Source organism: Streptomyces sp. NPDC001443 (assembly GCF_053597355.1).
The window spans coordinates 250708-308378 of the sequence record NZ_JBSFIA010000002.1; the positions used below are offsets into that span (position 1 = coordinate 250708).

47 protein-coding genes (1 of these 47 running past the window's edge) are annotated in these 57671 nt (G+C 73.1%); 34 read left to right on the forward strand and 13 right to left on the reverse strand.

Going from position 1 to position 57671, the window contains the following annotated elements; all coding sequences use genetic code 11:
* The 8 genes from ACWC24_RS03950 to ACWC24_RS03985 all read left to right on the forward strand — a co-directional run.
* Positions 1-791: the 3' portion of a hypothetical protein gene (locus ACWC24_RS03950; protein WP_450661239.1), read on the forward strand. The gene continues 82 nt to the left of window position 1, outside the view; only the last 791 of its 873 coding nucleotides appear in the window; its start codon lies beyond the left edge, outside the window; its stop codon occupies positions 789-791.
* 879 nt (positions 792-1670) lie between these two features.
* On the forward strand, positions 1671-2216 hold the full coding sequence (locus ACWC24_RS03955) for a DUF2617 family protein (RefSeq protein ID WP_450661240.1): 546 nt from the start codon (positions 1671-1673) through the stop codon (positions 2214-2216).
* Between the two features lie 89 nt (positions 2217-2305).
* Positions 2306-3949: a polyamine aminopropyltransferase gene (locus tag ACWC24_RS03960; protein ID WP_450661241.1), complete on the forward strand. Its 1644-nt coding sequence runs from the start codon at positions 2306-2308 to the stop codon at positions 3947-3949.
* Between the two features lie 75 nt (positions 3950-4024).
* Entirely contained in the window at positions 4025-4912 is an 888-nt protein-coding gene (locus tag ACWC24_RS03965; protein ID WP_450661242.1) for an SRPBCC domain-containing protein, read from the forward strand.
* A gap of 72 nt (positions 4913-4984) precedes the next feature.
* Positions 4985-5773, forward strand: a complete 789-nt coding sequence (locus tag ACWC24_RS03970) for an aldose epimerase family protein (RefSeq protein ID WP_450661243.1) — start codon at positions 4985-4987, stop codon at positions 5771-5773.
* 10 nt (positions 5774-5783) lie between these two features.
* Complete coding sequence (gene pyrE / locus ACWC24_RS03975) at positions 5784-6332, forward strand: orotate phosphoribosyltransferase (protein WP_450661244.1); 549 nt, start codon at positions 5784-5786, stop codon at positions 6330-6332.
* A 211-nt stretch (positions 6333-6543) separates the two neighbouring features.
* Complete coding sequence (gene fbaA, locus ACWC24_RS03980) at positions 6544-7566, forward strand: class II fructose-bisphosphate aldolase (RefSeq protein ID WP_450661245.1); 1023 nt, start codon at positions 6544-6546, stop codon at positions 7564-7566.
* An 81-nt stretch (positions 7567-7647) separates the two neighbouring features.
* The gene (locus tag ACWC24_RS03985; RefSeq protein WP_450661246.1) at positions 7648-9168 is read left to right on the forward strand and encodes an MFS transporter; all 1521 of its coding nucleotides are present in this window, start codon (positions 7648-7650) and stop codon (positions 9166-9168) included.
* Here the strand turns inward: ACWC24_RS03985 and ACWC24_RS03990 are convergent.
* Positions 9165-9722: a hypothetical protein gene (locus ACWC24_RS03990; protein ID WP_450661247.1), complete on the reverse strand. Its 558-nt coding sequence runs from the start codon at positions 9720-9722 to the stop codon at positions 9165-9167. The genes ACWC24_RS03985 and ACWC24_RS03990 overlap by 4 nt on opposite strands.
* 127 nt (positions 9723-9849) lie before the next feature.
* On the opposite strand from ACWC24_RS03990, the gene ACWC24_RS03995 reads away from it, so the two are divergent.
* The 10 genes from ACWC24_RS03995 to ACWC24_RS04040 all read left to right on the forward strand — a co-directional run bounded on the left by ACWC24_RS03995 (position 9850) and on the right by ACWC24_RS04040 (position 20359).
* Positions 9850-10263, forward strand: a complete 414-nt coding sequence (locus ACWC24_RS03995) for a DUF3151 domain-containing protein (protein WP_450661248.1) — start codon at positions 9850-9852, stop codon at positions 10261-10263.
* A gap of 155 nt (positions 10264-10418) precedes the next feature.
* Entirely contained in the window at positions 10419-11258 is an 840-nt protein-coding gene (locus tag ACWC24_RS04000) for a tryptophan 2,3-dioxygenase family protein (RefSeq protein WP_450661249.1), read from the forward strand.
* Positions 11251-12471, forward strand: coding sequence for a kynureninase (kynU, locus tag ACWC24_RS04005; protein ID WP_450661250.1), 1221 nt, complete (start codon positions 11251-11253; stop codon positions 12469-12471). The genes ACWC24_RS04000 and kynU overlap by 8 nt, the downstream gene beginning before the upstream one ends.
* Before the next feature lie 239 nt (positions 12472-12710).
* Positions 12711-13613, forward strand: a complete 903-nt coding sequence (locus ACWC24_RS04010; RefSeq protein WP_450661251.1) for an alpha/beta hydrolase — start codon at positions 12711-12713, stop codon at positions 13611-13613.
* Between the two features lie 375 nt (positions 13614-13988).
* The gene (locus ACWC24_RS04015; protein ID WP_450661252.1) at positions 13989-15026 is read left to right on the forward strand and encodes an alpha/beta hydrolase; all 1038 of its coding nucleotides are present in this window, start codon (positions 13989-13991) and stop codon (positions 15024-15026) included.
* Positions 15027-15081: 55 nt separating this feature from the next.
* Entirely contained in the window at positions 15082-16278 is a 1197-nt protein-coding gene (locus ACWC24_RS04020) for an acyltransferase family protein (protein ID WP_450661421.1), read from the forward strand.
* Positions 16279-16345: 67 nt separating this feature from the next.
* Positions 16346-17722, forward strand: coding sequence for a sensor histidine kinase (locus ACWC24_RS04025; RefSeq protein ID WP_450661253.1), 1377 nt, complete (start codon positions 16346-16348; stop codon positions 17720-17722).
* The gene (locus ACWC24_RS04030) at positions 17719-18384 is read left to right on the forward strand and encodes a response regulator (RefSeq protein ID WP_450661254.1); all 666 of its coding nucleotides are present in this window, start codon (positions 17719-17721) and stop codon (positions 18382-18384) included. Before ACWC24_RS04025 ends, ACWC24_RS04030 begins: the two co-directional genes overlap by 4 nt.
* 70 nt (positions 18385-18454) lie before the next feature.
* Positions 18455-19675 carry a cytochrome P450 gene (locus ACWC24_RS04035; RefSeq protein WP_450661255.1) on the forward strand — a complete coding sequence of 407 codons (1221 nt, stop codon included), beginning with the start codon at positions 18455-18457 and terminating at the stop codon, positions 19673-19675.
* An 87-nt stretch (positions 19676-19762) separates the two neighbouring features.
* Positions 19763-20359, forward strand: a complete 597-nt coding sequence (locus ACWC24_RS04040) for a Uma2 family endonuclease (protein WP_450661256.1) — start codon at positions 19763-19765, stop codon at positions 20357-20359.
* An 11-nt stretch (positions 20360-20370) separates the two neighbouring features.
* Here the strand turns inward: ACWC24_RS04040 and ACWC24_RS04045 are convergent, their stop codons facing one another.
* Entirely contained in the window at positions 20371-22020 is a 1650-nt protein-coding gene (locus tag ACWC24_RS04045) for an ABC transporter permease (protein WP_450661257.1), read from the reverse strand.
* The gene (locus ACWC24_RS04050; RefSeq protein WP_450661258.1) at positions 22017-23009 is read right to left on the reverse strand and encodes an ABC transporter ATP-binding protein; all 993 of its coding nucleotides are present in this window, start codon (positions 23007-23009) and stop codon (positions 22017-22019) included. Before ACWC24_RS04050 ends, ACWC24_RS04045 begins: the two co-directional genes overlap by 4 nt.
* A gap of 74 nt (positions 23010-23083) precedes the next feature.
* Here ACWC24_RS04050 and ACWC24_RS04055 point away from each other — a divergent pair, with 74 nt between their 5' ends.
* Entirely contained in the window at positions 23084-23587 is a 504-nt protein-coding gene (locus tag ACWC24_RS04055) for a GbsR/MarR family transcriptional regulator (RefSeq protein ID WP_450661259.1), read from the forward strand.
* A 63-nt stretch (positions 23588-23650) separates the two neighbouring features.
* On the opposite strand, the gene ACWC24_RS04060 is transcribed toward ACWC24_RS04055, so the two are convergent.
* On the reverse strand, positions 23651-24502 hold the full coding sequence (locus tag ACWC24_RS04060; protein ID WP_450661260.1) for a diacylglycerol kinase family protein: 852 nt from the start codon (positions 24500-24502) through the stop codon (positions 23651-23653).
* Positions 24503-24722: 220 nt separating this feature from the next.
* On the opposite strand from ACWC24_RS04060, the gene ACWC24_RS04065 reads away from it, so the two are divergent.
* Positions 24723-26006: an adenylosuccinate synthase gene (locus ACWC24_RS04065; RefSeq protein ID WP_450661261.1), complete on the forward strand. Its 1284-nt coding sequence runs from the start codon at positions 24723-24725 to the stop codon at positions 26004-26006.
* Between the two features lie 94 nt (positions 26007-26100).
* On the opposite strand, the gene ACWC24_RS04070 is transcribed toward ACWC24_RS04065, so the two are convergent.
* The 4 genes from ACWC24_RS04070 to ACWC24_RS04085 form a co-directional block, all read right to left on the reverse strand.
* Positions 26101-26751 carry a hypothetical protein gene (locus tag ACWC24_RS04070; protein ID WP_450661262.1) on the reverse strand — a complete coding sequence of 217 codons (651 nt, stop codon included), beginning with the start codon at positions 26749-26751 and terminating at the stop codon, positions 26101-26103.
* Positions 26752-26819: 68 nt separating this feature from the next.
* On the reverse strand, positions 26820-29249 hold the full coding sequence (locus ACWC24_RS04075; protein ID WP_450661263.1) for a glycosyltransferase: 2430 nt from the start codon (positions 29247-29249) through the stop codon (positions 26820-26822).
* Positions 29246-29947, reverse strand: a complete 702-nt coding sequence (locus ACWC24_RS04080; protein WP_450661264.1) for a GntR family transcriptional regulator — start codon at positions 29945-29947, stop codon at positions 29246-29248. Before ACWC24_RS04080 ends, ACWC24_RS04075 begins: the two co-directional genes overlap by 4 nt.
* A gap of 115 nt (positions 29948-30062) precedes the next feature.
* Positions 30063-31418 carry an aminotransferase class III-fold pyridoxal phosphate-dependent enzyme gene (locus ACWC24_RS04085; RefSeq protein ID WP_450661265.1) on the reverse strand — a complete coding sequence of 452 codons (1356 nt, stop codon included), beginning with the start codon at positions 31416-31418 and terminating at the stop codon, positions 30063-30065.
* A gap of 219 nt (positions 31419-31637) precedes the next feature.
* On the opposite strand from ACWC24_RS04085, the gene ACWC24_RS04090 reads away from it, so the two are divergent.
* Entirely contained in the window at positions 31638-33689 is a 2052-nt protein-coding gene (locus tag ACWC24_RS04090; protein ID WP_450661266.1) for a protein kinase domain-containing protein, read from the forward strand.
* 127 nt (positions 33690-33816) lie between these two features.
* Positions 33817-35343 (forward strand): substrate-binding domain-containing protein, encoded by a 1527-nt coding sequence (locus ACWC24_RS04095; protein ID WP_450661267.1) that lies wholly within the window; start codon positions 33817-33819, stop codon positions 35341-35343.
* A 34-nt stretch (positions 35344-35377) separates the two neighbouring features.
* Here the strand turns inward: ACWC24_RS04095 and ACWC24_RS04100 are convergent, their stop codons facing one another.
* Positions 35378-36124, reverse strand: coding sequence for an SLATT domain-containing protein (locus ACWC24_RS04100; protein ID WP_450661268.1), 747 nt, complete (start codon positions 36122-36124; stop codon positions 35378-35380).
* A 290-nt stretch (positions 36125-36414) separates the two neighbouring features.
* On the opposite strand from ACWC24_RS04100, the gene ACWC24_RS04105 reads away from it, so the two are divergent.
* The 7 genes from ACWC24_RS04105 to ACWC24_RS04135 all read left to right on the forward strand — a co-directional run bounded on the left by ACWC24_RS04105 (position 36415) and on the right by ACWC24_RS04135 (position 42955).
* Complete coding sequence (locus tag ACWC24_RS04105) at positions 36415-36759, forward strand: YbaB/EbfC family nucleoid-associated protein (protein ID WP_162468483.1); 345 nt, start codon at positions 36415-36417, stop codon at positions 36757-36759.
* A gap of 99 nt (positions 36760-36858) precedes the next feature.
* A complete protein-coding gene (gene recR / locus ACWC24_RS04110) occupies positions 36859-37458 on the forward strand; it encodes a recombination mediator RecR (protein ID WP_450661269.1) in 600 nt (199 codons plus the stop codon).
* The gene (locus tag ACWC24_RS04115) at positions 37451-38110 is read left to right on the forward strand and encodes a DUF5063 domain-containing protein (RefSeq protein WP_450661270.1); all 660 of its coding nucleotides are present in this window, start codon (positions 37451-37453) and stop codon (positions 38108-38110) included. Before recR ends, ACWC24_RS04115 begins: the two co-directional genes overlap by 8 nt.
* Positions 38111-38372: 262 nt before the next feature.
* Positions 38373-39647 (forward strand): aspartate kinase, encoded by a 1275-nt coding sequence (locus tag ACWC24_RS04120; RefSeq protein WP_162468479.1) that lies wholly within the window; start codon positions 38373-38375, stop codon positions 39645-39647.
* The gene (locus ACWC24_RS04125) at positions 39647-40714 is read left to right on the forward strand and encodes an aspartate-semialdehyde dehydrogenase (RefSeq protein WP_450661271.1); all 1068 of its coding nucleotides are present in this window, start codon (positions 39647-39649) and stop codon (positions 40712-40714) included. Before ACWC24_RS04120 ends, ACWC24_RS04125 begins: the two co-directional genes overlap by 1 nt.
* A 517-nt stretch (positions 40715-41231) precedes the next feature.
* Entirely contained in the window at positions 41232-41807 is a 576-nt protein-coding gene (locus ACWC24_RS04130; protein WP_450661422.1) for a SigE family RNA polymerase sigma factor, read from the forward strand.
* A 116-nt stretch (positions 41808-41923) separates the two neighbouring features.
* Positions 41924-42955 carry a hypothetical protein gene (locus ACWC24_RS04135; RefSeq protein ID WP_450661272.1) on the forward strand — a complete coding sequence of 344 codons (1032 nt, stop codon included), beginning with the start codon at positions 41924-41926 and terminating at the stop codon, positions 42953-42955.
* A gap of 119 nt (positions 42956-43074) precedes the next feature.
* Here the strand turns inward: ACWC24_RS04135 and ACWC24_RS04140 are convergent, their stop codons facing one another.
* Complete coding sequence (locus ACWC24_RS04140) at positions 43075-43857, reverse strand: SURF1 family protein (RefSeq protein WP_450661273.1); 783 nt, start codon at positions 43855-43857, stop codon at positions 43075-43077.
* A 172-nt stretch (positions 43858-44029) separates the two neighbouring features.
* Here ACWC24_RS04140 and ACWC24_RS04145 point away from each other — a divergent pair, with 172 nt between their 5' ends.
* Positions 44030-45856, forward strand: a complete 1827-nt coding sequence (locus ACWC24_RS04145) for a prolyl oligopeptidase family serine peptidase (protein ID WP_450661274.1) — start codon at positions 44030-44032, stop codon at positions 45854-45856.
* A 30-nt stretch (positions 45857-45886) separates the two neighbouring features.
* Here ACWC24_RS04145 and ACWC24_RS04150 read toward each other — a convergent pair whose 3' ends face one another.
* Entirely contained in the window at positions 45887-47854 is a 1968-nt protein-coding gene (locus ACWC24_RS04150; RefSeq protein WP_450661423.1) for a potassium channel family protein, read from the reverse strand.
* Between the two features lie 185 nt (positions 47855-48039).
* On the opposite strand from ACWC24_RS04150, the gene ACWC24_RS04155 reads away from it, so the two are divergent.
* The 4 genes from ACWC24_RS04155 (at position 48040) to ACWC24_RS04170 (ending at position 52343) form a co-directional block, all read left to right on the forward strand.
* Positions 48040-49083, forward strand: coding sequence for a permease (locus ACWC24_RS04155; RefSeq protein WP_450661275.1), 1044 nt, complete (start codon positions 48040-48042; stop codon positions 49081-49083).
* Complete coding sequence (locus tag ACWC24_RS04160; protein WP_450661276.1) at positions 49080-49961, forward strand: TIGR03943 family putative permease subunit; 882 nt, start codon at positions 49080-49082, stop codon at positions 49959-49961. Before ACWC24_RS04155 ends, ACWC24_RS04160 begins: the two co-directional genes overlap by 4 nt.
* 120 nt (positions 49962-50081) lie before the next feature.
* The gene (locus tag ACWC24_RS04165) at positions 50082-51305 is read left to right on the forward strand and encodes an amidohydrolase family protein (RefSeq protein ID WP_450661277.1); all 1224 of its coding nucleotides are present in this window, start codon (positions 50082-50084) and stop codon (positions 51303-51305) included.
* A 114-nt stretch (positions 51306-51419) separates the two neighbouring features.
* A complete protein-coding gene (locus ACWC24_RS04170; protein WP_450661424.1) occupies positions 51420-52343 on the forward strand; it encodes an FkbM family methyltransferase in 924 nt (307 codons plus the stop codon).
* Positions 52344-52417: 74 nt separating this feature from the next.
* Here ACWC24_RS04170 and ACWC24_RS04175 read toward each other — a convergent pair whose 3' ends face one another.
* The gene (locus tag ACWC24_RS04175; protein ID WP_450661278.1) at positions 52418-53188 is read right to left on the reverse strand and encodes a glycosyltransferase family 2 protein; all 771 of its coding nucleotides are present in this window, start codon (positions 53186-53188) and stop codon (positions 52418-52420) included.
* A gap of 200 nt (positions 53189-53388) precedes the next feature.
* Positions 53389-57471 carry an nSTAND1 domain-containing NTPase gene (locus tag ACWC24_RS04180; RefSeq protein WP_450661279.1) on the reverse strand — a complete coding sequence of 1361 codons (4083 nt, stop codon included), beginning with the start codon at positions 57469-57471 and terminating at the stop codon, positions 53389-53391.
* Positions 57472-57671: the final 200 nt, after the last annotated feature.

The window sequence follows — 57671 nt, forward strand, 5'->3', positions numbered from 1 at the left end:
CAGCCAGTGCCGCAGCCAGTGCCACCGCCAGTGCCGCGCCGTCGGCGGGCAGCGCCTGCGTCGTGACCAAGACCATCCCCTCCGTCTTCGGCGGCATGAAGGTCAAGCTGGTCAACAGCGCGCACAGCGGCGCGTCCGCCAAGCTCCTGGACGGCCGGGGCGGCGTCGTCTCGACCGTGAACCAGAGCAGGCCCACCGACCTGGCCTACGGCTTGAAGATCACCGGAGTGCTCAGCGCCAAGCCCGTCTTCGGGCAGCGCAGCGAGGGCGGGCCGACCCCCTGGCGCAGCACCGCCTTCCCGGCCCTGTCCGCCGACTGCACGCTGAGCGGCAAGCTCGTGCGCACCCTGCGCCTCGACTCCCGCACGACCGCGCAGATCTTCAAGGTCTCCGCCGGCCACTACCAGGCCCGCGTCTTCCGGGACGGCAGGCTGGTGCGCTTCATCGACGCCCACGACCGTTCCGGAGCCGCCCTGTACGGCACCCGCACGCTGGTGCTGAACCCGGACGGCACGACCGCCACCTGGACCGGGTCCGAGACCGCGCCCGCACCCCGGCTCGGCCGCTACAAGCTGGTCAACGGCGCGAAGGTGAAGATCGTCAAGCGCGACGGTGTCTACGGGGCGCAGCTGACCACCGGCCACGGCACGTTCTCCGTCTCGTGGGCCAAGGGCCGCCCGGTCGTCCTCCAGGACGACGTCACCCTGGTCGTCCTGGGTGCCGACGGCACCCTCAGCAGCCACATCTACGGCCGGTCCGTTCAGAAGGCCCCGGTCTACCTGGGCGCCTGACGGCCCCTGAGGTACGAGCGGCCCCTGATCCGCACTTCGGTGCAGGTCAGGGGCCTTTTCCGTGGCCGGACCCTCAGAAGTTCCTCAACTCTGCTTTGGCCGCGCGAGCGACCGGGCATCCCCAGTCCACGCAAGGAACGAGGCGCCCGCGGGGGGCCGCTTCGGGGGAATCGGAAGGAGGGTGACGCCATGGTCCTCGGCATCATCCTGGTGGTCGCCGCGGTCCTGTTCGCGGGCGCCGTCGCGTCCTCGGCACGCAGGAACGGCAAGGCGCGGGCGTACGGCGCCGGCCGTCGGCGCGGCGGCAGCGACAGCAGCTGGTGGGCCGGCGGGGGAGACAGCACCGGCTCGTCCTCGGGTGGTCATTCGGGCGGGCATTCGGGTGGTCACTCGTGCGGCGGTGGTCATTCGGGTGGTCACTCGTGCGGCGGTGGTCATTCGTGCGGGGGTGGATCGTCCTGCGGAGGAGGGTCGTCCTGCGGCGGCGGGGGCGGATGCGGCGGAGGCAGCTGACACGGGGCAGCCGAGCTCCGGCAGGGGGAGCCGCATCCGACGGACAGGGTCCGGACATTCGTTCGGGCCCTGTCACGCGCGGGTGTGCGCCGTGGGGCTCCGGCGCACGCCGTGGTTGAACAGTTGAGCTGGCGGGCCCTCTGAGGGATGGAAACCCCACGAAGTTGGGTAAAAACGCTGTGGCGGCAGCACAGTTCATGATTCCCTCTAAACCACCATCGCAGCCCCTCGGACGTCTTGCGCGGACACCCCTCCCGACTGGGCTGACCGGGCCGAATTCCCGCCGTCGACCGGAGTCGACCGGAGTCGACCGGGGTGCGCCGGACCAACACCCCCTTTTTCTTTGCGTGCTTGCGGAGCCGATCCATGCTCACGACCCTGAACACCTCCTACACCGACACGCGCGCGGCAGACCTCGCCTGGGCCCTGGGGCGCGATCCACTTCCCGCCCTGGCCACACTCGACCTCGAACTGGACGGCGCAAAGCTCCAGTTGAGACTGCTCGGCGCGTCCCACCAGGTGCTGGTGGAGCAGGAGCAGGGCCGTTGTTCGGAGACGGTGGCCTGCATCCCCGGCAGCAGCACACCCCTTCCGCTCGGCGTCGCCAAGCGGGTGGACGACTGGGAGTACGAGTTCGCCGCGCGCGTCGAGGTCCTCTCGCCGGGCTCGTTCGCGGGCCGCGCCCAGGAACTGCTGGCCCTCGTCTGCGACCACCCGAACGGCCTCGCGGGCGTCTTCCCCGGCAGTCCGCACGCGTTCACGGCCATGCTGGCCCAGCGCCACGACGGCCATGTGCACTGGCGCACCTGGCACGCCTACCCGCAGGACGGCCAGTTGGTGGCGACCCGGACGCGGGTCGGGACGCGGGTCCCCGCGGGACGGTGCGGCCGGCTCAGCCGGTCCGGGGTCTGACGCCCGTAAACACAAGGCACCCGAACAGCGAGGATTTCCACACGTGTGGGTGACGAAGCGTACCGGTCTCGTCACGTAACGTCGCAGTCGTGATCGAGTCGCCCGCTCCCGCCCCGCCCGGCACCTCGCCGTCCTGGGGCGGCCCCGCGCGGCCGCCGGTCCGGCCGGGCACCGGACGGTTCCTGGTCCTCGCGGGCGTCTTCGTCTGCGCCGCCTGCGGGCTGGTGTACGAGCTCGAACTCGTCGCCCTGGCGTCGTACTTGATCGGTGACTCGGTCACCCAGGCCTCCGTCGTGCTGTCGGTCATGGTCTTCGCGATGGGCATCGGCTCCCTCGCGGCGAAACGGTTGCGCGGGCACGCGGCCGCCGGCTTCTGCGCGGTCGAGGCGGCGCTCGCCCTCGTCGGCGGCAGCAGTGCCATGGCCCTGTACGCGGTGTTCGCCTGGACCGGCGACTGGGGCGGCCTGTGGGTCGACGGCCCGCGCTGCCTGCTGGTCGTCTTCTCCCTCGCCATCGGCCTGCTGATCGGCGCCGAGGTGCCGCTGCTGATGGAGCTGATCCAGCGCATCCACCGGCAGGACGCGGGCGGCGCGGTGGCCGACCTGTTCGCGGCCGACTACGTCGGAGCCCTGGTCGGCGGCCTCGCCTTCCCCTTCCTGCTGCTGCCCGTCCTGGGCCAGCTCACCGGCGTCCTGTGCACCGGCACGGTGAACGTGCTGGCCGGCGGCGCCCTCGTCCTCGGGCTGTTCCGCCGGGACCTGAGCCGTCGCGCCCGCTGGGTGCTGCTGGTCGCCAACCTCGTCGTGCTCGGCGTCCTCGCGACGGCCGCCGTGCTCGTCGGCGACTTCGAACAGGCGGCACGGCGCGCGGTGTACGGCGACGACGTACGGGTGGCGGTGCGCACCGAGGTGCAGGAGGTGGTGCTCACCGGCGGTGACCACGGCCGTCCCGTCAGCCTCTTCCTCGACGGCCGGCTGCGGGTCGGCGGCCGTGGCGAGCGGCGCTACCACGAAGCCCTGGTCCACCCCGCGATGAACGGCCCGCACACCCGCGTCCTCGTCCTCGGCGGCGGCGACGGACTCGCCGCCCGCGAGGTGCTGCGCCACCCCGGGGTGCGCCGGGTCGACATCGTCGAACTCGACGCGGGCGTGGTGCGGTTGGCGCGCTCCGACCCGGCTCTGTCCGCGCTGAACGGTCATGTGTACGGAGACCCGCGCGTGCACGTGACGACGGCCGACCCCTTCCGCTGGCTGCGCCGGGCCCCGCGCGCGGCCTACGACGTCGTCGTCTCGGACCTGCCGGACCCGGCCGTCACCGCCGGCGCGAAGCTGTACTCGCTGGAGTTCTACGGGCTGACCCGGCGCGTCCTGGCGAGCGGCGGCCGGCTGGTGGTGCACGCCGGACAGGTCACCTGCCGTCGGCGCGCCTTCTGGACGGTGGACGCCACCGTGCGGGCCGCGGGCCTGCGCACCGCCCCCTACCGGGTGGCCGATCGCGACGACGGCTCCGCGGCGGACCCCGGCCGGTCCGTCTCCGCCACCCGCGCGCCACGCGACTGGGGCTTCGTCCTGGCGCGGGCCGACGCCCGTCCGGTCCTGGGCCTGGGCCTGGACCGGGGCGAGCGTCCGCCCCGCACCCTGACCGCGGCGGGGCTCGCGGCGGACGCGCGGGCCGCGGACCGGACCCGGGTCCGGGGGCTGCCGGCCTCGACGCTGGTCCACCCGCGCTACTGAATCGCCCCGGTGCGCGCGGGCCACTCCGGCCGAGCGGGAGGTATTCGGGGCGGCCCCTGGGTAGGCTCCGACGACATGGAGCATGAGGTTTTCGTTCCGGTTCCCGCCGAGCGGCTCAGGGCGACGCTGGCCGACCCCGCGCGGGTCGCCCGCGCGGTCCCGGGGCTCCAGCAGGACGTCGGTGGCGAGCCCGGCAGCGGCCGGCTGAAGGTCCGGGTCGCAAGCAACAGCATCACCTACCGGGGTTCCGTCCGGGTCTCGGAGCGCGCGGACGGTTCGTACGCCGTCGAGGGCGAGGCGACCGAGGCGCGTGGCTCGGGGGCGGTGACGTTCGCCCTGGTCCTGCGGGTGGCCGACACGGACGGCGGCGCCACCCTGGCCTTCGGCGGCACGGCCACGGCGGACGGCCGGGTCGCCGAACTGCCCAGGACGGCGGTCGACGCGGCCGTGATCCGGCTGCTGAACCGTTTCGCGGAGGGTCTGGGGGCGGAGGAGGCGGACGCGTCGGACGAGGTCGCCGAGACGGTCGACACGGAGCCCGGCGCCGTGGCGCCGCAGGGGCCGACCGCCGAGCCGGTGGAGCCTGTCCGGTCGACGCACCCCGCGGAGCCTGCGCAACCCGTGGGGTCACCGGAACCCGAGGAGCCCGAAGAGGCCGTGACGCCCGCGGAGTCCGAGGAGGCCGTGGCGCCTCCGGCACCCGAGGAGGTCGTGGCACCCATGGAACCCGTGTCGCCCATGGACTCCATGGAGCCTCCCGCAGAGGCCGCGCACGCCCGGCGGACGATGATCGGGCGGAGTGCGGAGGAGGTGGACCACGCGCCGCCGCGCGGGCGGTACGCGCCCGTGCCCGCGCCGCAGACCATCGCCCCGAACTCCACCCTTCGCTGGGCCGCGCCCGCGGCGGCCCTGGTGGTGGCCTCCGCCATCGTGGTCGGCCGGGCCCTGCGCAAGCGACGCTGAGTACCGAAGGGGAGGGCGGGCGACGACCCCGCACCCCGGCGGCCCTCTTGATCCGCCCAGTAGGGTCGTGTCGTGAGTAACGAAGACATCACGCTGACCGCGGGAGACGCGGAAGTCGTAGTACAGCCGGGCAACGGCGGCCGGATCGGCGGGCTCCGGATCGGCGGCGTCGAGCTGCTCCGGCAGGGCGAGCGGTTCGGCTGCTTCCCGATGGTCCCCTGGTGCGGGCGGATCCGCGGCGGAGCGTTCCGGGACGGAGGCACCGTCCACCAGATGCCGCTCAACTCCCCACCGCACGCCATCCACGGCACCGCCCGGGACGGCGCCTGGCGGGTGGCGCGCAAGGCGGCGGACGAGGCCGTCATCACGTACGACCTGGTCGAGCCCTGGCCCTTCACCGGCCGGGTCACCCAGGCGGTCGCCCTCACCCCGGACGCCCTGACGCTCACCATGTCGGTGGAGACGTACGCGTCCTCCTTCCCGGCGCAGATCGGCTGGCACCCGTGGTTCCACCGCAACCTCGGCGGTCAGGACGTCCGGGTCGCCTTCGAACCGGCCTGGCAGGAGGAGCGCGGGGAGGACCATCTCCCGACCGGGAACCGCGTCGAGCCGCGGCCGGGCCCCTGGGACGACTGCTTCGGCATGCCCGGCGGGGTCGACGTCACGCTCACCTGGCCGGAGCAGCTCGAGCTGAAGGTGACCAGCCCCGAGGAGTGGGTCGTCGTCTACGACGAGCAGGAGGCAGCGGTGTGCGTCGAGCCGCAGACCGGTCCGCCGAACGGGCTCAACACCCTCCCGCGTCTGGTCACCCCGCTGGAGCCGCTGGAGGCCACCACCACCTGGAGTTGGCGGCGCCTCTAAGCTGGCTGGCATGACGGAAGTACGTGGCGAGCTGCTGCAGCAGATCAAGGACAAGGCCGTGGTGCACGGCAAGGTGACCCTCTCCTCGGGTCTGGAGGCCGACTACTACGTCGACCTTCGCCGCATCACCCTGGACGGAGCGGCCGCCCCGCTGGTCGGCCAGGTGCTGCTGGACCTGACGGCGGACCTCGAATTCGACGCGGTCGGCGGTCTGACCATGGGCGCCGACCCGGTGGCCGCGGCCATGCTGCACGCGGCCGCCGCGCGCGGACGCAAGCTGGACGCCTTCGTCGTCCGCAAGGCCGCGAAGGCGCACGGTCTGCAGCGGCAGGTCGAGGGTCCGGAGATCGCCGGGCGGCGCGTGCTGGTCGTCGAGGACACCTCCACCACCGGCGGCTCCCCGCTCACCGCGGTCGAGGCCGTGCGCGCCGCCGGTGCCGAAGTGGTCGCCGTGGCGACCATCGTCGACCGGGCGACCGGCGCCGCCGAGAAGATCGAGGCGGGCGCGGGCGTGCCCTACCGCTTCGCGTTCTCCAAGGACGAGCTGGGCCTGGACTGAGATCCGGCTGATCCGGCTTTCTGTTCGACCGTCGTACGGGGCAGCCCACGGGGTGTTCGACGGTCGGACGGAAGTTGTCCACAGGGCGGGACGGGCTGCACCCAGCATCGGCCCAGGTCTGGAAAGATGTCGCCGACGACGACGTCACATTCAAGGTCTAGGTCAGGGCCGTAAACGCAGAACCCCACCCGCACATACAAGGAGCGGACAGATGCCCATCGCAACCCCCGAGGTCTACAACGAGATGCTCGACCGGGCGAAGGCAGGCAAGTTCGCCTACCCGGCCATCAACGTCACCTCGAGCCAGACCCTGAACGCGGCTCTGCGCGGCTTCGCCGAGGCGGAGAGCGACGGCATCATCCAGATCTCGACCGGCGGTGCCGAGTTCCTCGGCGGCCAGTACAAGAAGGACATGGTCACCGGCGCGGTGGCCCTGGCCGAGTACGCGCACATCATCGCCGAGAAGTACCCGGTCACGGTCGCGCTGCACACCGACCACTGCCCGAAGGACAAGCTCGACGGGTACGTGCGTCCGCTGATCGCCATCTCCGAGGAGCGCGTCAAGGCCGGCCGCAACCCGCTGTTCCAGTCCCACATGTGGGACGGCTCGGCGGAGACCCTCTCCGACAACCTGGCCATCGCGCAGGAGCTGCTGGAGAAGGCCCGCGCCGCGAACATCATCCTCGAGGTCGAGATCACCCCGACCGGCGGCGAGGAGGACGGCGTCTCCCACGAGATCAACGACTCCCTCTACACCACCGTCGACGACGCGATCCGTACGGTCGAGGCGCTGGGCCTGGGCGAGAAGGGCCGCTACCTGCTGGCCGCGTCGTTCGGCAACGTCCACGGTGTGTACAAGCCGGGCAACGTCGTCCTGCGCCCGGAGCTCCTCAAGGAGCTGAACGAGGGCGTGGCCGCCAAGTACGGCAAGGCGTCCCCGTTCGACTTCGTCTTCCACGGCGGTTCCGGTTCCTCCGAGGAGGAGATCGCCACCGCGCTGGAGAACGGCGTCGTGAAGATGAACATCGACACGGACACGCAGTACGCGTTCACCCGCCCCGTGGTCGACCACATGTTCCGCAACTACGACGGTGTGCTGAAGGTCGACGGCGAGGTCGGCTCCAAGTCCACCTACGACCCGCGCACCTGGGGCAAGCTGGCCGAGGCGTCGATGGCCAAGCGCGTCGTCGAGGCCACGCAGAACCTGCGTTCCGCGGGCACCCGGATCAAGTAACCGGCGTCCTGAGGCGTCTCCGGCGACCCGTGGGTCGCCGGAGGGCTGGCCCGGGGACGGCCGCGGAGGGATGATCCCTCCATGGCTGTCCCCGCACAGCACGTTCCCGCCGTAAGGATCTCCAGCTCCACCGGCCGGTGGATCCTGCTCACCACGGTCCTCGGCTCCAGCATGGCCATGCTGGACTCGACCGTCGTCAACGTCGCGCTGCCCACCATCGGCCGCGATCTGGGCGCCGACCTCGCCGCCCTCCAGTGGACCGTCAACGCGTACATGGTGACGCTGGCCGGGCTGATCCTGCTCGGCGGCTCCCTCGGCGACCACTACGGCCGGCGCAAGGTCTTCGTCCTCGGCGTGGTCTGGTTCGCCGCCGCGTCGCTCCTGTGCGGCCTCGCCCCGAACAGCGGTGTCCTCATCGCCGCCCGCGCCCTCCAGGGGATCGGCGGCGCCCTGCTGACCCCGGGCTCGCTCGCCCTGATCCAGGCTTCCTTCCACCCCGACGACCGGGGCCGGGCGGTCGGTCTGTGGTCCGGCTTCGGCGGGATCGGCGCGGCAGTCGGCCCGTTCCTGGGCGGCTGGCTGGTGGACGGGCCGGGCTGGCGCTGGGTGTTCCTCCTCAACGTCCCCCTGGCGCTGATCTGCGCCCCCGTCGCCGTACGCCATGTCCCCGAGTCCTCCGACGGGCGCGCGCACGGCCGTTTCGACGTGCCCGGCGCGGTGCTCGGCGCCCTCGCGCTCGCCCTCGTGACGTACGCCCTGGTCGAGGCCGGCAGCGGCTCCCTCGCCGTGGCGCTGAGCGCGGTCCTGGGTGTGCTCGCGGCGGTCGCCTTCGTGTACGTCGAGAAGCGCAGCCCCGACCCGATGCTGCCGCCGGACATCTTCGCGTCCCGCCAGTTCACCGCCGTCAACCTGGTCACGCTGTGCGTGTACGCGGCCTTCGGCGGCTTCTTCTTCCTCACCGCGCTCCAGCTCCAGGTCGTGGTCGGCTACTCGGCCCTCGGCGCCGGTACGGCACTGCTGCCGACCACCGCCCTGATGCTGCTGCTGTCGGCCCGCTCGGGCGAGCTGGGCGAGCGGATCGGCCCGCGCGTCCCGCTCACCGTCGGCCCGCTGCTGTGCGCGGCGGGGATGCTGCTGATGCTGCGCGTCGGACCGGGCGCCTCGTACGTCACGGACGTGCTGCCCGCGCTGCTCGTACTCGGTCTCGGCATGGTCGCGCTCGTCGCCCCGCTGACCGCCACCGTGCTCGCCTCCGTGGAGACCGCGCGGGCGGGCCTGGCCAGCGGGGTCAACAACGCGGCGGCCCGTGCGGCCGGGCTCGTCGCGGTGGCCGCGCTGCCGCTGCTGGCCGGGATGGGGCCGGAGGCCTACCGCTCGGCGGACGCCTTCGACGCCGCGTTCCGGCGGGCGATGCCGTTGTGCGCGGGGGTGCTGGTGGTCGGGGCGGCGATCGCGTTCACGACCGTGCGCCGCCCGGCCCCGGACTGCCGCCGCCCCGAATGCCGTACGCACGGCTGCGTGACCTCGCCGCCGGTGGAGCCCGGCCGCCCCCGGACGGGAACGGCCGGACCGGGCGGACCCGGCAGGGCGGGCACGACCTAGAGCTTCCCGCGCTGCTCCAGTTGGACGACGGTGCCGTCGGCGTCCTGCCGGTAGCCGAAGACGAGCAGGCTGCCCGGCTGCGCGGCCGCGCCGTCCAGCCGGTCGAGGAAGGTCTGGACGTCGACGGTCCGGTTCGCGGCGGAGTCCTGGAACGGCTCCTCGACGCTGATTTGCGCGGTCTCGGCGAGCCGGATGCCGTGCTTCGGCCCGATCGTCTGCCAGACCGGGGTACCGGGCGCCCGGCAGGTCCAGCGTCCCTCCTGCACGGTCAGCCGGATGACGTCCTGGGCGATCGTGTGCCCGAACACCCGGACGTCGACATGACCCCGGTCGCCGGCGCAGGCGGGGTCGGTCGAGCCGGTCGAGCCGCTGGAGCCCGGCCCGCCGGAGGTGTCGGCGGCGGGGGTGCGCGTGGCGGTGGCGGAGGGCGCGGAGGCCGGTCCGGCGGCGCCGGTGCCGTCCGGGCGGCAGGCGGCGGCCGTCAGCGTCGTGGCCGCGGCGAGCAGGCCGAGCAGGGCGCGTCGGCGAGCGCGGGCGGCGTTCGGCGTGGACATCCGGATCCCCCGTTGATGTGCGCATGATCCACTGGCGGTCAGGCAGGAGTGTGCACCCGGAGGCACCCGTTCGGCAGAGCCGTACGCGATCGTTACCGATCAAGGACAATGCAGCAGACTGGAGTCCATGACGATGCACGAGAACCTCCTCGGTGGTCCGCCCCCGACCCACCTCCCCGACGAGCCCGAGCCGCGCGAGCTGCTCGCCGCCGGCACCGCACCCGCCGATGTCGCCGCCAAGTACCCGACGTCCTCGCTGGCCTGGGCCCGGCTGGCGGACGACGCGTACGAGCGCGAGAGCGTCGTGGAGTCGTACGCCTACGCCCGTACGGGCTACCACCGCGGTCTGGACGCCCTGCGCCGCAACGGCTGGAAGGGACACGGACCGGTCCCCTGGGAGCACGAGCCGAACCGCGGCTTCCTGCGCGCCCTGCACGCCCTCGCCCGCGCCGCACAGGCGATCGGTGAGCAGGCGGAGTACGAGCGCTGCTCGCAGTTCCTGAAGGACTCCTCGCCGACGGCGGCCCAGACGCTGGGTTAGGGCTTGCAGCCCACTCGGGGCAAGGCCCGCCTGTGACCAGGCGGGCCTTGCCCTTTCGAGGGACGATCGCGGAGGATGCCCGTTGGGGACCGGGGCCCCCGTGTCGACAATGGCAGGGGCGGACCGCTACCCGGAGTACACAACAGGAGACAGCGATGTCCCACGAGGCTCGCCAGGCTCAAGAGCCCGAGACCCCGCATCTCGACTTCGCAGGCACGACGCCGTACGAGGACTACGTCAAGGCGGACGTGCTCACCCACCTCCAGCACACCCTCTCGGACGATCCCGGAGAGATGGTCTTCCTGGTCACGACCCAGGTCATGGAGCTGTGGTTCACCGTCGTCGTCCACGAGTGGGAGACCGCCGCACGGGCCCTGCGCGAGGACCGGGTGCCGGTGGCGATCGACGCGCTGAAGCGGTCCGTACGCGAGCTGGAGGCGCTGAACGCCTCCTGGAGGCCGCTCGGACAGCTCACCCCGGCCCAGTTCAACTCCTACCGCGCGGCCCTCGGCGAGGGCTCCGGCTTCCAGTCGGCGATGTACCGGCGGATGGAGTTCCTGCTCGGCGAGAAGTCCGCGTCGATGCTGGTCCCGCACCGCGGCGCGCCGCGCGTCCACGCCGAGCTGGAGAAGGCGCTGCACGAGCCGAGCCTGTACGACGAGGTGCTGCGCCTCCTCGTCCGGCGCGGGCACGCCGTCCCTGCCGCCGTCCTGGAGCGGGACGTCACCCTGCGCTACGAGCCGTCCCCGGAGGTCGAGGCGGTCTGGACGGCCGTCTACTCCGGTGACGCCGGCGACGAGGTCGCCCGACTGGGCGAGGCGCTCACGGACGTCGCCGAACTGGTGTGGCGCTGGCGCAACGACCACCTCGTCGCCACCCGGCGCGCGATGGGCGCCAAGACCGGCACCGGCGGCTCGGCCGGCGTGGCCTGGCTGGAGAAGCGCGCCCGCAAGAACGTTTTCCCCGAGCTGTGGACGGCGAGGTCCCATGTCTGAGACGACCGGTCCCACCGAGTACGAGGCACGCGCGCGGAAGCTGGACGCCGTCGACGAACTGGCCGCAAAGCGCGCCGAGTTCGTCCTCGACGAGACCGTCTACCTGGACGGCAACTCGCTGGGCGCGCTGTCCGTGGCCGTCCCCGGCCGGATGGCGGACGTCGTCGGCCGCCAGTGGGGCGAGCTGCGCATCCGCTCCTGGACCGAGGGCGGCTGGTGGACCGCGCCCGAGCGGATCGGCGACCTGATCGCTCCGCTCGTGGGCGCGGCGCCCGGGCAGATCGTGGTCGGCGACTCCACCAGCGTCAACGTCTTCAAGGCCCTGGTGGCGGCGGTACGGATGGCCGGGGAGGGACGGGACGAGATCCTCGTCGACGCCACCACCTTTCCCTCGGACGGCTACATCGCCGAGTCGGCGGCCCGGATGACCGGCTGCACCCTGCGCCCGGTGGACCCGGCGGAGGTGCCGGGCGCGCTGTCCGGCCGTACCGCCGCGGTGCTCCTCAACCACGTCGACTACCGCACGGGCCGGCTGCACGACCTGCCCGGCCTCACCGCCGCGGCGCACGCGGCGGGCGCGCTCGCCGTTTGGGACCTGTGCCACAGCGCGGGCGCGCTGCCGGTGGGCCTGGACGAGCACGGGGTGGACCTCGCGGTCGGCTGCACCTACAAGTACCTCAACGGCGGCCCGGGTTCACCGGCGTACCTCTATGTGCGCCACGGCCTCCAGGACCGTTTCGACTCCCCGCTGCCCGGCTGGAACTCGCACGCCGAGCCCTTCGGCATGCGCGGCGCCTACGAGCCCGCCGCGGGCGCGGTGCGGGGCCGGGTGGGCACCCCGGACATCCTGTCGATGCTCGCGCTGGAGGCGGCCCTGGAGGTCTGGGACGGTGTCACCGTCGAGGCGGTGCGCGCCAAGTCCCTGGCCCTGACGGACTTCTTCCTGGAGTGCGTCGACGCGTACGTGCCCGAGGGGCGCGTGCTGTCGGTGACCCCGGAGGCGCACGGGGAGCGGGGCAGCCAGGTGGCGCTGCGCTGCGACGGTGCCGGTGAGGTCATGAAGCGGCTGATCGAACGCGGTGTCGTCGGCGACTTCCGGCACCCCGACGTCCTGCGGTTCGGCTTCACGCCCCTGTACGTCGGCTTCGCGGACGCGGAGCGGGCGGCACGCGTGCTGGCCGAGGTGCTGGCCGAGGTGCTCGCGCAGAGCTAGTGCCGCGACGGGCGACGGGCGACGGGCCGTTGTGCGGCGCCTCGCCGGGGGTATCTCCCGGGCGGGGCGCCGGACCGGTCCCCGGGGTCGGACGAAGTGCGGGCCCGAGCTCTCACCGAGGGTGACATCTGTGTGTCCGCCCATGTCACTGGCCTGATACCGTCCCCGCAAACGGCCGAATACCCTCGGTGTGCCCGGTCCCGGCCGGCAAGTCCGTTTCGTCGCTGAGAGGTTGGAGCATGCCGGACGACGCAGCAGTCCCCGACGCCGCGGCAGCGGCCCGTGCCGCGGCGGAAGAGGAGTCGGCCTTCTCGCACCCCGCCGTCGACCCCGACCGCACGGCCGCGTACGGCGACCACCCCGACCAGGTGATCGACTTCTACCTTCCGCGCACGGACACCACTTCCGACGCCTCCGCCCCCCTGGTCGTCCTGCTGCACGGCGGCGCCTGGCGCGCTCCGTACGACCGGCGGCACATCACCCCGTTCGCGGACTTCCTCGCCCGCCGCGGCTTCGCCGTGGCCAACGTCGAGTACCGGCGCGGTTCCGAGGTCCCCGCGCAGGACGGCGCCGCCCCGGTCGCCGGGCGCTGGCCGGACACCTTCGACGACGTGGCCGCCGCGCTGGACGCGCTCCCCGCGCTCGTCCGGGAGGCCCTCCCGCAGGCGGACCCGCGCCGCATGGTCGTCGTCGGTCACTCGGCGGGCGGTCAGCTCGCCCTGTGGGCGGCGGCCCGGCACGTCCTGCCGGCCGACGCCCCCTGGCGGCTCGACGGTCCCGCCCCGCTGCGCGGGGTGGTCGCCCTCGCCCCGATCGCCGACTTCGCGGTCTCCGGGAAGCTGGCGGTGTGCGGCGGCGCGGCGGGACAACTCCTCGGTGGCGAAGAGCACTTCGGCATACGGCAGCCGTACGCCGATCCGGCGCTGCTGCTCCCCACCGGCATCGCGACCACCCTCGTCCAGGGCCGTGCCGACCTCGACGTCCCGCAGGCGGTCGCCGAGGCGTTCGCGGACGCGGCGGCGAAGGCCGGCGAGATGGTGGGACTGACGCTGCTGGCGGAAGTCGGCCACTTCCCGCTGATCGACCCGGCGGCGGACGCGTGCGCGGTGGTGGCGGAGGAGATCGCCCAACTGGCCTGGTGAGCAATGGTCGTGACGGGACGTCGGGAAAGGCCGTGACGGGACGTCGGGACGGGCCGTGACGGGACGTCGAGACAGAACGTGACGGGTCGTCGGGGCAGGGCGTGGCGAGCCGTCGGGGCGGTGGCGTGACGTGACCGGCCGACGGCGTGCCGGTGCGCGCCCGGCCGCGCCCCCGAGCGGGCCCTGGTACCCGTAGCACCGCGCGCCCCCGAGCGGTGCCTCCTAGTACCCGTAGTACCCGTAGTACCTGAGAGCTATGCCGCGGAAGCGTTCCCTGGCGGGACGCGGACGACGCGCGCGGATCCGTAACTTCCTCCTCGCACCAGCCCGAAGGCCGGACGGCCGGACCACCGGGCGGACCGGGAGGGGGCGGCCATGGGCCGTGACACGGAGGCGGCGGACACCGGAGGAGGGCCCGCCGCGGGTCCGACGGCCGTGCGGGCGACCGCCCGGCGGCACCGGGGCCGACGGCGGCGCGGACTGCTCGCCGCCCTGGTCGCCGCGGCCGTGGTGGTGCCGCTCTCCGCCGCCGCCCGGCCGGAGATCCCCGCCCCGGCCCCCGCCGCCCTCGGCCTGGTGACGGCGGCCTCGCTGGACGAGGCGTACGCCGCCAACCGGGCCGACGCCGCCGAGGCGGCCCGCATGGCCGCCGCCCACGGCGACCGCCGTCGCGCCGCCGCCGACCGTGCCCTGGCCGGACCCGGCCGGCACCTCCTCGCCTTCGACGGACGCGGCACCGGCCTGGTGACCGAGGTCGTCGGCGACCTGGCACGCGCGGACCGGGTGGCGGTCCTGGTCCCGGGCTCCGACACCTCCCTCGACACCTACGGACGCTTCCGCGCGACCGCCGTGGCCCTGCGCGCGGAGCTCGCCCGGCAGGCCCCGCGGGGCACCCGGACCGCGGTCGTGGCCTGGCTCGGCTACCGCACACCGGGCACGGTCAGCGCCGCGGTCACCACCACGGGCCGCGCCGAGCAGGCGGCTCCGCGGCTGCGGTCGTTCGTACGGCGGTTGCCCGCACTCGCCCGCCCCGGGGCGCACCTCTCCCTGCTCTGCCACTCCTACGGCTCGGTCGTCTGCGGCCGGGCCGCCGCCGGCCTGGACGTCGACGACATCGTCCTCGTCGGCAGCCCAGGCACCGGCGCCGGATCCGTGAGCGGGCTGCGCACCCGGGCCCGGGTGTGGGCGGCCCGCGGCGCCGACGACTGGGTGGCCGAGGTCCCGCACATCAGCGCCGACCTGTTCGGCACGACCGTCGGCTTCGGCACCGATCCGGTGTCCCCGGCCTTCGGCGCCCGCGTCTTCGCGGCGGGCCCCGGCGGTCACAGCACCTACTTCACCCCGGGCTCGGTCTCCCTCGCCAACCTGACCCGGATCGTCCTGGGCGAGACCTCGGAGGTCACCCGTGCATGACTCCGCCCGCACGCTCTTACGACGACTGCCCGGCCCGCGTGACGCGTCGGCCGGCATACGGCGGGGCGCCGACCGGATCGACCGCGCGACCCCCGCGTCGCGCGACCGGGCCGTCGACGCCCTGCGCGCCTTCGCCATCCTCGGAGTCGTCCTCGGCCACTGGCTGGTGACGGCGCTCGTCGCGGACGGCGGCGCGCTGCACACGGCGAGCCCGCTCCAGCACATGCCCTGGCTGGCCCCCGTCTCCTGGGCCTTCCAGACGCTCGCGGTCTTCTTCCTGGTCGGCGGGCACGTGGCGACCAGGAGCCACGCCCGCGCCCGCGCCGACGGCGTGACCTACGGGCGGTGGCTGCGCGCCCGGCTGTCCCGGCTGCTGGGCCCGGTGGCCGCCGTACTGGGCCTGTGGACGGTGGTCACGCTCGCCCTCCTCCTGACCGGTGCGGACACCGGCACGGTCCGCACCCTGGTCAAGCTGGCGCTCTCCCCGCTGTGGTTCCTCGTGGTCTTCGCCTGCCTGACCGCGCTCACCCCGCTGGTCGCCCGGCTCAACCCGCTGTGGCCGCTGGCCGTCGTCCTGCACGTGGACCTGGTCCGCTTCGGCCTCGGCGGGCCGTCCTGGCTCGGCTGGGTGAACGTGGCCGCGGGCTGGCTGGTGCCCTTCACCTTGGGCGCCGCCTGGACCCGCGGCGAGCTGGAGCGGCCGCGCGCGGGCCGGGTGCTGCTCATCGGCGGCGCGGTGGCGACGGCGCTGCTCGTGGCCTTCGCGGGCTACCCGGCGTCGATGGTCGGCGTGCCGGGCGCCGAGGTCTCCAACCTCGACCCGCCGACCCTGGCCGCGGTCGCCTTCGGCCTGGCCCAGTGCGGGCTGGCGCTGCTGCTGCGCGACCGGCTGCGCCACGCGATGCGGCGGCCGACGGCCTGGGCGGCGGTGGCGCTGGTCAACCTCTCCGCGATGACGATCTTCCTCTGGCACCAGACGGCCCTGATGGCGACCACGGCCACCGCGCTGACCGTGGGACGGCTGCCCGGCCTGCACACCCCGCCCGACGGCCCGGTCTGGGTGGCGGCCCGGCTGGCCTGGCTGCCGGTCCTCGCCCTCGCCCTGGCGCTGTGCTGGGCCGCGTTCCGGCGCCACGAACAGGGCACCCGCCGCCCGCCCGCGCGAGTCGGATCCGACGCGTCCCGCGGGCGACCGGCCTCCCCCCTACCCGTGGCGCCTGATCCCCGTGGTGCCGATACCCGTAGTACCTGAGACGGACCCGCAAGGACCCTTCTCACTGGTGACGACCGCGCCGGCCCCTGCGCCTACCGTTCTGGACGTGACCGACACGACCCAGACGCAGCCGACGCCCCCGGAGGGCGCGGACGAGACCTTCAGCGCGATCAAGCCGCGCAGCCCGGAGTTCCGGCTGGCCGCCGACGCCGTGCGCGGGATGCGGCAGGACCTCTTCCACGACGCCTTCGCCTACCGCTCGCTGCCCCGGCTGGGCACCGACCGCAAGCTGATCCGGCGGCTGTCCGGCCGGGCGCGCGAGTACGCGGCCTGGGCCCCGCACGCGACGGTGGCGCTCGGCGGCCTGCTCGCGCTGACGGCCGCCACGGCCTCGTTCGGCGGGAGCACCGTGACCGGCCTGCTGTGCGGCCTGCTCGCCGTGGCCCCGGTCGCGCTGACGCTGGTCCGGCCGGTCGGCGCCTTCTGGCTGTCGCTGGCGTCGACCCTGGTGGTGAGCGTGCTGAGCTGGCCGTGGGGCGACCGGCCGTGGGCGCAGTGCAGCGTCATCTCCCATCTGGTGGTCCTCACGGTCGTGGCCGTCCGGACCCGGCCGCGCACGGCGGCCTGGATGTGGCTGTTCACGGCCGGCTACGGCGCCTTCGCGGAGGCGCTCTTCGGCGTCGGGCCCTTCGGCAGCAGCGACACCGCTCCCATGCTGGTCCTCTCCGCGCTGATCCTGCTCGTGGTCACGGTCTGGCACATCCGCCGGGACGCCGAGGAGGTGGTGAGCGCCCAGCAGACGGTGACCGCGCACGAGCGGTCCCGGCGCACCCTGCTGGAGGAGCGCACCACGATCGCCCGCGAGCTGCACGACGTGGTCGCCCACCACATGTCGGTGGTCGCCATCCAGGCGGAGGCCGCGCCCTACCGGGTGGAGAACCCGCCGCCGGAGCTGGAGCGCGCCTTCGCCGTCATCCGGGAGAACGCGGTGGCCGCGCTGACCGAGCTGCGCCGGGTGCTGGGCGTCGTGCGCGCCGAGGACTACGAGGCGCCGGAGGCCCCGCAGCCCACGCTCGCCGACCTGGACACGCTGCTGGCCAACGTACGGGAGGCGGGGCCGGACGTGACGAAGGTGGTGACCGGCGCGGTCCGTGAACTGCCGCAGGGCGTGGAGCTGTCGGCGTACCGCATCGTCCAGGAGGCGCTGAGCAACACCCTGCGGCACGCGCCGGGGGCCGACGCCCGGGTCGAGATCGGCTACGTCCTCGGCGGGCTGGGGCTGCGCATAGTCAACGGGCCGGTGCCCGACCCCTCGTCGGTGAAGCCCTCGCCCGGCGCCGGGCACGGCGTCACCGGGATGCGCGAGCGCGTCGCCATGCTGAACGGCGAGATGACGGCCGGCCCGACGGACGAGGGCGGCTACGAGGTGACGGTGTTCCTGCCGGTGACCACGGCCGGCGCGGGGACGGAGAGCGACGCATGACCATCCGGGTACTGGTCGCGGACGACCAGATGATGGTGCGCGAGGGTTTCTCCGTCCTGCTGAACGCGATGCCGGACCTCGAGGTCGTCGGCGAGGCCGTCAACGGGCGGGAGGCGGTCGAGCGGGTGCGGGAACTGGCCCCGGACGTGGTGCTGATGGACATCCGGATGCCGGAGATGAACGGCATCGAGGCGACCCGGGAGATCGTCGCGTCGGACGTCGCGGCGAAGGTGCTGGTGCTGACGACGTTCGACCTCGACGAGTACGTGTACCAGGCGCTGCGGGCGGGCGCCTCCGGCTTTCTGCTGAAGGACGCGTCGGCGCGGCAGCTCGCGGACGGCGTCCGGGTGGTGGCGTCCGGTGAGGCGCTGCTGGCGCCCTCGGTGACCAGACGGCTGATCACCGAGTTCTCGAAGCTGTCCGGCGGCCCGCGGCCGACCCCCGCGGCGCAGGCGGCCTACGGGGACCTCACCGACCGGGAGACGGAGGTGCTGGTGCTGATCGCCCAGGGGCTGTCGAACGCGGAGATCGCCGGCCGGCTGGTGGTCGCCGAGTCCACGGTCAAGACGCATGTGAGCCGCATCCTGGTGAAACTGGGCCTGCGGGACCGCACCCAGGCGGCGGTGTTCGCCTACGAGGCCCGGCTGGTCACCCCGGGCTGATCCGGGCCGGTCGTCCCGGACGGGAGAAGACCCCTGGTCGGACAGGGGGCCATGGGGCTAGCGTCCGTGCATGGCAGCTGCTTCCGACCTCGCTTTCGATCCCTGGGACGCCGCGTTCGTCGCCGACCCGTACCCGGCCTACGCCGAGCTGCGCGCCCTCGGCCGCGTGATCCACTACGAGCCCACCGACCAGTGGCTGGTCCCGCACCACGCGGACGTCTCGGCGCTGCTGCGCGACCGCCGGCTGGGCCGGACCTACCAGCACCGGTTCACCCACGAGGAGTTCGGCCGGAGCGCGCCGGCGCCGGAGCACGAGCCGTTCCACACCCTCAACGACCACGGCATGCTCGACCTGGAGCCGCCGGACCACACCCGGATCCGGCGCCTGGTGTCGAAGGCGTTCACCCCGCGCACGGTGGAGCGGCTGAAGCCGTACGTGGAACGGCTGGCGGGCGAGCTGGTGTCCGACCTGGTGGAAGCGGGCGGCGGCGATCTGCTGACGGACGTCGCCGAGCCGCTGCCGGTCGCGGTGATCGCGGAGATGCTGGGCATCCCCGAGTCGGACCGGGCCCAGCTGCGGCCCTGGTCGGCGGACATCTGCGGGATGTACGAGCTGGGCCCGTCGCAGGACACGGCGGCGCGGGCGGTGCGGGCGTCGGTCGAGTTCTCCGGCTTTCTGCGGGAGCTGATCGCGGCCCGGCGCAAGAACCCCGGCGACGACCTGATCTCCGGCCTGATCGCGGCGCACGACGAGGGCGACCGGCTGACCGAGCAGGAGATGATCTCGACGGCGGTCCTGCTGCTGAACGCGGGCCACGAGGCCACGGTGAACGCCACGGTCAACGGCTGGTGGGCGCTGTTCCGCAACCCCGGCGCGCTCGCCGCGCTGCGGGCCGACCACACCCTGATCCCGTCCGCCGTCGAGGAGCTGATGCGGTACGACACCCCGCTCCAGCTCTTCGAGCGCTGGGTGCTGGACGAGATCGAGATCGACGGGCAGGTGATCCCCCGGGGCGCGGAGATCGCCATGCTGTTCGGCTCCGCCAACCACGACCCGGCGGTCTTCGCCGACCCGGGCCGGCTGGACCTGACCCGCGCGGACAACCCGCACATCTCCTTCAGCGCGGGCATCCACTACTGCATCGGCGCCCCACTGGCCCGTATCGAGCTGGCGGCCTCCATGGCGGCCCTGCTGGAGCGGGCCCCGACGCTGAGCCCGGCGACGGAACCGAGGCGCAAACCGAACTTCGTGATCCGGGGTCTGGAGGAACTGACCGTCGAGGTGCGGTGATCACCCGTCCGGCTGATCACCGGGCGGTTCCGGCCGCCGGTTCCCCGTGGCTCGTCAAGCTGGTGCCTGCCTGCGAAGGGAGGCACCATGACGGTTATGGCGCAGCACACGTCTCAGATGTCCGTCGAGGAGTTCGAGGAGCTCGCTGCACACGTGACCAAGAGGTTCGACGCCGTCAGGTTGGAGTTCATCAACGGACGGGTCGGGATCAAGGGCATGACGGACGGCAATCACAGCGAGGTCATCAGGCGGCTGCAGGAGTGCTTCCTGATGGCGGGCACCGGGCTGTGGCTCTACGGGGGCGGTGAGTTGGGCCTGCGGATCGAGAAGTACCGCAAGGGCCGGGCACTTCCGGACGCCGTCCTGGCACCCAGGGGAACTTTCACGGGCAAAGGGGACTGGGCCGACACCGAAGGCGTGGTGATGACGGTCGAGGTCACCTCGTACGACGCGGACACCCACAGGCGCGATCGGGAGGAGAAGCCCTTCGGATACGCGGATGCCGGCATTCCGTACTACCTGCTGATCGATCGTGACGACTGCTCGGTCACGCTGTACAGCGATCCGGATCCGGGCGAGGGGTACCGCAGTGCCGTGAAGAAGGTCTTCGGTGCGAAGCTCTCGCTTCCTGCGCCCCTCGGTATCGAACTCGACACCGAGGAGCTCAGGCAGTACGCCGGCTGACGGCGGCGTCGTCAGCTCGTCAGGTCGCGTCTGCGCAGTCCCGCCAGCCCGCCGGCCACCAGTGCCGCCGCCAGGCCGGTCAGCACCAGCACCGGCCCCCAGGTCATCTCCCCGCCCGGCAGCTTCGGCAGGTGGCCGAAGGGGGAGAGGTCGAGCACGAGTTGCGGAGCGTCGAGGGCCGGGCCCACCCAGCCGATCAGCAGCACCGCGCCGGCCACGCCCCAGGCGGCCGCCGCCGCGCGCGGCGTGACCCCGTACAGCAGGACCGCGAGGCCGCCGACGACCCACACGGCGGGGAGCTGCACCAGGCAGGCGCCCAGGATCGGGCCCGCCTTCGCGCCGTAGCCGACGATGAAGCCCAGGCCCGCGAGGAGCATGATCAGGACGGATCCGCCGAAGGCGATCGACAGATGGCCGCCGGCCCAGCGCAGTCGGCCCACGGCGTTCGCCAGCACCGGTTCCGCCCGGCCCGTGGTCTCCTCGCCGTGCAGCCGCAGCACGGAGGCGACCACGTACAGCGCCGCGACCAGGCCGAGCATGCCGATCATCGAGGCGAGGAAGGTGTCGGCGAGGGCGCTGTGGCCGCCCATCCGCTCGAAGATCTCGCGGGCCTTCTCGTTCCCCTTGACCAGGTCGGCCGCGCCGTCCGTCAGGCCGCCGTAGACGACACCGGCGAGGAAGAAGCCGATGCTCCAGCCGAGCACGCTGCCGCGTTGCAGCCGCCAGGCCAGCGCGCCCGCGCCGGCCAGCCGGCCGGCCGCCGGTCCCGGCCGGGTCGGCAGGAAGCTCATGCCGACGTCCCGGCGTCCGGCCAGCAGGTAGGCCGCCGCGCCCTGGAGCAGGACCGCCGCCACGAGCAGGGCCAGCACCCACCACCGCTCACCGGCGAAGGCGCGCAGGTTCTCCAGCCAGCCCAGCGGGGACAGCCAGGTCAGCACCGACGAGCCGCCCCCGGCGCCCGCGTCCGTCGCGGAGTCGCCGGCCGCGCGCAGCACGAAGGCGGCCCCGAGCACCCCCGCGGTCAGCCCGCGGGCCAGCCGTGCGCTCTCCGTCAGTTGGGCGACGATCGCCGCCATGGTGGCGAAGACCATCCCGAGGGCCCCCAGGCCGAGCCCGAAGGCCAGCGCCCCCGCCGCCCCCTGCCCGGCCAGCCCGGCCGTGACCAGCAGGGCGAGTACGGCGTTGGCGACCGCCGCGGCGAGCAGCGCCGCCGTCAGCGGGGCCCGCCGGCCCACCATGCCCGAGGCGACCATCTCCTGACGGCCGCTCTCCTCCTCGTCCCGGGTGTGCCGTACGACGACGAGCAGGCTGGTCACGGCGGCCAGGGCGCCCGCGTAGACGCCCACGCGCCAGGCGGTCAGGGCGCCGACGGAGTCGTCGAAGACCGGTCCGACCAGGGCGCGCAGCGAGGAGTTGGCGGCCATCTGGTGCATGAGGTCGGCGCGCTGGGCCGCGGTGCCGTACAGGCTCTTGAGCGTGTTCGGCATGGAGAGGACCATCAGCGAGTTGACCGCCACCCAGACCGGGATCAGTACCCGGTCGCGGCGCAGCGCGAAGCGCAGCAGGGTCCCGGTGCCCGCCAGTTGACGATGACCGCCGGGGCGTGCCGGACCGGCCGCGGGCCGGGGCGCGGCCGTGGGCGTGTCCGTGACCCCGGTCATCGGGCTGCCCCGCTCTGCTCGCTCGCCCCGCTGTGCTCGCCCGGCCCGGCGGGTCCGCCCGGCTCGCCCGGTTCATCCGGCTCGTCCGGCTCGTTCGGCTCGTCTTGGTAGTGGCGCAGGAACAGCTCCTCCAGGGTCGGCGGGGTCGAGGTCAGGGAACGCACCCCCGCCTCGCTCAACGACCGCAGCACCGCGTTCAGTTTGTCCGTGTCGACCTGGAGCCGGACGCGGTGGCCCTGGACGTCGAGGTCGTGGACACCGGGCAGTCCGGCCAGGCCGTCGGGCGGCCCCGCGAGTTCGGCGCTGACGCTGGTACGGGTCAGATGGCGCAGGTCGGCGAGCGAGCCGCTCTCGACGGTGCGGCCGCCCCGGATGATGCTCACCCGGTCGCAGAGCTGCTCGACCTCGCTCAGCAGGTGCGAGGAGAGCAGCACCGTACGGCCGCGGTCGCGCTCCTCCTCCACGCAGCGCCGGAAGACCTCCTCCATCAGGGGGTCGAGGCCCGAGGTCGGCTCGTCCAGGATCAGCAGGTCGACGTCCGAGGCGAAGGCGGCGATCAGGGCGACCTTCTGCCGGTTGCCCTTCGAGTACGTGCGCCCCTTCTTGGTGGGGTCGAACTCGAACCGCTCGACCAGTTCCGTCCGGCGCCGCGGGTCGAGACCGCCGCGCAGTCTGCCGTAGAGGTCGATGACCTCGCCGCCGGAGAGGTTGCGCCACAGGGTCACGTCGCCGGGGACGTACGCGATCCGGCGGTGTGCCTCGACGGCGTCCGCCCAGGGGTCGCGGCCGAGGATCCGCGCGACGCCCGAGTCGGCGCGCAGCAGGCCGAGCAGGACGCGGATGGTCGTGGACTTGCCGGATCCGTTGGGCCCGAGGAACCCGTGGACCTCGCCCGTCTCGACGTGGAGGTCGAGCCCGTCGAGCGCGTGCGTCTTCCCGAACGACTTGTGGAGGCCGGAGACCTCGATCGCGGGGTTTGCCGTCGTCATACTCCGGAACGTACGCTTCTTTCAGAAATTTGTGAAGTTAAGGAAGTGTATAAATCGTCGAATAGGATGTGGGCATGACGGAACCAACCGGGGCCCAACGGGACATGGAAGCCGTGTCGAAGTTCGTCGAATCCTTCGCGGCGCAGCTCGTCGAGGCGGGGATGCAGCGCATGCCCGCCCGCGTCTTCGCCGCGCTCCTGTCCTCCGACGAGGGCGCCCTGACCGCCACCGGGCTGGGGGAACAGCTGCGGATCAGCCCCGCGGCGGTCTCCGGGGCGGTGCGCTACCTGGCGCAGCAGCACATGGTGTCCCGGGAGCGCGAGCCCGGCTCGCGGCGGGAGCGCTACCGGGTGCACAGCAACCAGTGGTACGAGGCGCTCACCAACCGCGAGACCGTCATCAGGCGGTGGGAGGGGGCGCTGCGGGAGGGGGTCGCGAGCCTCGGGGAGGAGACCCCGGCCGGACGCCGGATGGCCGAGACCCTCGCCTTCTTCGAGTTCGTCGACGGCGAGATCGCGGCCATGATGGAACGGTGGCGGGCGCACCGCGAGCAGACCTTCGGGACCCCGGGGGCATAGGGGCACGCAACCCCGGGGCGCGGGGGAGACGGCGGCGCGGGGGTGCGGCGCCGTGCGGCCGCACTACCCCACCGGCAGCGTCAGCCCCAGCCCCTCCTCCCAGACCGTCCAGGTGCGCCTGCGGACCGGTCCCGCGACGCCCGCGTCCGCCCGGTAGCGGAAGTCCGCCCCGGACACGGTGACCAGTCGGCCCCGGGCCAGCAGCGGCGCCGCCTCCGCGCCCACCGACGACGGGCGCACCTCCACCGCGGCCACTCCGGCACCGTCCGGTGCCACCGACACCGCCTCCACCGGCTGGTCCAGGTCGACCAGGGTCACCCCGTCGACCTCCACCCGCAGCCGGGACGGCCCCTGCCGGGGCGCGGCGGGTACGGAGGGGGCCCGGTGCGGCCGGGCCGGCACCAGGGTCCGTACGAAGGACTGGCAGGTCCGCAGCCAGGGGTGCGCCGGGTCGGTCGGGGCCTCCTCGGGTACCGGGAACACCGCCGGGACCGGCGGGATCCGCAGCGCCCCCAGCACCACGCCGTCGCTGTCGTCGACCAGCAGGTCCAGCCGGCGCGGGGCGCCGTCCAGCACCGCGCGGGCCGCCGCCACGGTCCCGGTGGGCACCCCCAGCGAACGGGCCACCGAGAGCGCGCTGCCCACCGGCACCATCGACAGCACGCATCCGGCCAGCTCCCGCTGCCGGTGCAAAAGGGACACCGCCCGGACGAGGGCGCCGTCGTCGCCGACGACGACCGGCCGGCGGGACCCGCGACGGGCCAGCGCGCGGGCGAACTCCTCGGGTCCGTCCGGCAGACAGACCTTCGTCGCCGCACCCGCGCTGAGCACGTCTTTCGCGATCCGTACGGCCTCGCCGTCCGTCTGCCGGGCGACCGGGTCGATGACCACCAGCAACGGGTCGGAAGTCGCCACCTCGGTCCTGCCTCGCTTCCTCGGGTAGCATCTTTGTGCAAGAGCCCCTTGCGCTATTGCGCCAGGGGCTTCGTCTATATCCGGGGCATCCGGGTCGACGGGTTGGCGGCCGACGACGGCCGCAGGCGGCCGACGAAGGTCGCCGGTTGTACAAGGCACACAGGCGTGCCGCGTACGCCCCTGACCTTGGACATGCCCCGCCCGGAAGGGGTGTACGCGCGTGCCCGCACTTGTGCTGCTCGGTGCTCAGTGGGGTGACGAAGGCAAGGGAAAGGCGACGGACCTGCTGGGCGGATCCGTTGATTATGTGGTGCGCTACCAGGGCGGCAACAACGCCGGCCACACGGTGGTCGTGGGCGACCAGAAGTATGCCCTTCACCTTCTCCCTTCCGGAATCCTGTCCCCGGGGTGCATCCCCGTCATCGGTAACGGTGTCGTGGTCGACCCGTCGGTCCTGCTCTCCGAGCTGAGCGGTCTGAACGAGCGCGGCGTCGACACGTCCAAGCTTCTGATCAGCGGAAACGCTCACATCATCACGCCTTACAACGTCACCGTCGACAAGGTGACGGAACGCTTCCTGGGGAAGCGGAAGATCGGCACGACCGGTCGCGGTATCGGTCCGACCTACGCGGACAAGATCAACCGCGTGGGCATCCGGGTGCAGGACCTGTACGACGAGTCGATCCTGACCCAGAAGGTCGAGGCGGCCCTGGACGTCAAGAACCAGGTCCTCACCAAGCTCTACAACCGCCGCGCGATCGCCGTCGACCAGGTGGTCGAGGAGCTGCTGGGCTACGCGGACAAGCTCCAGCCGTACGTCGCCGACACCGTCCTCGTCCTCAACCAGGCGCTCGAGGACGACAAGGTGGTCCTCTTCGAGGGCGGCCAGGGCACGCTGCTGGACATCGACCACGGCACCTACCCCTTCGTCACCTCGTCCAACCCGACCGCGGGCGGCGCCTGCACGGGCGCGGGCGTGGGTCCGACGAAGATCAGCCGGGTCATCGGCATCCTCAAGGCCTACACGACCCGGGTCGGCGCGGGCCCGTTCCCGACCGAGCTGTTCGACGCGGACGGCGAGGCGCTGCGCCGGATCGGCGGCGAGCGCGGCGTCACCACCGGCCGCGACCGTCGCTGCGGCTGGTTCGACGCGGTCATCGCCCGCTACGCGACCCGCGTGAACGGCCTGACCGACTTCTTCCTCACCAAGCTCGACGTCCTCACCGGCTGGGAGGAGATCCCGGTCTGCGTCGCGTACGAGATCGACGGCAAGCGCGTCGAGGAACTGCCCTACTCGCAGACCGACTTCCACCACGCCAAGCCGGTCTACGAGACGCTCCCCGGCTGGTCCGAGGACATCACCAAGGCGAAGTCGTTCTCCGACCTGCCGAAGAACGCCCAGGCGTACGTGAAGGCGCTGGAGGAGATGTCCGGCGCCCCGATCTCCGCGATCGGCGTGGGACCGGGCCGGACCGAGACGATCGAGATCAACTCGTTCCTCTAGGACCGGCCGGTCCACAGGGCCCGGTCCGTCCCTGGAACCCGCTGAGGGGCGCCCTTCGGGGCGCCCCTCAGTCCGTGTGCGGGCCGGTGCCGCGTCAGCTGAAGACGATCATCGACCCCTGCGCGAGGCTCCGGGTCGCGGCCGCGTGCAGGCCGAGCCAGACGTGCCGTTCCCGGGCGAAGGGGCTGGGGTCGTACGGCGCCGGGGCGGCGGGCTGCTCCAGCTCCGTCGGGGTGGGCGGGGGTTCGGGGGTGAGGGGCGGATTGGCCGCGTCGATGCCGATCACCGGGGCGACCAGCTCCAGTTCCCGCAGCAGGGACTGAGAGGAGCCCAGCGGGCCGCCGCCGGCCAGGAGGTCGTCGTCGGCCAGGGGGCGCGGGAAGTCCACCGGGACGTAGGCGCCCGCGTGGTCGTAGTGCCAGACCAGGTGCGACTGCTGGGCCGTCGCCTCGAACATCTCCAGGAGCTGCTCGTAGTCGCCGCCCAGGTCGTCCACCGGTGTCACCGGCAGTCCGCACACCTGGAGGAGGTAGGCGCGGCGCAGGAAGTGCAGGGCGTCGTAGTCGAAGCCCGCCACCGGTGCGACCTCGCCGGACAGGCCCGGCATGTACTGGTACACCGGCACCGGCGGCAGTCCGGCCTGGGCGAGCACCTTGTTGTACTGCGCGAGTTCCTCGGCGAACGGGTTGTCGGGCGTGTGGCACAAGACGTCGACGAGCGGTACCAGCCACAGGTCACAGGCCAAAGAGAGCTCCTCGCTCAACGTGTAGCACGGCGGTCAGGGAAGGGAAGAGTAGTCGGTCCGGCGGAGGTTCAGCTCCCCTTGTGCAGGTCCCATACCCACACCCCGCCGGTCCACCTACCGGGTCGGCCGACCAGCTTCTCCAGGGCCTGGCGCAGCTGGGTGTCGTTGGGCTGCGGGGCGAGGACGAGCGCGCCCGCCTTCCAGAAGGCGAAGTCCCGCGCGGCCTGCGCCTTCCAGTTGCTGCCGATCTCCGGGACCTTGCCCGAGTAGCGGATGTCCCGCAGCAGGCCGGAGGTCTCGCGCGGGGAGGCGCCGTAGATGCCGATGCGGTCCTCGCCGTAGGGGCCGTTGAAGTAGCCGCCGGGCAGCTTGAAGCCGAGCCCTGCGGCCGTCTGCCAGTGCAGGGCCTCCGCGTTGCCGGGGTCGGGCAGCGGCACCGGGACCAGGCTCTCGCCGTCGCGGACGTACGACTTCCACAGGCCGTCCGTGATGAAGGCGGGGACGTCCACCCGGTCCGTCGACTTCAGCGGCGCGGGGATCACCGGGAGCAGGGCGAGGGAGACGGCCAGCAGCCCGGCGTAGACCGTGCCGATCCGGCGGATCGTGGCCAGCCGTTCGATCGCGAGCGCCAGGAGCATGCCAAGGACGGGGGCGCAGACCATCGCGAACCGGCCCTCGATGACCGACTCGAACAACGGCTTGTCCGACAGCAGGGCCCAGGGGCCCGGCAGGACCGTTTCGGTGAGCGGGACGCGGATCCTCGGGCCCATCGACAGGACGGCCGCCGCCAGCGCCGTGAACGCCAGCGCCTTGACCAGGGCCCGTTCCCACAGCCGTACGACGATCGCGAAGGCGAGCAGGACCAACGGCCAGCCGTAGAAGGCGTTCTGCTCGGTCGGGTTCAGCGACAGGGCGTTCGCGCGTGCGGCGTCGCCCGCGATCAGGGAGCGTTCGGCGAAGGCGAGCAGGGCGAGCGGGCTGTTGCCCGCGCCGGTGCCGTGCAGGACGCTCTGATAGCTCTGCGGTCCGGCGAACTGCCAGGCCAGCGGGTAGCAGATGATCGGCAGACAGACCGCGGCGGCGATCGGCAGGCCCCGCAGCAGCGGCCGCAGGGCCGCCTTCGCCACGTCCCGGCGCAGCAGCCCGTAGGCGCCGGCGAACAGCAGCATCCCGACCGCCGCGAGCAGCAGCGGCTCCTCGCCGAGGAAGACCTGGTAGGCCGTCATGAGGCCGAGGACCACGGCGTCCCTGGTCACCCGGGTGCCCGCGCACAGCCGCAGCGCCCGGTCGACGATCAACGGGATCATGAACAGGATCACAAAGTTGGGGTGGGCGTTGGCGTGGCTGACCATCGGCGGCGCGAAGGCGGCCAGCGAGGCGCCGAGGAAGGCCGCCGCCCGCTGCCGTACGACCCGTTTCACGATCAGCCAGTACCAGGCGGCCGCGGTGGCGGCCAGGCCCAGGGTCATGCACAGGCTCAGCGCGAGCGCCGGACCGAACAGCAGGGTGAGCGGGGCGAACGGCACCGACAGGCCCAGCATGACCGTGTTGGCCATGAGGTTGACGCCGTTCGGGAAGCCCTGGAGGTCGGTGAAGAGCGGGTTGCGCAGATGGGCGACGCTGTCGGCGGTCACCGCGAAGAACCATTCCCACTGGTTCTGGTCCTGGAGGGAGTCCGGGAGGTAGCGGTGGGCCGGGTCGAAGAAGCGGCCCGAGTACAGGGCCGTCGCCATGAGCAGGAAGAGCAGGACCGCGAAGGCGTCGGCGGGGCGCAGGGCGCGGAACTTGAGGCGGCCCAGTTCGCCGAGGACCCGGACGTAGTCGAGGGGCCGCACCTTCGACCCGGACTGGTGGGACCAGCTGACCGGGACCTCGGCGAGCGGCCAGTCGGCGCGGCGGAAGTACTGGAGGACCTCGACGTCTATGCCCCAGCCGTCGAGGCGGGAGGCGGCGAAGGCGGCCCGAGCCCGGTCGCCGTCGAACAGCTTGAAGCCGCACTGGGTGTCGCGTATCCCGGGGACCGCGACGCTGCGTATCAGGAAGTTCCCGGCGCGGCCCAGCAGTTCGCGCAGCCGGTGCTGGCGGCTCCCGATCGTCGCGCCCGGCACCGAACGGGAGCCGACGGCCGCCGCGTTGCCCTCGCCGAGTGCCTTGTCGAGCTTCTCCAGCTCCTCGATCGGCGCCGCCAGGTCGGCGTCCGTGACCAGCACGCGCCGGCCGCGCGAGGCGGCCACGCCGATCCGCAGGGCGTGGCCCTTGCCCCGGTTGTGCGGGCTCGCGACCAGCTGGACCCGTGGGTCCTGACGGGCGGTGACGACGTCCCGGGTGGCGTCGGTGGAGCCGTCGTCGGCGACCACGATCTCCCACTCGCCCCAGCGGCCCTCGGGCTCGTCCAGATGGCGGGTGATCGCGTCGAGGGTGGGGCCGAGCCGCCGCTCCTCGTTGTAGGCGGGGACGACGACGGTCAGGTCGACGCGGTCTCCCCCGGCGCCGCTCATCCGTGCGCCTGTCGCTCGATGAGGGCCAGGGAGTGCGCGTTGTACTCCTCGACGATCGCCCGCGCGGTGGTGGTGTCGTACTGGGCCAGGGCGTCGACCAGCCGGGTGTGGCCGGACCACAGCCGACCGCGCAGATCGCCCTGATGGCGCAGGTGCTGCACCGCGCACACCCAGGACTGCACGCGCAGCCGGTTCAGGAAGTCGACGAGGTAGGGGTTGCCGAACAGGGCGCTGAGCTCCCGCCAGAACCGCAGGTCGTAGCCGATCAGCACGGCCAGGTCACCGGCGTCGGCGGCGCGCTGCGCCTCCTCGCCGCGGCGGCGGACGGCCGCGACGGCGGCGGCGACCCGCGGGTCCGACAGGTCCCGGAACCGTTTGTGGCCGGATTCGAGCGCATGGAACATGCCCTCGGTGACCAGACCGCGGGCCTCGACGATGCCCCGGAAGTCCGCGACCGAGTACTCGTGGACGCGGAAACCGCGGTGCTGGTCGGCCTCCAGGAGGCCCTGCGCGGAGAGATCGACCAGTGCCTCGCGCACCGGGGTGGCGGAGACCCCGTACTGGTCGGCGATCTCCTTCACCGTGAACTCCTGCCCCGGCTGCAACCGTCCGGCCAGCACCTCGTCACGAAGCGCGTCCGCGAGCTGCTGGCGCAGGGTGCTGCGGGTCACGGCGCCGTTGCCGCTGGGGCCGGGCATGGTCAGGGGGTCTCCCTCGTCGCGTGGCAGGTGGCGTGCTCGTCCGCAGCGCTCGTGCATGTATACGAGCACGCCACCTTACGCGTTCGGGTTCCCCGACCGTGGGGACCAGGTGTCACTCCGTGTGTTCGTCGGCCACCGAGAGCGCGGCGTCCAGGGCGGCCAGACCCTCCTTCAGTTCCGCCTCGCTCGCGTTGCACGGCGGCACGAAGTGGGTCCGGTTCATGTTGACGAAGGGCCACACACCGTTCTTCTTCGCGGCGGCGCCGAACGCGGCCATCGGCGCGTTCGCCTCACCGGCCGCGTTGTACGGCACCAGGGGCTCCCGGGTCTCCCGGTTCCTGACCAGGTCGAGCGCCCAGAACATGCCGACACCGCGCACCTCGCCGACGCTCGGGTGCCGCCGCGCCAGCTCCCGCAGCCCCGGTCCGACGACGGACTCGCCCAGCGTCGCCGCGTTCTCGACGACACCCTCCTCGGCCATCACGTTGATCGTCGCGACGGCGGCCGCGCAGGCCAGCGGGTGACCGGAGTACGTCAGACCGCCGGGGTAGGGCCGCCTGGCGAAGGTCTCCGCGATCGCACCGCTGATCGCGACCCCGCCGAGCGGCACGTAACCGGAGTTCACGCCCTTGGCGAAGGTCATCAGGTCCGGCACCACGCCGAACAGGTCGGCCGCGAACCACTCGCCGGTGCGCCCGAACCCGGACATGACCTCGTCCAGGACGAAGACGATCCCGTACTTGTCGCAGAGCTCGCGCACCCCGGCCAGATAGCCCGGCGGCGGCACCATGATCCCGGCCGTGCCCGGAATGCTCTCCAGGATGATCGCGGCGATCGTCGAGGGCCCCTCGAAGGCGATCGTCGTCTCCAGGTGCTCCAGCGCCCGCGCGCACTCCTGCTCCTCGGTCTCGGCGTAGAAGCGGGAGCGGTAGAGGAACGGCGCCCAGAAGTGCACGACCCCGGCCGCGCCGCTGTCGGAGGCCCAGCGGCGCGGGTCGCCGGTGAGGTTGATCGCCTGCTGGGTGCCGCCGTGGTACGAGCGGTACGCCGAGAGCACCTTGGGGCGGCCGGTGTGCAGCCGGGCCATGCGCACGGCGTGCTCCACGGCGTCGGCGCCGCCGTTGGTGAAGAAGATCTTGTCCAGGTCGCCGGGGGTGCGCTCGGCGATCAGCCGGGCCGCCTCCGAGCGGGCCTCGACGGCGAAGGCCGGCGCGAACGTGGACAGGGTCGCGGCCTGTTCCTGGATCGCGGCGACGACCTTCGGGTGCTGGTAGCCGATGTTCGTGAAGACGAGTCCGCTGGTGAGGTCGAGATAGCGGTTGCCGTCGTAGTCCCAGAAGTACGACCCCTGCGCGCCGGCGACGGCGAGCGGGTCGATGAGCTCCTGGGCGGACCAGGAGTGGAAGACGTGCGCGCGGTCCGCGGCCTTCACGGCGGCGCCGGCCTGGGGGTCGGTCTGAGGCGTCATGCCGGCGAGCGTAAATGTCCGCCCCGCGCGGGCGACAGCGGCGTCCTGTCTGCGGACGACCGCTTTTTGCGACAGGTTGTCCACGTGTACCGGCTACCGGGCCGGGCTCCGGGCCCGGTGCGGGCCGACGGCCTGCCGGAGACGGTCCCCGGACGACTCGCCCGGGGACCGGATTATTCTCGCTGCATTGCTCACCTGTGGGGGGAAGGCGGCGCGGTCATGGAGAAGCTGAGGCCCGGGGATCCGCCGCAGATCGGCGCGTACCGGCTGCTGGCGCGGCTCGGGGCCGGCGGGATGGGCCAGGTGTATCTGGCGCGCTCGGACCGGGGGCGGACCGTCGCGGTGAAGCTGGTGCGCCGGGAACTGGCCGAGCAGGAGGTGTTCCGGGCCAGGTTCCGCCAGGAGGTGCAGGCCGCGAGCCGGGTCGGCGGCCACTGGACGGCACCGGTGCTGGACTCGGACACCGAGGCCGCCGTGCCGTGGGTGGCCACGGGTTATGTCGCCGGGCCGAGCCTCCAGCGGGTCGTCGGGCAGGACCACGGGGCCCTGCCGGAGCGTTCGGTGCGTGTCCTCGCCGCCGGGCTCGCCCAGGCGCTCGGGGACATCCACGCGGCCGGGATCGTCCACCGCGACCTCAAGCCGTCCAACGTGCTGGTGACCATAGACGGTCCGCGGGTCATCGACTTCGGGATCGCGCGGGCCCTGGAGACCCCGACCGAGAGCGGGCTGACCCGCACCGGCTCGCTCGTCGGATCACCCGGCTTCATGGCCCCCGAGCAGGTGCGCGGCGACCGGGTCACGCCCGCGTGCGACGTGTTCTGCCTCGGTTCGCTGCTCGCGTACGCCGCGACCGGCGCCCTGCCCTTCGGGCCCGCGGACAGCGGGGTGCACGCCCAGATGTTCCGCATCGCCCAGGAGGAGCCCGACCTGACGGGTGTGCCCGAGGGCATCGCCGAACTCGTCCGCGCCTGTCTGAGGAAGGACCCGGCGGCCCGGCCCTCGCTCGCCACGATCCTGGAGCGGACGGGCGCGCAGGACACCGTCGCGGGCGGCCGCTCCCGCGATCCCTGGCTGCCCGCGGTGCTGGTGGCCCAACTCGGGCGGCACGCGATGCGGTTGCTGGAGACGGAGAACCCCGCGGACGCGGCGCGGCCGGGCGGCGGGGAAGCCCGGGGAGGCGGCGGAGGCGGCGAAGGCCAGGGGAGCCCGGAGGCCCTGGAAGGGGCCGACGCCGCGCAGGGAACCGGAGAGGGGGCCGGCGAGGGGACCACCCCCGCGCGGGGAACCGCTCCCGGCCAGGGACCGGCCTCCGGCCAAAGCTCCGTCCCCGGGCGCACGCCCGCCCCGGAGACCGGCTTCGGGCACACCTCCGCCCCGGAGGCCGCCCCCGAGCACGCGTCCGCCGCGGACGGCGGCTCCCCCGCGGACAAGGGCTCCGGGAGACCGCCCGCCCCGGCCCCGGCACAACGGGCGGACATGTCGGTTCCGGCCCCCGTCCACCCCGCCTACGGCCACCCCCAGCACCCGCAACAGCACCCCGCGCAGCACCCGGCCCACGGCCACCCCGGGCACGGCGCACCCGGACCGCACGGGCCGTACCAGCCCTACGGCGACCCCGGTCCCACCCCCTCGTACAGCCTCCCGCCCGTCGGCGCGACCGTGTTCCATCAGCCCGGCGGCCCTCAGGAGACACAGCCGCGCGACGGCCGCTCCACGGCTCTCCTCGTCGTGATCGCCCTGGTCGTCGCGCTGGCCGCGGGCGGCTCGGTGTTCGCCCTGATGAGCGGGGGCGGGCGTCCCGGCACCGGCCCCACCGCCGCGCCGACCACCGCCCCCGCCTCGGCGCGCCCCACGACCCCCGGCCCGTCCGGGAGCCGCCCGTCGGGTTCGGGGCCGGCCTCCGCGCCGGCCGCCGGCGGAGCCGTTCCCGAGGAGTACCTCGGCACCTGGGCCGCGACGATCGACAGTGCCGCCGGCCCGAACACCCGTCGGCTGACCATCCGGCAGGGCCGGGTGGGCGAGGCGGTCCTCACGCTGGTCGCCGAAGGACCCGCCGGACAGGGCACGTACCACTGCGAGTTCACGGCGCACCTGACCCGGAAGCCGGGCGCGGACGGCCCGTTGGAGATCGGTCCGTCCACCGTGACGTCCGGCGAGCCGCGTGCGTCCTGCTCGCCGGGTGCGGCGACCGAGATCAGCCTGCTGCCGAGCGGCGGCCTGGAACGCGTGAACACCAGCACGGGGGAGTCGCTGACGTACGTCAGAGGGTGAGCAAGTGCCCTGTACCGCAGGCGTAGTTGAACGTACGGCGAACTTCGCGGGCGTGGCCTGGAATGCCCCTTCGCGCGGCCTTACGGTGACCGCACGATTTCGGCTCGGGGCAGCGGGGGCACCCACGGTGGAGTGGCTGAGCGCAGAGAACGTCGTGGCCGTGGGGACGGCGGTCCTCGGCATCGTCGCGTCGGGCGTCATGGTCTGGTACGAGCGCCGGGTGCCGCGTCGCAAGCGGATCGGCTACCGCGTGCAGATGGACAACCCGATCGGCGACGACGTCAGATCGGGCCGGGCCAACCGACGGCTGGGCCTGTTCGACGAGGCCCCGGGGATGACGGACGCCACGCTCGTCCTGCTGCGGATAGAGAACGACGGTTCGCAGAGCATCGCCGACAACGACTACACCGGACGTGAGCTCCACGGCCTGACCGCGGTGTTCACCGAGCGCACCATCCGGGGTGTCTCGGTCACCCAGCCGTCCGGGACCGACCACCTCATGGACCACTTCACCCCGGCCGCCGGGCTCGGCTACGAGGGCAACACCCTGCGCATCCCGCGCGTCCCGCTCAACCGCGGCGACCATTTCAAGCTGCTCGTGCTGCTCTCCGGCGGCGACGTGGGCTGCGAGATCCGGCTCAGCGGCGGCATCCGCGACGGGGAGGTGCACCCCAACCGCAGCGCGACCCCGGACGAGAAGCCGCCACTGTTCAGCCGCGCGGCCCGGACGATCAGCATCATGCTCACGCTCAGCGTGCTGACCCTCGCGGGCATCGTTGTGTCCGGCGACGGGACCCCGCCGCCCATCGGCTGCGCGCACGGCACCCTGACGGTCACCGGCTCGACGGCCTTCGCCCCGGTGCTGAAGGAGGTCGCGCAGAAGTACCAGCAGGAGTGCGAGGGGGCGACGGTGGTGGTCGACGCGCACGGTTCGACGGCGGGCATCCGGGACCTGGCGGCGGCCGGCGAGGACAGCAAGGGCACGCCGTCCCTGATCGCCCTCTCCGACGGGCCCAAGCCCGGCGACATGCCCGAGCTGCGGGAGAACCGGATCGCGGTCTCGGTCTTCGCGCTCGTCGTCAACGACGACGTCCCGCTGAGGAACCTGTCGACGCGGGACGTACGGCGTCTTTACCGCGGCGAGATCACAAACTGGCGCCAGCTCGGCGGGCCGGACCTGGCCGTGCGCATGGTCAGCCGGGACGCCGACTCCGGGACCCGGCAGGTCTTCCAGCGCCGGGTGCTGGGCGGCCGGGGCGAGATCGCGAACTCCTCCGTCGACTGCGTCCACAAGGACGACCGGACGGCCCCGGTGATCCGCTGCGAGCTGGACTCGACGGACCAGGTGCTGTCGACGGTCGCCGACCTGCCCGGCGCGATCGGCTACAGCGAGCTCAACGCGGCCGACCGCGCACCGGGCCTGCACCATGTGGACCTCGACGCCGGCCCGCCGTCCGTCGACGCCATCGAGCACGGCACGAGCGCCTACCCCTACCGGGAGATCGAGTACGCGTACACCTACGGCCGGCCCCCGGCCGACTCGCTGGCGTCGAGCTTCCTGACCTATCTCTCGCGCGGCAACGGCCAGGACGTGATCCGCACGTACGGGCACATCCCGTGCTGGACGCCGGAGGGCATGAAACTCTGCGCGTAGGCCGCCCGCGCACGCGCCTGCCCCGGCCGCCGGTTCAGCGCGGCTCGGGCGGGCGCTGCCGGGGCATGTTCGGCCGGGTCGGGCCCGGCGGCAGGGGGAAGCGGCCCGGTCCGGACCCGTTGTCCTGCCGGGGCACGGAGGCCGTCGCCGACTGGATGGCCAGCGGCGCCGACCCGGTACGGAACTCCACCATCCAGTCGGCGGTCTCCGTACGCACCAGCTCGGTCACGTCCTCCGAGAACCTGCGCAGCACGCCCAGACAGCGTTCGGCGGCCTCGCCGGCGGTGCCCTCAGCCGGTCCCAGCACCTCCCGCACGCTCTCCGAGGCCCAGTCGAACTGGAGCAGCTGGAGCCGCCGCTGGACCGCCTGCGCGGTCGCGACGTCCCTTATCCATCCCGACGTCACCCCGAAGAACCGGTCGACGCCCACGCACGCCCCCGCCAGCAGCAGCGCGAGATACCCCCAGGGCGCCGCGCCGTCGACGACCCCGGTGAAGTCCAGGAAGGGCAGCGCGGCCCCCGAGACCGCCCCGGCCGCGGCACCGGCGCGCAGGCCCCACGCGGCCCGCCGCTTGCCCACCCGGTCGGACAGGTACCAGGCCGCGGTCTCCAGCGCCCCGCGCTCCACCCACCGGTACAGCTCGTCCAGCCGCGCGGCGGGCTCGCCCCAGTCGCCGTGCGGGAACGCCCGCCCGGTCAGATCGCCCGGCCGCAGCCCGGCCGGGCCCTCGCCCCGCCCGTCCTGAGGCGGACCCTCGGGCTGCATCTCCGGCTGGCCCACCAGGCACTCCCTACTGATCCCGTCCGATCACGTTCCGTAACGTACTGACATCCTCACATCGCGCCACCGTGACGTCTGGTGCTGATGCGTCGCATCCTTCCTACCGCCCAATGGGTGGCGAAGAGGCCGGTTTCCATGCTTTTCCGCCTGGAAGAGGGGCTTGATCAGGTATAGGACGGACAATCGTGTCACTCGAAAGAGTGCTGGGGCGATGCCTGCCTGGACCACGTAGGCTCGTGCCAGGCGGGGAGAACCTCGCCCGGACAGCCGTACGAAACCAGGAGCTGATCGTGATTCCCGGTGGTGGCCAGCCCAATATGCAGCAACTGCTCCAGCAGGCCCAGAAGATGCAGCAGGACCTGGCGCGGGCGCAGGAGGAACTGGCGCGGACGGAGGTCGACGGCCAGTCGGGCGGCGGCCTGGTGCGGGCGACCGTGACCGGATCCGGCGAGCTGCGCGCCCTGAAGATCGATCCGAAGGCGGTGGACCCGGACGACACCGAGACCCTCGCCGACCTGGTCGTCGCGGCCGTCCAGGCGGCCAACGAGAACGCGCAGACCCTTCAGCAGCAGAAGCTCGGCCCGCTGGCCCAGGGGCTGGGCGGCGGCAGCGGCATCCCCGGCCTGCCGTTCTGACGTTCGAACCGAGTCGGGCCCGTACCGCCTTCCTCGAACGGGCGACGGCCAACTACGGTACGTACTGAAAGTCCTCGAAGAACCAGGAAGGGCAGTCCGTTGTACGAAGGCGTGGTCCAGGACCTCATCGACGAGCTGGGGCGGCTCCCCGGCGTCGGTCCCAAGAGCGCGCAGCGGATCGCCTTCCACATCCTCCAGGCGGAGCCGACGGACGTCCGCCGGCTCGCGCACGCTCTCCTCGAAGTGAAGGCGAAGGTCAGGTTCTGCGCGACCTGCGGCAACGTGGCGCAGGAGGAGTTGTGCGGGATCTGCCGCGACACCCGCCGCGACGCCACCGTCATCTGTGTCGTCGAGGAGCCCAAGGACGTCGTGGCCATCGAGCGCACCCGTGAGTTCCGCGGCCGCTACCACGTCCTGGGCGGCGCGATCAGCCCGATCGAGGGCGTGGGCCCGGACGACCTGCGGATACGGGAACTCCTGGCCCGCCTGGCCGACGGCGCGGTGACCGAGCTGATCCTGGCCACGGACCCGAATCTCGAGGGCGAGGCGACAGCGACGTATCTCGCCCGCATGATCAAGCCCATGGGCCTGAAGGTCACCCGCCTGGCCAGCGGCCTCCCGGTGGGTGGCGACCTGGAATACGCGGACGAGGTCACCCTCGGCCGCGCCTTCGAGGGGAGACGACTCCTAGATGTCTGACGCCACGCTGCACGCGATCGAACCGAGCCCGGACGACTTCGCGGTCCAGATCGCGGACCAGATCGAGAGCTTCCTGGTAGCCGTCACCGAGGTCGCGAAGGGCGACGAACCGGGCTCGACCGTGCCCTTCCTCCTGCTGGAGGTCTCCCAGCTGCTGCTGGCGGGCGGCCGGCTCGGCGCGCACGAGGACATCGTCCCCGACGAGCGCTACGAGCCCGACTCGGGCCCGGAGCCGGACGTGGACGACCTGCGCGAGAACCTGGCCCGGCTGCTGGACCCGATCGACGTCTACTCGGAGGTCTTCGACCCCTACGAGCCCCGCAAGGCGCCGGTCCCCGCCCGGATCTCCGACGACCTCGCGAACGTCATCACCGACCTGCGCCACGGCATGGCCCACTACCGCGCGGGCCGCACCACGGAGGCCCTCTGGTGGTGGCAGTTCTCCTACTTCTCCAACTGGGGCTCGACGGCCTCGGCGACGCTCAGGGCGCTGCACTCGCTGCTGGCCCACATCCGGCTGGACCAGCCCCTGGAGGAGCTGGACGGTCTGGACACGGACATGGACGTGAGCGACGACGCGCTGGAGATCGAGGCCGGCCGGGTCATGGCGGAGGAGATCGCGGGCCCGCTCGGGCTCGGACCGGTCTCCTAGGGCGTCGGGGCGGGGTCCCCGGCCCCGGGATCCCGGCTCCTGCCCGGGCGGGTGCCCGGACGTCTCTGCAAGCCGGATCACAGTCCCGCGCCGGTGTGTCACGGGTGTCAGCGGGCAGGGAGTCCCCGGGTACGAGCGAGCGGCCGGACATCTCACCATGCGATACCGCGGAGGTGAAATTCGGGCGCTCGTTAGACTGAGCCGACCCGCAGTACACCGGCGTATGTGCGGGAAATCAGACAAAACTGAGCGAGGAGCGCACGTGGGCCTTGTCGTGCAGAAGTACGGAGGCTCCTCCGTAGCCGATGCCGAGGGCATCAAGCGCGTCGCCAAGCGAATCGTGGAAGCGAAGAAGAACGGCCACCAGGTGGTCGTCGTCGTTTCCGCGATGGGCGACACGACGGACGAGCTGATCGATCTCGCCGAGCAGGTATCCCCGATGCCTGCCGGGCGTGAGTTCGACATGCTGCTGACCGCCGGAGAGCGTATCTCCATGGCACTGCTGGCCATGGCGATCAAAAACCTGGGCCACGAGGCCCAGTCGTTCACCGGCAGCCAGGCAGGCGTCATCACCGACTCGGTCCACAACAAAGCCCGGATCATCGACGTCACGCCGGGCCGGATCCGCACCGCGCTGGACGAGGGCAACATCGCCATCGTCGCCGGCTTCCAGGGTGTCAGCCAGGACAAGAAGGACATCACCACGCTCGGTCGCGGTGGTTCCGACACCACGGCCGTGGCCCTGGCCGCCGCCCTCGACGCCGAGGTCTGCGAGATCTACACCGACGTCGACGGCGTGTTCACCGCCGACCCGCGGGTGGTGAAGAAGGCGAAGAAGATCGACTGGATCTCCTTCGAGGACATGCTGGAGCTCGCCGCGTCCGGCTCCAAGGTGCTGCTCCACCGCTGTGTGGAGTACGCCCGCCGCTACAACATCCCGATCCATGTGCGCTCGTCCTTCTCGGGACTTCAGGGCACCTGGGTCAGCAACGAGCCGAAGCAAGGGGACAAGAAGGTGGAGCAGGCCATCATCTCCGGTGTCGCGCACGACACCTCCGAGGCCAAGATCACGGTCGTCGGGGTACCGGACAAGCCGGGCGAGGCCGCCGCGATCTTCCGCACCATCGCCGACGCCCAGGTCAACATCGACATGGTCGTGCAGAACGTGTCCGCCGCCGCCACCGGCCTGACGGACATCTCCTTCACCCTGCCGAAGACCGAGGGCCGCAAGGCCATCGACGCCCTGGAGCGCAACCGGTCGGGCATCGGCTTCGACTCGCTGCGCTACGACGACCAGATCGGCAAGATCTCTCTCGTCGGCGCGGGGATGAAGACCAACCCGGGTGTCACGGCGTCCTTCTTCGAGGCGCTGTCCGACGCGGGGGTGAACATCGAGCTGATCTCCACCTCCGAGATCCGCATCTCGGTCGTCACGCGCGCCGACGACGTGCCGGAGGCCGTCCGCGCGGTGCACACCGCCTTCGGTCTGGACTCCGACAGCGACGAGGCCGTCGTCTACGGAGGCACCGGCCGCTGATGACCGCAACCGGTCGCTCCGGACGGCCGGCGCTGGCGGTCGTGGGAGCGACCGGCGCCGTCGGCACCGTCATGCTCCAGATCCTGTCCCAGCACGCGGACATCTGGGGCGAGATCCGTCTGATCGCCTCGCCGCGCTCGGCCGGCCGCAAGCTGGCCGTGCGCGGTGAGCAGGTCGAGGTGGTGGCCCTGTCGGAGGAGGCCTTCGACGGGATCGACGTCGCCATGTTCGACGTGCCCGACGAGGTCGCCGCGCACTGGGCCCCGATCGCCGCCGCCAGGGGCGTGGTGGTCGTGGACAACTCCGCCGCCTTCCGGATGGATCCCGAGGTGCCGCTCGTGGTGCCCGAGGTCAACGCGCACCGGGCGCGGGTGCGGCCGCGCGGGATCGTCGCCAGCCCGAACTGCACGACCCTGTCCATGATCGTGGCGCTGGGCGCGCTGCACGCCGAGTTCGGGCTGCGCGCGCTGGCCGTCTCCTCGTACCAGGCGGTGAGCGGCGCCGGCCGGGCGGGCGTCGAGACCCTGCGGCGGCAGCTCTCCCTGGTCGTCGGCACCGAGCTGGGGTCCGGCCCCGGTGACGTGCGCCGGGCCGTCGGGGACGACACCGGCCCCTTCCCCGAACCGGTGGCCCTCAACGTCGTGCCGTGGGTCGGCTCGCTGCGCGCGGACGGCTGGTCGTCGGAGGAGATGAAGGTGCGGGACGAGTCCCGCAGGATCCTCGGACTGCCGGAGCTGCCCGTGGCGGTGACGTGCGTACAGGTCCCGGTGGTGACCACGCACTCGCTCACCGTGCACGCCCGCTTCGAGCGCGAGGTGACCGTCGGGCGGGCCCGCGAGATCCTCGCCACAGCACCCGGGGTCGTCCTGTACGACGACCCGGGCGCCGGCGAGTTCCCGACGCCCGCCGACGTGGTCGGCACGGATCCGACCTGGGTCGGCCGGGTGCGCCGGTCGCTGGACGACCCCACCGCGCTGGAACTGTTCGTGTGCGGGGACAACCTGCGCAAGGGCGCCGCGCTCAACACCGCGCAGATCGCCGAACTGGTGGCGGCCGAGCTCGGCTGAGCCCGTCGGTCGCGGCCGAGCCTGTCGGCCGCCGGGGAAAAATGCCTGGCGGCGGCCTTCTTCTTTGTACTATCCATGTGTCGCGTGTGCGGTACGTGTGAGGCGAGTGGGGTGGACCAGTGGTCCGGACCACTGGAATCATGAGGCCCGCACGACCGAAGATTTTCTCCCCGTTCTCCGCAACCGCGCCGAGGGCGGGGAGCGTCTTTGCGGTCGCCCTTCCGGGTGTGGGGGCGTGTGTGATCCAGGCGTGGGGACACCGTGGCGCGGGAGTGGGGACGCCCGCGTATGGACATAGGGGAAGAGCGGGACGCATGAGGGCAATCGAGGCAACGTTCGTTGTGCTGCCTGACGCGAGACCGTCGGCCGGCAGGGCCGACGCAAAAGTGACGCCCGGCACGTACAACCCTCACCGGGGGAAGCGTGTCCAACTGGCGTGGCAGAGGTACTCGAACTCACAGCGGCGCCCCGCAGCATCGTGCTGCGCCCGCCCCGACCGCCGCGCATGCCCGGCGGCATGCCGGTGATCTCTCCCGTGCCCGCAGCGCGGCCCACCCGCATCCCGAGCCAGCGCGACGGCGCCGACGACTCCGTGGCGGCCGGCACCACCGTCGACCACCTCACCGAGACCTACCGCACCCACTACCGCTCGCTGCTCGGACTCGCGGCGCTCCTGCTCGACGACACCGCCTCCTGCGAGGACGTCGTCCAGGAGGCGTTCATCCGCGTCCACTCGGCCCGCAAGCGCGTGCGCGATCCGGAGAAGACCCTCGCCTATCTGCGTCAGACGGTCGTCAACCTCTCCCGCTCCGCGCTGCGCCGGCGCATCCTCGGCCTCAAGCTGCTCTCCAAGCCGATGCCGGACATGGCGAGCGCCGAGGAAGGGGCCTACGACCAGCTCGAGCGCGACTCCCTGATCAAGGCGATGAAGGGCCTCCAGCGCCGTCAGCGCGAGGTCCTGGTGCTGCGCTACTTCGCGGACATGACCGAGGCCCAGGTCGCCGAGGCGCTCGGCATATCGCTGGGTTCGGTGAAGGCGTACGGGTCCCGTGGCATCGCGGCCCTGCGCGTCGCCATGGAGGCGACGGCGTGAGGGAAGAAGCCGAGGGCAGGGACTCCCATGAGCGGCACGAGCCGTACGCGTGGCACGAGCCGATGACGTCGCCGCACGAACAAGGATCGAAGCAATCGCACGCTGGGAACGGAACCGTGAACCACAGCCCTGACGAAAAGAGCCCGGCCGGGCTCGACTCGGGCGAGCTGGCGCTCCGCAGCCTGCTGCACGAAGCCGTCCGGGACATCGAGCCGCGCGACGGCACGCTGGACCACCTGCGGCGCGCGGTACCGGCCCGCAGGGCGCGCAAGCGGCAGGCAGCCGTCGGCATGGCGGCCGCCGCCCTCTTCGTCGGCACCGCCATCCCGGCCCTGCTGCACGTCTCCTACTCCGGCGGTTCCGACGCCGACCCGTCGATCGCGGCCGACAGCTCCCAGGCGCAGGGCGCCACCTCGGGCAAGGGCCCGGACGGCGGCTCCAGCATCTCCGGCGGGGCCGGCGGCAAGACCTCCGGCACCGGCCAGGCCGGCACCGAGAACACCGGCCAGAGCAAGGACCCCGGCACCGCCACCGCGTCCGCCGACCCCTCGGCCACCGATACGCAGAGCGTCCCCGCCTGCACGGCCGACCAGCTCGGCTCCAGCAGCGCGACCGCCGACGTCCCCGACTCGGCCGGCGTCGTCTACGGCACCTACCGGATCGCCAACGTCTCCACCAAGGGCTGCACGGTCGGCGGGCCCGGCACCTTCGCCACCCTCGCCCAGGGGGCCGCGGACGTCACCAGGATCACCGTCGTGGAACATGCCGCGGGCGACGCGGCGGCCGGGCTGCCCGACCCGTCGCTCTACGTCCCCCAGCTCACCATCGCGCCCGGCTCCGCCTACGAGGTGAAGTTCGCCTGGGTGCCCTCCGCGACCTGTCCCACCACCGGCGCGGGCAGCGGCACCGACAGCGGCGGCACCACCCCCGCCCCGAGCCCGAGCCCGAGCGGAGCGAGCGCCGCGTCGGGCTCCACCACCGGCGGCGACACCGGTACGGTCGCCCAGACGATCCGGGCGGACGGCACGGCCGACGGCAGTGTGGTCGTCTCGTACACCCCGGAGACGGGCTCGCCGACGGCTTCGGTGACGGTGTCCAACGCCTGCGCGGGCACGGTCTACCGGACGGGCGTGCTGGCGGCGTCGTAACGGCGACGGCCACGACGACGGTCCCGGACGCGGGATCCGGTGCCGTCCAGGGCCGGGCGGTCCCGGCGCGGGATCCGGTGACGACGGGGCCGTCGGGGAACTCCTCGGCGGCGGCCCGGTCAGACGACCGCCGGCTGCTCCCCCTCGGGCAGCAGCCCCAGCTCCGCGTCCCGCGCGAACTCCACCTCGCGGCGCAGCAGCCGGAACCACATGAAGACCACGAAGCCGGCGAACACGAACCACTCGCCGGTGTAGCCGAGGTTCTGGAACGCCTTCAGATCCAGCCCGGTGTCCGCCGCGGCGGCCGCGGGCACGGCCTTCATCCCCGAGTCCCCCCGGTCCAGCGTGACCCAGGCGTCGTACACGTCGTACGGCACGAGGTTCACCAGGGACGCCGCGCTGATCGCCGCCGTCTGCCCGGCCGGCAGTCCGCCGCGCGCGCTGACGCCGTTGTCCCCCGGGGTCTCGGAGGCCTGGAGCGCGCCGGTGACGGTGACCTCGCCGGCCGGCGGGGCCGGGGCCTTCGCCGGGTCGGCACTGCCCGGCAGCCAGCCGCGGACGACGGGCAGGGCCTTGCCGTCGTCCGTGCGCAGCAGCGTCAGCACGTAGAAGCCGTCGTGGCCGTCCAGCTCACGGCCGGGGACCAGCAGCTGCCTGCCGTACCGGCCGGTCGCGGTGACCCGGTCGCCGGACGTCTCCTTGTCCACGGGCAGCAGCTCGGCCAGCGGCCGGGCCGCCTTCGCGCGGTCGGCCGTGGCCTGCGCGCCCGCCTCGCGGTGGTCGGCCACGCGGGACTCGAACCGGCTCAGCTGCCAGGAGCCCATGAAGACGCAGAAGGGGATGGCCAGCAGGACGAAGAGGTTGATCCCCCACCAGCGGGGCGTCAGCAGGAACCGGTACACACCGACCACGGTACGGGGCGCCCGCGCGCGGCCGGTCGGCGGGGGAGCGGCCGGCCTCCAGGCGGGGGGAAGGTAAGAGAAGGAAAGCGGAACGGTAAGGGACTGCCTGAAGTTGTCCACAGCCTGGGGGCCTCACCGGTCGATCGGCGCGCGGGACGGGCAGTATGGGGCCATGACTGAGAGCAACGGGTCCGTCTCGCCGGATCAGCAGGTACAGCGCGAGGAGATGCCGGACTGGGAGAAGCGCTTCCGGGCGCCGCGGGTGTCGCTGCCCGACTGGGCGGAGGACGCACCGCACCGCTCCTTGTTCGTGTCGAACGCGACCGGGACGTATGAGCTGTACGCCTGGGACCGTTCGACGGACGAGCAGCGTCAGGTCACGGACCGGCCGAACGGCACGACCGACGGCGTGCTCTCCCCGGACGGCGCCTGGATCTGGTGGTTCGACGACAAGGACGGCGACGAGTTCGGCGTCTGGCGCCGCCAGCCCTTCGAGGGCGGCGAGGACGAGCTCGCCGCGCCCGGCCTGGACCCGTCGTACCCGGCGGGCCTGGCCCTGGGCAGGGACGGCCGCACGGCCGTCGTCGGCCGCTCCACGGACGACGACGGCACGACCCTGCACCTCGCCCGGGTGGGCGAGCCCCCGGTGGAGATCTACCGGCACCGCGAGTCGGCGGGTGTCGGCGACCTCTCGCACGACGGCTCGCTGATCGCCGTCGAGCACACCGAGCACGGCGACGCGATGCACTCGGCGCTGCGGGTGCTGCGCCCCGACGGCACGGCGGTCGCCGAACTGGACGACACCGAGGGCGGCACCCGGGAACTGGGCCTGGAGGTACTCGGCTTCGCCCCGGTGGACGGCGACACCCGGCTGCTCATCGGCCACCAGCGGCGCGGCCGCTGGGAGCCGCTGGTGTGGGACGTGGCGTCCGGCGCCCAGAGCGACCTGATGCTGGACCTGCCGGGCGACGTGAGCGCCGAGTGGTACCCGGACGGCAGCGGGCTGCTGATCGCGCACGGCTTCGAGGCCCGCAGCGAACTCTTCCGCTACGACCTCGCCACCGGCGCGCTGGAGCGGATCCCCACGCCGCCCGGCACGGTCTCCGGGGCGACGGCCCGCCCGGACGGCACGGTGGAGTACCTGTGGTCGTCGTCGGCCGAGCCGTCCACCGTCCGCTCGACGAGCGGCGGGGTGGTCCTGGACCCGCCGGGCCTGAAGTCCCCGGGCTCGGTTCCGGTCGAGGACGTCTGGGTGGAGGGACCGGGCGGCCGCATCCACGCCCTGGTCCAGAAGCCCGCGGGCGCCACCGGCCCGCTGCCCACGGTCTTCGACATCCACGGCGGCCCGACCTGGCACGACAGCGACTCCTTCGCGGCGGCCCCGGCGGCCTGGGTGGACCACGGGTACGCGGTGGTCCGGGTCAACTACCGCGGCTCGACCGGCTACGGCCGGGCCTGGACGGACGCCCTCAAGCACCGCGTCGGCCTGATCGAGCTGGAGGACATCGCCGCCGTCCGCGACTGGGCGATCGGCTCCGGCCTCGCCGACCCCTCCCGGCTGATCCTCACCGGCGGCTCCTGGGGCGGCTACCTCACCCTGCTGGGCCTCGGCGTCCAGCCGGACGCCTGGACCCTGGGCATCGCCGTGGTCCCGGTCGCCGACTACGTCACGGCCTACCACGACGAGATGGAGGCCCTGAAGGCGATGGACCGCACCCTGCTGGGCGGCACCCCGGAGGAGGTCCCGGACCGCTTCGAGGCGTCCTCCCCGCTCACCTACGTCGACCGGGTCGAGGCCCCGGTCTACATCTCGGCGGGCGTCAACGACCCGCGCTGCCCGATCCGCCAGATCGAGAACTACGTCAAGCGCCTGGAGAGCCGCGCAGCGGTGCACGAGGTGTACCGCTACGACGCGGGCCACGGCTCGCTGGTCGTGGACGAGCGGATCAAGCAGGTACGGCTGGAACTGGAGTTCGCGGAGAGACACCTCGGCGGCTGACGACCGCGCGGCGGCGGGCCCGTCCGGCAGTCACACCCCTCCCTGCCTGCGGGTCCGCCGTCCCAGCAGCTCCGCCATCCCCCGTCGCGTCGCCGCCAGCACCACCCGGTCCTCGGCCCCCAGCACATAGGTGTCGGGCAGGTTCCACACCAGCCCCGACTCACCCTGGCGGGCCTCACCTGTTCTTGAACCCGTCTGCGAGGCCGGCCCGGCGCCGGCCGGCCCGGACCCCGCCGGCACGCACGAGCCCGTCGGGTCCAGGGCCAGCACCCGCCAGGCTCCCGCCCGGAACGCCTCGGCCACCGTCCTCCCCGCCAGCTGCGAATGGTCGCCCACCCGCACCGCCGCGAACAGCAGCACCCGCCGCTCCACCGGGATCGCTCCCAGGATCTGCCGCCCCAGCATCGCCCCGGCGAAGGCGGGCGCCGCCAGATGGGAGACGCTCCGGCTGCGGGTGAGCGCCTGGGGATGCGCGGCCCGCAGGGTCCGGAACACGGCGGTCGAGAAGTCGTCGTCGTACAGCCGCAGCACCACCCGCAGATCGGGCCGCAGGGCCCGCGCGTACAGCACCGCCTCCAGGTTCGTGGTGTCCGAACTCGTCACGGCGAGCAGGGCGTTCGCCCGATGGATCTTGGCGGCCTCCAGGACTCCCTCCTGGGTGACGTCCCCCAGCACCACCGGCACCCGAAGGCGCCGGGCCAGCGCCAGTCCCCGTGCCTCCGGTCCGCTCTCCACGCACACCACGGGGATGTTCAGTTCCCGCAGCCGCCTCAGCACCCGGGTTCCGATCTTGCCGAGTCCGAGGAGCACCACGTGCCCGCCCATCCCGCGGGGCGGCTTGCGCAGCGCGGACGCGCTGCGGAACGTGCCGAGGGCCTCCAGCACCGCGGCCAGCAGCACCGGCAGCAGCAGCAACCCGACCAGTCCGGACAGCAGTTGCAGCACCTGCCGTTCGGTGGACGCCCCGATCGCCGGGTCGTCGATGGCGAAGAGGTCCAGCAGCGTGAGGTACAGCGCGCCCAGCGGATGGATCCCGGTCACCAGCCACAGGGCCACCGCCAGCGCCAGCACGCAGCCCGCGAGCCCGGCCAGCGACAGCCGTAGCTGACGCGAGAACAGCGAGGTGAACGGTGGTACGACGCCCCTGCCGAGGCCGGCCGACGCCGCCGCGGGCGGCACGGTGTACGACACCTGCTCCAGCACGACGGTCCCGCGCCCGGTGGCGGCGCGGACCGCGGCCGCGTCGGGCAGCAGCTGCGGTTCGTGCTCCCCGGCGATCTCGGAGCCGTCCGCGCCCGACGGGTCGTCGAGCGTCGGGGACAGCAGGGCGAGCGTGGCCAGCCCGGGATCGGCCGTCCGGCCGGGCCCCGGCGGCGGCCGGTCCACCGCGCGCAGCAACAGCCCGTCCGTCTGTACGACCTTGGTGGTGCCGGCGACGGCGGAGGCCACCAGCGCGGGCGCCGCGGTGTCGGCGTCGGACAGCACCGCGGTGGAGGCGTCGCCCAGGCCCGCGGTGCCGTCCGCGCCGGCCGCCAACGCGGCCGTCTGGTCGAGGAGTTCCTGGATGTGCTGCCCCAGCCGCCGGTTGTACAGCCGCAGCACGAGCCGCAGCCGGGGATTGAGCCGCCGGGCGGTGAGGGCCGCGCGGATGTTGGTCTCGTCGTCCTCGTACACCAGCGCCAGCGCGGCCGCCTGCGCCACGCCGGCCTCGGCCAGCACGACCTCGGACGGCTCGTCCGCCGTCAACGTCCGCTCGCGACCGCCGGGTTCACTGCCGGTGCCACCGCCACCGCCACCGCCGTTGCCCGAGGCCCGGTTGACCGCCGCGCTCACCACCCGGTCGAGCAGCGCCGCCGACACCGCCCTGGCCCGTTCGACCGCGGGCGCCCGGGTCGTGCGCTGCGCGGGCGGGACGACGAGCGTGACCTGCTCCTCGTACACCCCGCGCAGCTCGGCGGCGAGCCGGTGCGCGAGCCCGTCGTCGCCGCAGACCACCATGTGCGCGCCGACGTCCGTCGGCAGACCCTGATTCGGAACGCTCGCCACGAGTGAGAAGACTGCCTCACCGGGACGGATGGTTCCAGACGGGACCTGAACACCGCTGCCCGCGGCCACGTAGTGAAAGGGGAGCACACGGAACATATGGAACACGCGGAGAGCGCGGAAGACGGAGGTGCCCGACCGTGGCGATCACTGACACGGCCCCACCGGGGGCCGACGACGGTCCCGCTGCCGGTCCGGGCCCCGACGCAGGCCCCCGCGAGCCGCAGCGGGAGGGCCGTCGGCTCGACTCCACCCTCGTGCTGACGATGCTCCTGCTGGTGCTGGTGCTGTTCCAGGGCCCGTTGCGCCGGGCGCTGTCCGCGCCGGTGATGCAGAGCTGGACGACGGTGTTCGTGGCGGTGGTCGTCCAGGCCCTGCCCTTCCTGGTCCTCGGCGTCCTGCTGTCGGCGGCCATCGCCGTCTTCGTGCCGCCCTCCTTCTTCGCCCGCGCCCTGCCGAGCCGTCCCGCGCTGGCGGTGCCCGTCGCGGGGATGGCGGGCGCGGTGCTGCCGGGCTGCGAGTGCGCGTCGGTGCCGGTGGCGGGCGCGCTGGTGCGCCGGGGCGTCACCCCCGCCGCGGCCCTGGCCTTCCTTCTCTCCGCCCCGGCCATCAACCCGATCGTGCTGACCGCGACCGCCGTGGCCTTCCCCCGCGATCCCGAGATGGTGCTGGCCCGCTTCGTCGCGAGCCTGGTGGTGGCGTGCGTGATGGGCTGGCTGTGGCAGCGCCTGGGCCGTACCGACCTGTTGCGGCTGCCCGCGCACGCGCCGCACGACGGCGAGAGCAAGGGCGCCGCGTTCTGGGGTTCGGTCCGCCACGACGTGATGCACGCGGGCGGTTTCCTGGTGCTGGGCGCGATGGCGGCGGCGACCCTGAAGGCGGTGGCGCCCGCGAGCTGGCTGCGGACCGCGGCCGACAACCCGGTGCTCGCGGTCCTCGCCCTGTCGGTGCTCGCCGTGCTGCTGTCGATCTGCTCGGAGGCGGACGCGTTCGTGGCCTCCTCGCTCTCCCAGTTCTCGCTGACGGCCCGGCTCGCGTTCCTGGTCGTCGGCCCGATGATCGACCTGAAACTGTTCGCCATGCAGGCCGGCACCTTCGGCCGGGCCTTCGCCCTGCGCTTCGCCCCCGCCACGTTCGTCCTCGCGATCACCGTGGCGGTCCTGACCGGGACGGTGCTCCTGTGAACCGCCTTGCCCAGGCAGCCGTGATGTTCCTGCTCGGCGCCGCCCTGCTGCACGCCGGGACGACCGACCTCTATCTGCGCTACGTCAAGGCGGGCCTCCAGCCGCTGCTGCTGGCCTCGGGCGCGGTGCTGATCGCGGCGGCGCTGGCGACCGCGTGGTACGAGCGCCGCGGGGCGAAGGCGCCCGCGACGGAGGAGGCGGCGAAGGCGCCCGCGACCGCCGGGACGGCGCAGGCGCCCGCGACGGCCGCGACCGCCGGGACGGCGCAGGCGCCCGTGGCGGCCGGAACGCCGCAGGAAGCCCCCGCGGCCGACGCCGCTCACGGCGACGGTGACGTCGATGGCCACGGCCACGGTCACGGCCACGTCCACCGCGAGCCCCGGATCTCGTGGCTCCTGATCCTGCCCCTGCTGGCCCTCATCCTGGTCGCCCCGCCCGCGCTCGGCTCCTACAGCGCGACCCGCACGGGTACGGCCCTGCAGGAGCCGCTCGCCTATCCGCCGCTGCCCGCCGCCGGCCTGCTGCGCCTCGGCGTGGTCGACTACGCGGGCCGGGCGGTCTACGACCACGGCCGTACCCTCACCGGCCGCCGGATCCAGCTCACCGGCTTCGTGGCCCTCGACCGCGACGGCACCCCGTACCTGGTCCGGATGGCCCTCAACTGCTGCGCCGCGGACGCCCAGCCGGTCAAGGTCGGCCTGACCGGCCACATCCCGCCGGTCCTCCAGCCGGACACCTGGCTCCGGATCACCGGCACCTACACCGCCCGGCGGGCGAAGGACCCCGTCAACGGCGGCCCGATCCCGTTCATCGAGGTCATCGCGGCGAAGCCGGTGCCGGTGCCGCACGACCCGTACGACGAGACCTGGAACACCTGACGGGGTCCGCGGGGGCGGCCGGAGGGAACCGCCGGGCTGCCCCTTGCGGTCGAGGTGAGCACCACCTAACTTGAACTGACGGACCGTCAGATTCGTTGGTGGGGCAGTGAGGGGTTGGTCATGGTCGGCAAGGACGGCGGCACCGCGGAACTGCCCAGGGTCATCAGCGTGGACGACCACGTGATCGAGCCCGCGCACCTGTTCGAGACCTGGCTGCCGAGCCGGTACCGGGACAAGGGGCCGAAGCCCTTCACCGCCGGGATCGGGGACCTGGCGTACGTCGGCGGGAAGTACCGCTTCACCACCGACCCGGACGGCCAGCCGACCGACTGGTGGGAGTACGAGGGCGAGATCTTCCCGTACAAGCGCATCATCGCGGCCGTCGGCTTCTCCCGCGACGAGATGACCCTCGACGGCATCACCCGAGAGCAGATGCGCCGCGGCTGCTGGGACCCGAAGGCCCGGCTGGCGGACATGGACCTCAACCACGTCGAGGCCTCGCTGTGCTTCCCGACCTTCCCGCGCTTCTGCGGTCAGACCTTCGCCGAGGCCCGGGACAAGGAGGTCGGACTCGCCTGTGTGCGCGCCTACAACGACTGGATGGTCGAGGAGTGGTGCGGGGACAGCGGCGGCCGTCTGATCCCGCTGTGCCTGATCCCGCTGTGGGACGTGGACCTGGCCGTCGCGGAGATCCGGCGCAACGCGGCCCGCGGGGTGCGGGCGGTGACCTTCAGCGAGATCCCCACCTATCTCGGGCTCCCCTCGATCCACTCCGGCTACTGGGACCCGTTCTTCGCCGCCTGCGAGGAGACCGGCACGGCCGTCAACATGCACATCGGCTCGTCGTCGCAGATGCCGGCGGCGTCCCCGGACGCGCCCCCGGCCGTGCAGGCCGCGCTCAGCTTCAACAACGCCATGGCCTCGATGATGGACTTCCTCTTCTCCGGCGTGCTGGTGAAGTTCCCGCGGCTGAAGCTCGCCTACAGCGAGGGGCAGATGGGGTGGATCCCGTACGCCCTGGAGCGCGCCGACGACGTGTGGGAGGAGCACCGGGCCTGGGGCGGGGTCAAGGACCTGATCCCGGAGCCGCCCTCGACGTACTACTACCGGCAGATCTTCTGCTGCTTCTTCCGCGACCGGCACGGCATCGAGGCGATCGAGACCGTGGGCGTGGACAACGCGACCTTCGAGACGGACTACCCGCACGTCGACTCGACCTGGCCGCACACCAAGGCGGTGGCCCAGGAGCATGTGGCGGGTCTGCCGGACGAGGTGACGTACAAACTGCTGCGGGGCAACGCCATCCGGATGCTGGAGCTCCCCTTCGACCGGAACGGGAGCTGAGCCGGGCGGTTCGCCGGGCCCCCGCACGGGCAGGCACCAGGAAGCCGGCGGCGCGGGCCGCGCCACCGGGTTCCGAACGGTCCGACGGGAGTGTGGATGACGGCCCTCGCCCCGATGAACGGTCCGGTCGCGGAGCTGCTGGTCACGCTCGGCCGTCGCTACGTACGGGACGCCCCCGGCTCCCTCGGCAAGGGCTGGCTCGCCGCCCGCCACCTCAACCCCTACCTGCGCGACCATCCGCGCCGACGTGTCGTCGAGACCCGCTCCGGAGCCCGGTTCGCGGTCGACACCCGGGACCTGATCCAGCGCTACCTGTATCTCTTCGGGGTGTGGGAGCCGCACCTGACGAGCTGGCTGCGGCGCCGGCTGCGGCCGGGCGACTGCTTCGTCGACGTCGGCGCCAACGTCGGGGTGTTCAGCGTGCTGGCCTCACAACTCGTGGGCGACACCGGCCGGGTGGTGGCGATCGAGGCCTCCCCTGACTTCCACCGCCGGCTGTCGCAGCAGTGCCGGCTCAACGGCTGCCGCAACGTCCGCGCGGTCAACGCGGCGGTCTCGGACGGTCGTCGGACCCTGACCTTCGTCCTCGCCAGCTCCGCCAACACCGGGGCGAACAGCATCGTCCCGTACGACGGTCCGGCGGAGTCCACCTTCGACATCGAGGCCCGGCCGCTGCCGGAACTGCTCGAACCGGCCGAGATCGCCGCCGCCCGGGTCGTCAAGATAGACGTCGAGGGCGCCGAGGGCAGCGTCGTACGCGGTCTGGCCCCCCTGCTGGACCGGCTCAGGCCCGACGCGGAGATCTGCGTCGAGGTGACTCCCGAACGGATGGCCGCGCTCGGCGACTCCCCGGCGGAACTGCTGAGGACGATGACCGACGCGGGCTTCCACGTCTACCGGCTGGCCAACGACTACGCCGCCGAGAGCTACCCCGCGGCGCTCGGCGGAACCCCCGGCGTCGCGGTCCGCCTGCGCGGCCCGGTCACCGCCGAGAGCGACCTGATCTTCTCCCGGGCGGACGCGGAGACACTTCCCTGACCGGGACGGCTCCAGGGCCTGTCCGGCGGATCATGCCGCAGACGCGGGCAAGCCGGTCCGCGCCCGCGCGGACCTCAGTCCGCGGCCGGAAACCCCCACCGCAGCCCGGCCAGCGCCCGTGCCCGCTGCTCCACGACCGCCATCCGGGCGGCCCGTTCGGCCGGGTCCGTATGGGCCGCCTGGCCGGTCGCCTGGCCCTCCCACTTGCGGTACAGCAGCCCCACCGCCGAGGAGAACCAGCCCCGGCTCACGGAGTTCAGCGCCAGCAGCAGACCCGTGTCCTCGGACGCGGGCAGTGCCATCCAGCCGCCCAGGGCGAGCAGCAGTTCCCGGCGTACGCAGAGCGTCGCCGGATGGACCGGGGCACGGAAGTCGTTCGCCCTCCAGAAGTCGAGCACGGCACCGCGCTCGACGGGCCCGTCGTCGGGATCGCCGGGGAAACCGGCCGTCGAGCCGTCGGGCAGCACGTCCAGGGCCCGGGACGTCGTCCAGCCGATGCCGGGATCGGCTTCGAGGACCGCCAGGTCGCGGGCGAGGACCCCTTCGGCGAGCCGGTCGTCGGCGTCCAGGACCTTCACGTACGCGCCGTCCGCACGGGCCAGGGCGATCGTGCGGGCGACGCCGGGGCCACCGGGGCGGCCCTGTCCGAAGGAGATCCGCGGGTCTTCGGGAACGTGCCGGCGGACCGTGTCGGTGCGGCCGTCCTCCTGGATCAGCCACTGCCAATCCCAGCCCCGCGGCAGCCGCTGCTCGCACAGCGACCGGTACGCCTCCGGCAGGAACCGGGCCGAGGGCGGGTGGACGGCGGTGACGATGACGACGCGCCGGTTCACCGCGGCACTCACCACCTTTCCGGGGATCCGGACGCGAGGGTCCGGACGGACGGGGAAGGCGCGGGCCGGAGGCCACCGGCACGCAAGCGCCCGACCGCTGGCGACGGGGGATGCACCAGCGATCGGGCTATGGCCAAGCCTAACAAGGCTGCTCCTTCGGCGGAGGACGACGACTCGGTCACCCGGGCGCTGTGATCGGGATCACCGAGGTGTCACGGGGTGCACGGGGGGTCGTAGGAGAGCCGGGGCAGGTATTCGTGCCATTTCGCCGGGGTCAGGACCCCGCGCGTGGTCGAGCAGATGTGCCGGACGGCCGCGTCGGTGTCCAGATTCCACAGCCGTACGGTGTCGGCGCCGCTGGACACCCCGAGCAGTCGGCTGCCGGGCCCGAACGACAGGAAGTTGCCCGTCTTGGCGTTGGGGCTCAGCGACTGCCCGATGGGCGTGGCGTCGGAGGGGTCGGCGATGTTCCACAGCCGTACGGTGTTGTCGTTGCCGCCGCTCGCCAGGGTGCGGCCGTCCGCGCCGAATGTCAGCGACACGACCGCCTCGGTGTGACCGGTGAGCGGGGAGCCCAGCCGTCTGGCCCGGCCGGGATCGCCGATGTCCCACAGCCGTACGGTGTCGTCGTCGCTGCCACTGGCCAGCGTGCGCCCGTCCGGGCCGAACGCGAGCGTGTTGACGGGGCCGAGATGCCCGGTGAGCGGCGCGCCGAGCGGGACGGCGGCGGCCGGGTCGGTCACGTCCCACAGCCGTACGGTGTCGTCCGCGCCGCCGCTGGCCAGCGTCCGCCCGTCCGGGCTGAACGCCAGGGTGTACACGTATCCCCGGTGGCCGGTCAGCGCGGTGCCCAGGGGCCGCAGCCGGGCCGGGTCGGTGGCGTCCCACAGCCTTATGGTGCGGTCGTCGTAGGCGGTCGCGAGGGTGTGCCCGTCGGGACTGAACGCCAGCGCGTCGGGGCCCGCGTACCGGGTCCGCAGCGCCACGGGGGGCGCGTAGGGCACCGGCCGGGCCGGGTCGGCGACGTTCCACAGCTGCACCGCCCGGCTGCCGGTCAGCACCGCCAGCGTGCGGCCGTCGGGGGAGAACACCAGGGAGCGCACGTCGCCCTCCGCGGGCGTGAACGGCGTGCCCAGCAGCACCGGCCGGCCGGGCGTGCGCACGCTCCACAGCCGGACCCGCTGGTCGCGCGCGGCCGTGGCGAGCACCCGGCCGTCCGGCCGGAACGCCCCGATCCGGCCGATCATGTCGGACGTCGGTATCGACCACAGCCGGACCTTGCTGTCTCCGCTGCCGGTGGCGAGGGTGCGGCCGTCCGGGCTGAAGCCCAGCGCGTACATCTCGCCGCTGCTGCCCGCGAGGGGTTCACCGACCTGCGAGGGGTAGGCCGGGTCGCTGACGTTCCACAGGCTCGCCGTGCTGTCCGCGCTCGCCGCGGCGAGCATGGTCCCGTCCGGGCTGAAGGCCACCGACCAGACGGGTCCGGTGTGGCCGGCCAGCGGCACGCCGAGCGGGACGGCGGCGGCCGGGTCGCTCACGTTCCACAGCCGTACGGTGTCGTCCGCGCTGCCGTCGGCGAGCGTGCGTCCGTCGGGACTGAAGGCCAGCGAGTGCACCGTGCCGGTGTGGCCGGTCAGCGCCGCGCCGACCCGCACGGGCCGCCGCGGGTCGGCCGTGTTCCACAGCCGGACCGTGTCGTCGTCGCCCCCGGCCGCCAGTGTCCGACCGTCCGGGCTGAATGCCACGGAGCGCACCGCGGCCGACGCGCCGCGCAGCGCGCCGATCGCCTCCGGGCGGCCCGGTTCGGCCGTGTCCCACAGCCGTACGGTGCGGTCCTCGCAGGCGGCGGCCAGGGTGCGGCCGTCGGGAGCGAACGCGAGCAGGTAGATCGTCCCGCCGTGACCGGGGACCGGCTTGCCGAGCGGCCGGGGCCGGGCGGGGTCGGCCAGGTCCCACAGCCGGATCGTGCCGTCGTCGCCGGCGGCGGCGAGGGTGCGGCCGTCCGGGCTGAAGACCGCGCTGCTCACCCAACTCGTGGGCCCGGTCAGGGGCTTGCCGAGCGGCTTCGGGCGGGTCGGGTCCGACACGTCCCACAGCCGCACGGTCCGGTCGTAGCTGGCGGTGGCCAGCAGCCGGCCGTCCGGGCTGAACGAGGTGAGGTAGACGGCGCCGGTGTGGCCGAGGAGCGGGGTGGCCAGCGGCGCGTTCACGATCGAGACCAGCCGGTTGTTCGCGCCCTCGTCGTCCGGCCGCAGCTGGTGGGCCACCAGGTCGAGCTGGGCCGACAGCGACGGATCCGTGTACTGGACGCGGTCGGCCTCGGCGACCACCTGCTCGAACACCGCGTCGTTGCGCTGCTGCCAGGCGACCACCGCCGAACCCACGGCCAGCAGCGCCAGGACGACCAGCGCCGACACCGCGCTGCGACTGATCCACACGGTGCGTCTGCGCAGCCGTACCGAGGCGGCCAGGAACTCCACCGCGCTGCGGGTCAGGAAGGTGTCCCCGGCGGTCCTCACCCAGGCACGGGCCTGCTCCAGCCGGGAGCCGCGGTAGAGCAGCGAGAGGTCGCGGCCCGATCCCTCCCAGGACCGGCCGTCCTCCTCCAGCCGCTGGCGCACCAGGTGGTCGTTGCGGTCCTCGTCGATCCAGTCGCGCAGCCGCGGCCAGGCGTGCAGCAGCGCCTCGTGAGTGATCTCCACGGTCTCCGAGTCCAGCGTCACCAGCCGGGCGCGCACCAGCGCCTCCAGCGACTCCTCCGTCTTGCCGGGGTCCGTCGACTCCTCCGCAAGCTGGCGCCGCGTCCCGCGTCTGCGGGTCGCCTGGGTGTCCTCGCCGAGGCGGACCAGCCTGAGCAGCAGCAGGCGCGCGGCCGTGCGGGCCGCCGGATCGAGACCGGACCAGGCCTGCTCGGCGGTCGCCGCCACCGCCCCCTGGATCCCGCCCGCCGCGCGGTACCCGGCCAGCGTCAGCCGCCCCGCCTTGCGCCGCTGCCAGGTGGCGAGCAGCGCGTGGGACAGCAGCGGCAGCACCCCCGCGTCGTGCGCCCCGCGGGGGCCGTCGGCGCTCACCTCCCGCACGATCAGTTCCGCGAGCCCCGGTTCCGGTTCCAGCCCCACCGCCCTGGCCGGTCCGGTCACCGCCTCGCGCAGCTCCGTGGTGGTCAGCGGGCCCAGCACCATGTGCCGGTGCTGGAGGGCGTCGGACAGCTCGGGGTAGCCGAGGCACTGCTCGTAGAAGTCGGCGCGGATGCCCAGGACCACGAGCACGGGAGGTGGGGCGTCCGGGCCGCCGGGAGCGGCGGGGCTGCCGGCGTCGGCGGGCGTGCACGCGGCGTGCAGGAGCCGGATGAGGATCCGCCGGTCCGCCTCGTCGGAGCAGAGGGTGAAGGCCTCCTCGAACTGGTCCACGATGACGACCGGGCGGGCGGCCGGGGCCGACCCGCGGCGCGCCCACGCCGTGAACGCCTCCCGTACGGCGTCGGCGAAGCCCGGGGTGCCGGCCGCCCGCGCGGCGCCCGCGAACCGCGGCGCGCCGGGTTCGGCGGCGGCCGCGTCCCGCGCGCCCGCGACGACCTCGCGCAGCCCGGGTATCCGCCGGGTGAGCTCCGCGAGCGGATCGGCCCCCGGCACGAGCTGGAGCACCTCGCGGGCCCGGCCGGCCGGCTCGCCCGCGGCGCCGCCGGGCGCGCCGTCCCGCAGCGCGGGCACCAGACCGGCGTTGAGCAGGGAGGACTTGCCCGCTCCCGAGGCGCCCACGAGCATGACCAGACCGCCGGTGCGCTCGGCCGCGCGGAGCTGGGCGATCAGGGAGCCGGTGCTGCGTTCCCGGCCGAAGAACCATCGGGTGTCCTGCGGGCGGTAGGGCGCGAGCCCGCGGTAGGGGCACACCCCCACGGGGACGGCCGCGGCGTCGGCCGGCGGCTGTCCGGGCTCCGCCGCCGCGACGGCCGGGTGGTCGCCGACCGGGTCGGCCACCGCCCGCTCCCACAGCCGCTGCCACTGGACCAGGTCGTACAGACCGGTGGACACCGGTGTGGGCCGGGCGCGCCGGGCCTCGGGGATCAGGATGTGCAGCACCGCGGCGAGGGCGGTGAACTGGGCGGGCACGTTCCGGGCCCGCCGCCAGTCGCTGATCCGCTGCACGGACACCCGCACGGGCCGGCCGCGCTCGTCGAACCTCTGCAACCGCACGACCGCGTCGGACACGCTCCGCAGCGGCGGGTTGCCGGCCTCCCGGTACAGCAGCGCGAGGCGTTCCGCGAAGGCCGTGCGTGCCCCCGAGTCGGAACTCAAGGCCCCCACCCCTTACTTCCCCGCACCGGAACATCCGGACCGGAAAACCCACTTTATACGGCTGACCTGCGAAGAAAGCTTTGTTTCGGCCCCGGAACCTCCTCTGTGGGCGCCTCGACTGGCAGGATCATGCCGTAGCGGAGCGGTGACGGGTTGTCGCACATGCGGTCGACCAGCCCGGCGTTCGGAGAGGCACCTCG

Excerpts from the sequence above, each read along its gene's own strand:
- ACWC24_RS04035 (WP_450661255.1), top strand. The coding sequence starts at position 18,455 with ATGGCAGCTGCTTCCGACCTCGCTTTCGATCCCTGGGACGCCGCGTTC.
- pyrE (WP_450661244.1), top strand. The coding sequence starts at position 5,784 with ATGACGGAAGTACGTGGCGAGCTGCTGCAGCAGATCAAGGACAAGGCC.
- ACWC24_RS04130 (WP_450661422.1), top strand. The coding sequence starts at position 41,232 with ATGCCGGTGATCTCTCCCGTGCCCGCAGCGCGGCCCACCCGCATCCCG.
- ACWC24_RS04000 (WP_450661249.1), top strand. The coding sequence starts at position 10,419 with ATGTCCCACGAGGCTCGCCAGGCTCAAGAGCCCGAGACCCCGCATCTC.
- ACWC24_RS04030 (WP_450661254.1), top strand. The coding sequence starts at position 17,719 with ATGACCATCCGGGTACTGGTCGCGGACGACCAGATGATGGTGCGCGAG.
- ACWC24_RS04165 (WP_450661277.1), top strand. The coding sequence starts at position 50,082 with ATGGTCGGCAAGGACGGCGGCACCGCGGAACTGCCCAGGGTCATCAGC.
- ACWC24_RS04145 (WP_450661274.1), top strand. The coding sequence starts at position 44,030 with ATGACTGAGAGCAACGGGTCCGTCTCGCCGGATCAGCAGGTACAGCGC.
- ACWC24_RS03990 (WP_450661247.1), bottom strand. The coding sequence starts at position 9,722 with ATGTCCACGCCGAACGCCGCCCGCGCTCGCCGACGCGCCCTGCTCGGC.
- ACWC24_RS04080 (WP_450661264.1), bottom strand. The coding sequence starts at position 29,947 with ATGCCCGGCCCCAGCGGCAACGGCGCCGTGACCCGCAGCACCCTGCGC.
- ACWC24_RS04050 (WP_450661258.1), bottom strand. The coding sequence starts at position 23,009 with ATGACGACGGCAAACCCCGCGATCGAGGTCTCCGGCCTCCACAAGTCG.
- ACWC24_RS03985 (WP_450661246.1), top strand. The coding sequence starts at position 7,648 with ATGGCTGTCCCCGCACAGCACGTTCCCGCCGTAAGGATCTCCAGCTCC.
- fbaA (WP_450661245.1), top strand. The coding sequence starts at position 6,544 with ATGCCCATCGCAACCCCCGAGGTCTACAACGAGATGCTCGACCGGGCG.
- ACWC24_RS04010 (WP_450661251.1), top strand. The coding sequence starts at position 12,711 with ATGCCGGACGACGCAGCAGTCCCCGACGCCGCGGCAGCGGCCCGTGCC.
- ACWC24_RS04055 (WP_450661259.1), top strand. The coding sequence starts at position 23,084 with ATGACGGAACCAACCGGGGCCCAACGGGACATGGAAGCCGTGTCGAAG.
- ACWC24_RS04045 (WP_450661257.1), bottom strand. The coding sequence starts at position 22,020 with ATGACCGGGGTCACGGACACGCCCACGGCCGCGCCCCGGCCCGCGGCC.
- ACWC24_RS04170 (WP_450661424.1), top strand. The coding sequence starts at position 51,420 with ATGAACGGTCCGGTCGCGGAGCTGCTGGTCACGCTCGGCCGTCGCTAC.
- ACWC24_RS04040 (WP_450661256.1), top strand. The coding sequence starts at position 19,763 with ATGACGGTTATGGCGCAGCACACGTCTCAGATGTCCGTCGAGGAGTTC.
- ACWC24_RS03955 (WP_450661240.1), top strand. The coding sequence starts at position 1,671 with ATGCTCACGACCCTGAACACCTCCTACACCGACACGCGCGCGGCAGAC.
- ACWC24_RS04085 (WP_450661265.1), bottom strand. The coding sequence starts at position 31,418 with ATGACGCCTCAGACCGACCCCCAGGCCGGCGCCGCCGTGAAGGCCGCG.
- ACWC24_RS04150 (WP_450661423.1), bottom strand. The coding sequence starts at position 47,854 with ATGGTGGTCTGCGGCGACGACGGGCTCGCGCACCGGCTCGCCGCCGAG.
- ACWC24_RS04115 (WP_450661270.1), top strand. The coding sequence starts at position 37,451 with ATGTCTGACGCCACGCTGCACGCGATCGAACCGAGCCCGGACGACTTC.
- ACWC24_RS04075 (WP_450661263.1), bottom strand. The coding sequence starts at position 29,249 with ATGAGCGGCGCCGGGGGAGACCGCGTCGACCTGACCGTCGTCGTCCCC.
- ACWC24_RS03965 (WP_450661242.1), top strand. The coding sequence starts at position 4,025 with ATGGAGCATGAGGTTTTCGTTCCGGTTCCCGCCGAGCGGCTCAGGGCG.
- ACWC24_RS03995 (WP_450661248.1), top strand. The coding sequence starts at position 9,850 with ATGACGATGCACGAGAACCTCCTCGGTGGTCCGCCCCCGACCCACCTC.
- kynU (WP_450661250.1), top strand. The coding sequence starts at position 11,251 with ATGTCTGAGACGACCGGTCCCACCGAGTACGAGGCACGCGCGCGGAAG.
- ACWC24_RS04015 (WP_450661252.1), top strand. The coding sequence starts at position 13,989 with ATGGGCCGTGACACGGAGGCGGCGGACACCGGAGGAGGGCCCGCCGCG.
- ACWC24_RS04090 (WP_450661266.1), top strand. The coding sequence starts at position 31,638 with ATGGAGAAGCTGAGGCCCGGGGATCCGCCGCAGATCGGCGCGTACCGG.
- ACWC24_RS04125 (WP_450661271.1), top strand. The coding sequence starts at position 39,647 with ATGACCGCAACCGGTCGCTCCGGACGGCCGGCGCTGGCGGTCGTGGGA.